The sequence below is a fragment of the Xanthomonas sp. 1678 genome, assembly GCF_031455575.1.
In the GTDB taxonomy this organism is placed as follows: Bacteria; Pseudomonadota; Gammaproteobacteria; order Xanthomonadales; family Xanthomonadaceae; genus Xanthomonas_A.
In genome coordinates this window covers 1-55,753 of the sequence record NZ_JAVDSZ010000009.1, presented here as the reverse complement: position 1 = coordinate 55,753, position 55,753 = coordinate 1, and the positions used below count along the sequence as shown (strand labels likewise).

The following is a 55,753-nucleotide window of genomic DNA, read 5'->3' as shown; positions in this document are numbered from 1 at the left end:
GGTCTTGCTCACCGGCAGCGCGTCGTCGTTGCCCTTGGCGGGGGTACGCCGCTTGGCCTCCAGGCTCTTCTGCAGCAGCGACATGAAATCGACCACGTTGGTGGCCGCATCCTCGCGCTGCGGCGCGTCGGTGTCGTCGTCCACCTGGGCGGTGCCCTCCTGCGCCTTGATGCGCTTCTGGATCACCGCCTGCAGGCGCTCGCGGAACTCGTCGTGATAGGACGACGGATCCCACTTCCCCGACATCGAATCGATCAGCTGCGCGGCCATCTCGGTTTCCTTGGCGCTGATCCGGTAGTCGGCGGCCTTGCCGCTGGGCAGCGTGTAGTCCTCCAGGTCCACCAGTTCCTGCGGATAGCGCAGCAGGATCAGCACCAGCGCGTCGTCGTGCGGCATCACCGCCGACAGGTACTCGCGGGTGCGGATCACCACCCGCGCGATGCCGACCTTGCCGGTAGCGCGCAGCGTTTCGCGCAGCAGCACGTAGCCCTTCTCGGCCTTCTTGCCCGGCACCAGCACGTAGGGTTTCTCGAAGTAGCGCAGGTCGATGTCGGCGGCGTCGACGAAGGCCTCCACTTCCACCGTCTCGTGGCTCTCCGGCGCGGCCGAGGCGATGTCCTTCTGCTCGACCACCACGTAGTTGCCCTTGCTGTACTCGAACGCCTTGACGATGTCCTTCCACGGCACCTCTTCGCCGGTGTCGGCATTGACCCGCTCGAACCGGATCGGGCGCTTGTCGCGCGCATCGAGCATGCGGAAATGCAGATCGATGCGGCGTTCGCCGGACATCAGCGACACCGGCACGTTGAGCAGGCCGAAGGACAGGGTGCCGGTCCAGATCGGGCGCGCCATCAGTGCGCCTCCACGCGCAGCGCCAGCGCCGGCAGGTGGTCCAGCGCCTGCCACGCGTCCTCGATCACCGGCCGCGCCTGGCGCCAGTCCAGGTGCGATTCGCCGCGCACCTGCTCCCAGTGCGCGGCCAGTTCGCCGTCGGTGTCGGCCATCGGCGCGCGCGGCCAGCCGCCAGCGTGGGTGCGCAGCGCGAACGCATACGCCGGGCACAGGTCGCGCCATGGGGTGCCGTGGCGGGCGCGGCGCTGGCGGTAGTCGGCCAGGCTGTACTGGCGGTAGTCCGCCGCGTCGTGCGGGCGCGAGGGCCTGTGGCGGCGCGGCGTGGCCGGCAGCGGGTCCAGGTGGGCATTGAACAGCAGCGGGTCGGGACGGTCGCTGGGGCGCATGGCGGAAGCTCCGGGCGGCATCGGCGGCGGGGGGATGGCAGCAGTAGCGCCGGTGCCGTTAGCCGTTCGTGACAGGCGCGTGGAGGTCTCGCGATTCGCAGCGGCTTCACTGCCGCCGCGTTGAACTGGAGGCACCGTCTCCATCCCCTACCGACGGAGGAATCATGTCCACACCCACCGATCCGCTACGCCAGGCCACCGACCCGGTCCCGGGCGAGCAGCGCGGCAAGCGCCACACCCAGGACCGCGAGGACCGCGGCGCCGGCGACAGTCCCGCCACCATCGTCGAACACGAACCGCGTACCGGCGCCGACCGCCCTGCCCCGGACACCGCGCCGGAGGACACCGGCAGCGATGCCGCGCACAAGCACCACACCGACGCCAACCAGGACGAAGCGTTGGAAGAGACCTTCCCGGCCAGCGACCCGGTCTCGCCGTTCGTGCCGTCTAAGGCGCCGTAGGCGGCGGATCGTGGTTGCTGTTGCCGCTGTTTGTGTAGGAGCGGCTTCAGCCGCGACCGGATGTCGGGCTACCTGTCATGTCGGGCTACCTGTCGCGGCTGAAGCCGCTCCTACAAAAGCGGTGCAGCGCGAATGCCGGAAAACGGCGGCGTCTGCCGCAACTATGTGGGAGCGACTTCAGTCGCGACGGGCAGTACCGGTAAGGCCTGTCGCGACTGAAGTCGCTCCCACAAAAAGCGCTTCATACCATGCCATCTGCCTACCGCTCCGATCCGCGGTACATGCAGTTGCTGTTGGCCCTCCCGCTACACCTTCCCCGCCGCCTGCAACGCCAGATACTCGACATCGTCGAACAGCCGCGAGCGCACCAGGAAGCGCACGCCCTCGCCGTTCTCCAGCGAGAACATGCCGCCGCGGCCGGGCACCACGTCGATGATCAGCTGGGTGTGCTTCCAGTATTCGAACTGCGGGGCGCTGATGTAGAACGGCGCGCCGCCGATCTCGCCCAGCTGCACGTCGCGGTCGCCGACGATGAAGTCGTCCTGCGGGTAGCACATCGGCGAAGACCCGTCGCAACAGCCGCCGGACTGGTGGAACAGCAACGGCCCGTGCCGCGCGCGCAGCCGCTCGATCAGCTGCAGCGCCGGCAGCGTCGCCAGCACCTGCAGCGGTACGCCGGAAGCGGGCGCGGCGGCGTCCATCAGGCCGCCATGTCCAGCACGATACGGCCTTCGATCTGGCCGGCGCGCATGCGCGCGAACACCTCGTTGATGTTCTCCAGCGTGGCGGTGGCCACGGTCGCGGCGACCTTGCCCTGCTCGGCAAACTCCAGCGATTCCTGCAGGTCCAGGCGCGTGCCGACGATCGAGCCGCGCACGGTCACGCCGTTGAGCACCATGCCGAAGATGTCCAGCGGGAACTGGCCCGGCGGCAGCCCGTTCAACGACACCGTGCCGCCGCGGCGGACCATGCCGATCGCCTGCTCGAACGCCTTCGGCGACACCGCGGTGACCAGCGCGCCGTGTGCGCCGCCGATCTCCTTCTTCAGGTAGGCCACCGGGTCGGTGGTCAGCGCATTGACCGTCACCGTGGCGCCCAGGCGCCGGGCCAGCTCGAGCTTGGCGTCGTCCACGTCCACCGCGGCGACGTTCAGGCCCATCGCCTTGGCGTACTGCACGGCCATATGGCCGAGCCCGCCGATGCCGGAGATCACCACCCAGTTGCCGGGCTTGGTGTCGGTGACCTTCAGCCCCTTGTACACAGTTACGCCGGCGCAGAGGATCGGCGCGACCTCGACGAAGCCGATGTTCTTCGGCAGGTGGCCGACATAGTCGGCATTGGCCAGCGCGTACTCGGCGAACCCGCCGTTGACCGAATAGCCGGAGTTCTGCTGCGCCTCGCACAGCGTCTCCCAGCCGCCCAGGCAATGCTCGCAATGCCCGCAGGCCGAGTACAGCCACGGAATCCCGACCCGGTCGCCTTCCTTGACGTGGCTCACGCCGGCGCCGACCGCGACCACGTGGCCCACGCCCTCGTGGCCGGGAATGAACGGCGGATTCGGCTTCACCGGCCAGTCGCCTTCGGCCGCGTGCAGGTCGGTATGGCACACGCCGCAGGCCTCGATCTTGACCAGGATGTCGCCGGCCTGCGGCCGCGGCACCTCCACTTCCTCGATCGTCAGCGGCTTGCCGAATTCGCGTACCACCGCGGCTTTCATCGTCTTGTTCATGTCGCACTCCTTCCCGTTGTTGCAATCCACACTAGGCGCCTTGCGGCGCCGCTGCCTTGATCGAGGTCAATCGCCATGGCCCCGTCGTTCCCCCTGCCCGCACACACCGATTGCCCGCACATCGATCGGACGCGACGTGCGATAGAGTCCGGCCTGCATGACGGCATGGAGGCGGCGGATGCAGGCGGACACCGAGAACGACACGGTTGCCAGGGGAAACGCCGGTCGTCGGCATCCTCACGCGCCTCTCGTACACTGCGGTCCTGCGCGCTCGCCGGCCACGCCCGCCCCGCGGGCCGCCGCGCGTCGCTGGCCACTGTGCGCCTGAACGGTCTAAGGAAAGGAACGACACCATGAAGCAACGCTTGCTTACCGCCGCCTTGCTGGCCCTGCTGCTGCAAGGCTGCAAGCCCTCGGAGTCCAGCGCGACCACCACCGCGGCCCCGGCTCCCGCACCGACGGCCACGGCCGCTCCGGAACCGGCGACAGCGGCCGCCACGGTCGCGGACCGCCCGGCGCTGCCGCAGGGGGCCTGCGAGAAGACAGAAGACGGATTTACCGCGTTCCTGGAGGCGATCATCGCCGATCCGGCGTTGCGCGCCGCCTACAGCGCCCCTCGCGTCGAAGAGCGCGACCTGCGTGATCCGTCCAAGCTGGTGAATCGCCCCGGCGAGCCGTTCCGGTTGACCCTGATCGACTACAGCTGGTCCTACAACGAACCCAATCAGGACCCAGGCAAACTGGCCCGGATCAAGATGGATTTCAAGCAAGACGGCGATCGGATGCGCGTGGACTTCGTGAAGGCCGAGTTTTCCGCCGACGATGACGTCATCAAGACCTTCGGCGCGCCCGAGGCCTATGTGTTCGAGTACACGCAACAATGCTGGCGGTTGGCCCAGCATTTGCGTTGATCGGCGTGGTACCCGCCACGTTGCGGGTATGGCGACAGGCAAGACCATCGACAAAGGAGAAGTACGATGCCCAGATACACAATCGTCGAGTCGGTAGGAAACGGCGTGCAGGCGGCTCACGACTACCAGGATCTCGAGCGCCATCATCCCACCCGCGGCAACGAGCGCGGCCGCGTCTACGCCACGGTCAATGGCGAGCGCGAGGAATTGCTTGGCAACTACAACGGCGCGGCGACCGTCTCGCGCGACGGCGACCATTACGTCTCCAAGGATTTCGTGCTGCAGGCCGGCAACGCCAGCGCCGTGCCGGTACCGGCCATCGCCAGCGGCTACATCGGCAGGGTCGATCCCAGCGACGGCATCGTGCAGATCTACGACAAGCCGGCCAACGATCCCAGCCGCGAGATGATCGCCCAGTACCGGCATCTGGATCTGCGCAATACCCAGCTCGAATCCGGCGACCGGATCGAATACGGGCAATCGGTGGGGATCCAGGGCGGCTTCAACAATGGCAATCCCAAGGCCTTCGGCAAGCACGTGCATGTGGATATCAACACCAGCTACCTGCCGCAGGCCGACCGCTACATCCGCGACATGGACAGCGGCGCGATCACCACCGACCACCGACCGCAGCAGGCCTCGCCCAATCTCACCGCTGCGGCCAGGGTGAGCGATATTTCGGGCAATGGACGCACGGTGGCCGCGCCGAGCGGCGCCAGCGTGGCGAGCGCCGCGCCGATGGCCGATGGCGTCCTGCGCAAGGAGGAACACGGCCCGGAGGTGAAAGCGCTGCAGGAGCGCCTCAACCAGTTGGGCTACACCGATGCCGATGGCAAGGCATTGGGCACCGACGGCAAGTTCGGCGACCGCACCAAGCACGCGGTCGAGGCGTTCCAGCGCGATCATCATCTGGATGTCGATGGCATCGCCGGCAAGGACACGCTCGCGGCGCTCCGGGAGGCGCAGGTACAGCGTCCCGGCGCTGCCGCCGCCGAACCGGCCGATGCGGCGCGCCCGCCGCTGCTGTCGGACAAGACCCATCCGCAGAACCCGATGTACCAGCAGTCCGTCGCGGCGCTGGAGAAACTCGGGCCCTCGGGCGGATTCAAGGACCGCGCCGAACTCGAGCGGGCGGCGGGCGCACTGACGCACGATGCCAGCATCAGCGGGATGACGCGCATCGATCATGTGGTCGCCAGCAACAACGGCAACGGCCTCATTGCGGTGGAAGGCAAGCTGGACGATCCCGCGCACCGCCGCGCCTTCGTCGATCGCGACCAGGCCGCGCAGCAGACCCTCGAGCAATCCACGCAGAAGCTGCGCCAGGATCTGCCCGTCGCGGTCGAGCCGGAACCCGTGCGCGAAACGACGCGCGCGATGTCGGTCTAGGCGGCTCATCGCTGGCGCGCGGGTCGTCTGCGCATGCAGGACCCGCCGCGCACCGACCGGCGCCGGCGGACGCGCTGAGACGCGTTGGGACTGCCGAGGCCGGCAGTCCCAACGCTCCTGCGCCGCGCACGTCGCGACAGCACTCAGAAGAACCCCAGCGCCTTCGGCGAGTAGCTGACCAGCAGGTTCTTGGTCTGCTGGTAGTGGTCCAGCATCATCTTGTGGTTCTCGCGGCCGATGCCCGACTGCTTGTAGCCGCCGAACGCGGCATGCGCCGGATAGGCGTGGTAGCAGTTGGTCCACACCCGCCCGGCCTGGATCGCGCGGCCCATGCGGTACAGGCGCGACGCATCGCGGCTCCACACGCCGGCGCCCAGCCCGTACAGCGTGTCGTTGGCGATCGCCAGCGCCTCGGCCTCGTCCTTGAACGTGGTCACCGACACCACCGGCCCGAAGATCTCTTCCTGGAACACGCGCATCTTGTTGTGGCCCTTGAACACCGTTGGCTTGACGTAGAAGCCGCCGGCCAGCTCGCCGTCCAGCGCGTTGCGCTCGCCGCCGATCAGCACCTCGGCGCCTTCCTGCTTGCCGATATCGATGTAGGACAGGATCTTCTCCAGCTGCTCGCTGGAGGCCTGCGCGCCGACCATGGTGTTGGGATCCAGCGGATTGCCCTGCTTGATCGCGGCCACGCGCTCGAGCGCCTTTTCCATGAACCGGTCGTAGATCGATTCCTGGATCAGCGCGCGCGACGGGCAGGTGCACACCTCGCCCTGGTTGAACGCGAACAGCACGAAACCTTCGATCGCCTTGTCGAGGAAATCGTCGTCTTCGGCCATCACGTCGGCGAAGAAGATGTTCGGCGACTTGCCGCCCAGTTCCAGCGTCACCGGGATCAGGTTCTGGCTGGCGTACTGCATGATCAGCCGGCCGGTGGTGGTCTCGCCGGTGAAGGCGATCTTGGCGATGCGCGGGCTGCTGGCCAGCGGCTTGCCGGCTTCCAGGCCGAAGCCGTTGACCACGTTGAGCACGCCCGGCGGTAGCAGGTCGCCGATCACCTCCATCAGCACCAGGATCGAGGCCGGGGTCTGCTCGGCCGGCTTCATCACCACGCAGTTGCCGGCGGCAATGGCCGGGGCCAGCTTCCAGCACGCCATCAGCAGCGGGAAGTTCCACGGGATGATCTGCCCGACCACGCCGAGCGGCTCGTGGAAGTGATAGGCGATAGTGTCGCTGTCGATCTCGGAGATGCCGCCTTCCTGCGCGCGGATGGCGCCGGCGAAATAGCGGAAGTGGTCGGCGCACAGCGGTACGTCGGCGTTGAGCGTCTCGCGCAGCGGCTTGCCATTGTCCCAGGTCTCGGCATAGGCCAGCAGCTCGAGATTTTGTTCGATGCGATCGGCGATCTTCAGCAGCGCGTTGCTGCGCTCGGTGGCCGAGGTCTTGCCCCAGGCGTCCTTGGCCGCGTGCGCGGCGTCGAGCGCGGCCTCGATGTCCTGCGCGTTGGAGCGCGCCACCGAAGTGAACACCTTGCCGCTGATCGGCGTGGTGTTCTCGAAGTACTGCCCGCTCTTGGGTTCCACCCATTGGCCGCCGATGAAGTTGCCGTAGCGCGACTTGAAGATGGACTGCGGATCGGTGGCGAGCGGCTTGGCGGTGGTGACGGCGTTCATCGGTGACTCCTGCGGCAGTGGGAAAGGAACGGGACATGCCCATCCGGGTAGGCGGTAACCGCAAGAGCGATGCCAGGTTTTCGTTGCTGCGCCGCGTCATGCGCTCGCGCCGCGGCGGATCGGCGCGCCCGCCCGGTTCCTGCTGCAACGCATCACGCGCGCCGATTGCGTGCGGGCGACGGATGTGGTGTTTATCGGAACACCCGCCTCAACACCTGTCGCAATTTGCGACAGTGGAGCCGCCATGGCGCACCCGCAATCGCACCACCAGCTCGGCCACGCACGCCGGATGTTCTTCGAACGCGGCGGCGCCCCGACCGGCCAGGTGCCGGACACCATCCTGCAGTCGTGGCAGCGCTGCCAGCGCCTGGGCCTGACCGCGCAGCGCACGCCGCCGATCGAGCCGGTCAGCGCGCCGCGCCTGCGCGAACTGCGCGAAGCGCACGAGCGCCTGTGGCGGCTGGCCCGCGCCGAACTGGAGGGCCTGGCCGGGGATGCCGCCGCCACCGGCAGCATCGTGCTGCTGACCGACGAGGCCGGCTGGATCCTCGACGCCGAAGGCAGCCCGGGCTTCCTCGACAAAGCGGGGCGCGTGGCGCTGATGCCGGGCGCGTGCTGGAGCGAGACCCAGGTCGGCACCAATGCGATCGGCACCGCCATCGTCGAGAGCCGTTCGGTGGAAGTGCGCGGCGGCGAGCACTACTTCGCGCCGCACCAGATCCTCAGCTGCGCCGCGGTACCGATCTTCGATCCCTACGGCCAGCTCGCCGGCGTGCTCGACATCTCCGGCGACGCCAGCGTGCAGCACATGCACGCGCTGGGCCTGGCGCGGATGGCGGTGGCCAGCATCGAGCACCGCTATTTCGACGACGGCATCGCCGGCTGCGAGTTGCTGCGCGTGCACCACGATCCGGCCCTGCTCGGCACTGCGCGCGAAGGCCTGCTGGCGTTCCGCAACGGCAAGCTGGTCGCGGCCAACCGCGCCGGCCTGCGCCTGTTCGGGCTGGAGCGCCACGACCTCGGCCGCGCGCCGTACGACGCCCTGTTCGAAGAACCGCTGTCGCGGCTGCGCCAGCAGGGCAGCGTGTTCGACCTGCAGGGTCGCGCGCTGCACGGCCGCGTCGACAGCGCCGGCGACGACCGTCCGCGGCGGCGATCGCAGCAGCCGCCGATCACCGTGTCGGCGGCCACGCGCGCGCAGCCGCACGCCGACGCGCCGCTGTTCGACGCCGTGCAGGAGCTGGCGCTGGAACGCGCGCGGCGCGTGCTCGATGCGCAGCTGCCGGTGCTGGTGCAGGGCGAGACCGGCACCGGCAAGGAAGTGTTCGCGCGCGAGCTGCACCGCCGCAGCGCGCGCGCCGGCAAGCCGTTCGTCGCGGTGAACTGCGCGGCGCTGCCGGAAGGCCTGATCGAGGCCGAGCTGTTCGGCTACGAGGACGGCGCCTTCACCGGTGCGCGCAAGCACGGCAATCCCGGGCTGCTGCGCCAGGCCGACGGCGGCGTGCTGTTCCTGGACGAGATCGGCGACATGCCGCTGGCCCTGCAGCCGCGCCTGCTGCGCGTGCTGCAGGAGCGCGAGCTGTTGCCGCTGGGCGGCGGCAAGCCGGTGAAGCTGGATTTCGCGCTGATCTGCGCCACCCATCGCGACCTGGACGCGGCGATGGCCGAGCAGCGTTTCCGTCCCGACCTGTACTACCGCATCGCGCATCACAGCGTGCAGATCCCGGCACTGCACGCGCACCCCGATCGCCGCGCACTGGTGCAGGACCTGTGGGCGCGGGTGGGGCAGGGCCGGCGCCTGAGCGACGCGGCGCTGGCCGCGCTGAGCGCCTATCCCTGGCCGGGCAACCTGCGCCAGCTGGTGGCCTGCCTGCGCACGCTGGTGGCATTGAGCGATGCCGGCACCGAGGTCGACGCCGATGCCTTGCCGGCCTATCTGCCCGGCGCGGGACGCGGCCTGTCCGCGGCCGGCAGCGCGATGCCGGGGCAGGGCGGAGCGATCGGTGGCGGGACAGGGGCGCGCCCGGGCGCGGTGGTGCAGGCCGCCGACCTGGACAGCCTGGCGCTGAGCGCGATGCGCCAGGCGCTGGACGCCTGCGGCGGCAACGTCGCCCGCGCCGCGCGCCAGCTCGGCGTCAGCCGCAGCACGCTGTATCGGCGGCTCGGGCTCGGCGCGCGCTCCAACTAGCTGTGTGGGAGCGACTTCAGTCGCGACAGGCATCACCGGTGCGCCCGTCGCGACCGCTGCGCGCGCCGCACCGCTGCCGCGTCCGAACATGGCGAGCGACCGCATTGCATGCCACGCATAGTCCCGGCTCCTTCGACTGGACCTGGAGACCTGCATGCACCGCCTGACTGACAAGATCGCCCTCGTGACCGGCGCGAGTTCCGGCATCGGCCGCGCCACCGCCCTCCTGTTCGCACGCGAGGGCGCCTGCGTGGTGGCCGGCGCCCGCCGTGGCGCGGCGCTGGACGCGCTGGTCGCCGAGATCGCCGACGCCGGCGGCCGCGCCGCGTGCCTGGCCGGGGACGTGCGCGAGGAAGCCTACGCGCAGGCGCTGGTGGCGCTGGCGGTGGAGCGCTTCGGCGGGCTGGACATCGCGTTCAACAACGCCGGCACGCTCGGCACGCTGGCCCCCACGACCGCGCTGGACGCGCGCGACTGGCAGGACGCCATCGACACCAACCTCAGCGCCGCCTTCTATGGCGCCAAGCACCAGATCCCGGCCTTGCTCGCGCGCGGCGGCGGCGCGCTGATCTTCACCTCCAGCTTCGTCGGCCACACCGTCGGCTTCCCCGGCGCCGCCGCCTATGCCGCCAGCAAGGCGGGACTGATCGGCCTGACCCAGGCGCTTGCCACCGAGTTCGGCCCGCAGGCGCTGCGGGTCAACGCGCTACTGCCGGGCGGCACCGAGACGCCGATGGCGCACGCGATGAACGACAGCGCGCAGGCGCTGGCGCAGGTCGCGCAGCTGCACGCGCTCAAGCGCCTGGCGCAGCCGGAGGAGATCGCGCGCGCGGCCTTGTTCCTGGCCTCGGACGACGCCTCGTTCATGACCGGCAGCGCGATGCTGGTCGACGGCGGCATTTCGATCCATCGCAGCTGAGTCCGCTGCCGCGAATACGTGGAGCGCGCGGGTCGACGATACGGAACGGACCGCGCCTCCACGAACCATCCGTGCGGCGGTGCCTGCGTTGTCCCATGGCATTGCCGCGCGGCGGTCGCGATGCGATCGATACCTGTGCGTGTAGCGTAGGAGCGGGCGCTCGCGAAGCGCGAATTGGCACCGACCGCCATACCGCACTGCGCAAGGGAACGCGCGCCGATTCGGCCCTAAGGCAGGAGCCGCACGCGCTTCACGAACAGCAGCCGGTCGTCGGGGCCCGGGCCGGCGATGCGCTCGCCGTTGGCTTCGCTGGCGTAGTCCAGCGCGACCCGCTTGCCCTCGACCGCCTTCTTCAGCACGAACATATCGCTCTCGGGCGCGGCGACGAACCAGTCGCCGCAGCGGGCTGCGCAATACGCTTCCACGTTCCGGCCATCGGCTGCGCGCACGACGATGCGCATGTCGTCGATGCCGCCGCCGGCGACCAGCGTGCCGCTGACCGAGGCGGCCAGCGCGCTGGCCGGCGTGCTGGCGGCGAGGAGCAGGAACAGTGCGGTTTTCATCGGCGGATCCGAAGCGTGGGCGAGGGTGGCCGCGCGTCGGGCGAACCGCGCGGCCGCTGGTGCGACGGCAACCTCAGTGCGCGAAATCCCATTGCACGCCGACGGTATAGCCTCGGTCCGGACCCGGCTCGTAGTAGCGGCCATTGCCGTCGTTGACGATGACCGAGCCGATGTAGGCGTGGTCGAGCGCGTTGTCGATGCGCGCGAAGGTGCGCAGCGCGCCGTGCGCGGTGTTCCAGCGGCGCGAGGCTTCCAGGTTCAGCAGCGCGTAGCCGGGGGCGGTCGCGGTGGCCAGGTCGTTGGCCACGGTGTCGCCGGCGGCCACGCCTTCGACCGCGAACTGCCACGCCCGCGGCTGCCACTGCCAGCGCGCGAAAAACTGTTGACGCGGCACGCCGGGCAGGCGCGCACCGGCCGCCACCACCGCGGTCGGCGTGGCGCAGCCGCTGCTGGCGCAGGTCAGGTAGGCCTGGCGCACGGTCGCCTGCAGCCAGGTGTAGGACAGCTGCAGCTGCGCGGTGTCGCCCAGCGGCAGCAGGTAGCTGGCTTCGGCGCCCTGGCGGCGGGTGCGGCCGATGTTGCGGTAGGTGCTGCGGCCGTTGGTGTTGCTGGCCACCGCCAGTTCGTCGTCGGTGTTGGCGCGGAACAGCGCCGCTTCCCAGGCCGCACCGGCCTGGTCGCGCCATTTCATGCCGAGCTCCATGTTTTCGCTCCGGGCCGCGGACAGGTCCAGCGCCAGGCCGGCGCCGCCGTCGTTGCGATAGCCCAGTTCGTTGAAGGTCGGCGTCTCGAAGCCGCGGCCGGCCGAGGCGTAGAAGCGCAGGTCGTCGCTGGCGCGGAACACCACCCCGGCCACCGGCGTGGTCGCCGAATAGTCGGTGCGACCGCTGTCGTCCGGGTTGCGGCCGACGATGTAGGCGTCGTCGGAACGGAAACGCACTTGGCTGTGGCGCAAGCCGGCCAGCAGCGACCAGCGCTCGCTGAACTGCCACCAGGCCTGCGCGAACTGGTCCACGTTCTGCACCTGATCTTCCTGGTCGCGGCGCAGCCGTCCCTTCACCCCCAGCGTGCCGCCGACGAAGTTCTCGTAGCCGGTACGGTGCTGCTTCTGGCGGTCGGCGTTGGCGCCGACGGTGAACTGGAACGGCCGCCCGCCCAGCTCGCCCTGCCAGGCCCAACGCGCATCGATGCCGCCGTAGTCGCCATCCAGGTCGATCAGCCCGCCAGCGTGCAGCGGATTGGCCTGCACCGCCACCGGCACCGCCAGGTACTGCTGCACGTCGCGGCGCCCGGCGTAGCCCATCAGCCGCCAGGTCTGCTGGTCCACCTGCTGGGTGAAGATCGCCCCGGCCTGCGCCTGGCGCGTGGACTTGCGCGTATCGAACTGGGTCGCTACGGCCGTGGCCTGCTGCGGATCGACATCGAACTGGGCGCGGGTCAGGCCCAGCGGGTCCTGTGCCCACGGCGCGTCCAGGTAGTTCAGCACCAGGTCCAGGCGCCGCCCCGGGGCCAGGTCGAAGCCGAACTTGGCGTTGATCGATTCGCGCCGCGCCTGGCTGTGGTCGCGGTAGCCGTCGGTGCGGAAGTGGGTGGCGGCGACGTTGTAGTGCACGTTGCCTTGCTGGCCCTGCAGCTGCGCACCGGCGCTGACCGTGCCGTTGCTGCCGACGGTGCTGCGCAGCCGCCACGGATCGTCCGGCTGGCCGTCGCCGCTCCACAGCTGCACCACGCCGCCAGAGGAATTGCCGTACAGCGCCGAGAACGGGCCGCGCAGCACCTCGATGCGCTCGGCGCCCAGCAGGTTGAAGTGCGACAGCTGGCCCTGGCCGTCCGGCATCGTCGCCGGGATGCCGTCCAGCAGCAGGCGCACGCCGCGCACGCCGAACGCCGAGCGCGCGCCGAATCCGCGGATCGACAGCTGGGTGTCCTGCGCGTAGTTCTGGCGGTCGCGCGCCAGCAGCCCGGGCACGCCGGACAGGGCCTCGGACACCTGCACGCCGGTGCGGTCGCTGTCGCCCAGGCCGATCGTAGTCAACGAGGCCGGCAGGTCGAAATCGTCCACGCCGCCGACCCGCGCGGCCTGGACCTGCACGACCGGCAAGGTGGCGGGATCGGCGTCGGCCTCGGCAGCGCGGACGACGGGCGACAGGCCCAGGGCGCAGAGGCCGCAGAGCAGGGCGAGGGGATGGCGATTGGGCATGCGGCCATCATCGCGCATGCGCCGCCGCGCCGCACGCCGCGCGGCGCAAAGCCCCGCCACGCAAGGCCTGCGTTTGTTAGGATGGGGTGTTTGACCGCGCCGGCTCCGGTTCCTCCCGGCCCCCACCCTTCGCCAACGAACGAGTACCGCCGTGTCCTTCTTTGCAAACGTGGAACAGGTCCCAGGCGACCCGATCCTGGGCCTGACCGAGGCCTACAACGCCGATTCGCGCCCGACCAAGGTCAACCTGGGCGTGGGCATCTATTACGACGAGAGCGGCCGCATCCCGCTGCTGCGCGCCGTCCAGCAGATCGAACAGCAGTTGGCGCAGGACGCCAAGCCGCGCGGCTACCTGCCGATCGACGGCCTGCCGGCGTACGACCTGGCCACGCAGAAACTGCTGTTCGGCGCCGACTCGCCGCTGCTGGCCGCCGGCCGCGTCGCCACCTCGCAGACCATCGGCGGCAGCGGCGCGCTGCGCGTGGGCGCGGACCTGCTGAAGAAGCTGCTGTCCACCTCGACCATCGCCATCAGCAATCCGAGCTGGGAGAACCACCGCGCGGTGTTCTCGGCCGCCGGCTTCGACGTGGTCGAGTACACCTATTTCGACGCGGCCACGCACGGCCTGAACTTCGACGGCATGCTCGCCGACCTGAACAAGCTCGAGCCGGGCACCGTGGTGCTGCTGCACGCCTGCTGCCACAACCCGACCGGCGCCGACCTGACCCAGGAACAGTGGCGCACCGTCGCCGCGCTGCTGAAGGAACGCAACCTGTTCCCGTTCGTCGACATCGCCTACCAGGGCTTCGACAAGGGCATCGACGAGGACGCCTACGCGGTGCGCCTGCTGGCCGAGGCCGGCGTGGACAGCTACGTGGTCGCCAGCTCGTACTCCAAGTCGTTCTCGCTGTATGGCGAGCGCGTCGGCGCGCTGTCGGTGGTGTCGGCCACCGCGGCCGAGAGCAAGGCGGTGCAATCGCAGGTCAAGCGCATCATCCGCACCATCTACTCCAGCCCGTCCACGCACGGCGCCGCGCTGGTGGCCGGTGTGCTCAACAGCCCCGAGCTGCGCGCGATGTGGGAGCAGGAACTGACCGAGATGCGCGAGCGCATCCACGCCCTGCGCGCCGGCATGGTGCAGAAGCTGGCCGCCCTCGGCGCGCCGGAGTTCGGCTTCATCCAGCAGCAGGCCGGCATGTTCTCGTACTCGGGCCTGAGCAAGGCGCAGGTGGACCGGCTGCGCGACGAGTTCGGCATCTACGCGGTCGGCACCGGCCGCATCTGCGTGGCCGCGCTGAGCCAGAACAACCTGGACTACGTGACCCAGGCCGTGGCCGCCGTACACAAGAGCTGATCCGCCACGGGGGCTGCAAACCACGAAGCCGGAAGCGCATGCGCTTCCGGCTTTTTTTGTGCGATGCGCGCGCGAATCCGCGCAAGCCCGACTTTTTGTGGGAAGGGCTTCAGCCCCGACGCATGGCACCACCAGCACACGCCATCTCCTGCCAGCACACTTTCGCTGCGGCAAGGCGACGCCATCGCCCGCCCGCTAATCGAAATCTCACGCAACAGCCGCGACAATAGGCGCATCTCCCCCACGAAAGGCTGCCTGCGCCCATGTCGCGAACCTCGCTGACCCGCTTCCTGATCGAAGAACAGCACGCCGGCCGCATCGGCCCGGAACTGCGCCAGCTCATCACCATCGTGTCGCGCGCGTGCAAGCGCATCTCCATCGCGGTCAGCAAGGGCGCCCTGGGCGGCGTGCTCGGCGACGCCGGCACCGGCAACGTGCAGGGCGAGGCGCAGAAGAAGCTCGACGTGCTCAGCAACGACATCCTGCTCGAAGCCAACGCCTGGGGCGGGCATCTGGCGGCGTGCGCGTCGGAGGAAATGGACCACAGCCAGCCGGTGCCCGACAAATATCCCAGCGGCGATTTCCTGCTGCTATTCGATCCGCTGGACGGCAGCTCCAACATCGACGTCAACGTCTCCGTCGGCACCATCTTCTCGGTGCTGCGCGCACCGCCCGGCACCGACAAGCCCGGCGACGAACACTTCCTGCAGCCGGGCACCGCCCAGGTCGCCGCCGGCTACTGCATCTACGGCCCCAGCACGATGCTGGTGCTGACCCTGGGCCACGGCACCCACGCCTTCACCCTGGAGCGCGAGGAAGGCAGCTTCCTGCTGACCCAGGCCGACATGCGCATTCCCGAGGACACCGCCGAGTTCGCGATCAACATGTCCAACCAGCGGCACTGGGAAGCGCCGATGCAGCGCTACGTCGCCGACCTGCTCGCCGGCAACGAAGGCGCGCGCGGCAAGAACTTCAACATGCGCTGGATCGCCAGCATGGTCGCCGACGTGCACCGCATCCTCACCCGCGGCGGCATCTTCATCTACCCGTGGGACAAGAAGGATCCGGGCAAGGCCGGCAAGCTGCGCCTGATGTACGAAGCCAACCCGATGGGCCTGCTGGTCGAACAGGCCGGCGGCGCCGCCAGCACCGGCCGCGCGCGCATTCTCGACCTGCAGCCCGAGCAACTGCACCAGCGCGTGCCGGTGTTCCTCGGCTCGAAGAACGAAGTGGCGCAGGCGGTTCGGTACCACTTGGAGCACGACACGGCGCAGGGCTGATTCGTCCCGGTTGCTTCGCGTTCGACGTGATCTGACGACGCCCGCCTTCGCGCGGGTGTTGTCGTTTTCCCCCGCGAAAACCGCATAACGTGGCCCCTCGTTCGGATGCATGGGTTCGCCGATCGATGACGCAGGAAATTGACGGGTCTGCCGTTGTCGGAGAGGATGGCGTCGGGCCACGATCGCGCGGCCCGATCGCCGTCGAGCTGCCAGGGAGCGTGTCGCAATGGATGAAACAGAGTTCTGGCGCATCATCGGCCTGCTCAACTGGAAGCGCACCGGCGACGACGATGCGGTGCTCAAGCCGGCCGTGAAAGAACTGACCAAGCGCTCGCGGGAAGACATCGCCGCGTTCGAGGAAATCTTGAGCCAGAAGCTGCACGCCCTGGACACGATGGCTCATGCCAAGCAGATCGGCGCGGATGCCTACGCCGACGGCAAGCACTTCTCCGTCGATCTGTTCCTTTACGCGCGTTGCTGCGTGGTGGCCAACGGCCCAGACGTCTATGCGTCCGTGCTGTCCGATCCGGTCGAGTTCCCGAAGGACATGGATTTCGAGGCCCTCCTGGAACTCGCGAGCGCCGCATACGAACTCAAGTCCGGCGAGGCGCCCGGCGCTTTCGACACGTCGGTGAGCTATGAGACTTTCAGCAATCAGGCAGGGTGGGCTGCGGCCTAGTTCATCCGGTCCGATGCCGCTGCGTGGCAGGACTCACTTCAGGCGCGAAGAGCACATGGCAACTCAGTCGGGCCGTTCGAAAGCTGCTGGGCTTTTTGCTGCATTGCTGTTACTGGCGTTCTCCGCGCCCGCCTACGCGACGACCCAGTGTCCGCCGGAATTCGGCCCGAAGGATCCGCTCGTCAACATGCTGGGCTGGCTGGTTGTCGCGGTGAGCGTAGCCGCCGGTGGCTGGCTTTTCGCCTGGCTGGTCCGGCGTTCGCGCGGCATGCGCTGGTTTTGGCGCTGTGCCGTCATCGCGTCCGGGTTTGCCGCGATGCTTGCCGTGTGGATCGGCGGTTTTGCGTTGGCGTTCGTGTACTTCTTTCTGCAATGCTAGCTTCATCGAGCCGAGTCACATCGCCATTTGGCATATATGGACATAAATGCTATTGGGGGGAGATCAATGGAAGATCCCATCGAACAGTGCGAGCGGCGTTCGGGACAACTTGTCGTCATTGCCATCGCTCTCTTTTTATCGGGCCTCCTGTTCCTCGTGAGCCTGATCCTCGCGTTTCGATCGCAGTCCCTGTGGGCTGTGCTCTTCGTGCCGATTGGGCCGCCCGCCGTGCTGATCGCCGTGGCGATGATGGCTCGCCACCGCACGCATCGCCTCGACTCATGATGGGCCTGATGCCGAATAGTCCGGACGCATTTTTCCGGCAGCAATGGTGCAGCCGAGTTCTACTGCTGGAAGAATTGAATTTACGTACCGGCGCAACACTACTCGCCGTCTAGCGATAGCGCCGACTTTATTTCCGCATGGAGAACCGATGCCCCTGACGATTGCTATGTTATGCGCCCTGTTCTGTGCTGCCATCGCTCCATTGCTTTTACCATGGCGCAAACCGACGCTCGTTTTGTGGCTCGCTGTCTGGTTTTCGTCGTGGTTTGTTTTCTTCTACCTGCTACATGGGGAGTCCAGCCACCACACCAAACATAATGCATCCTTGCTTTCTGGAATTTTCCTAGTGGTATTCACCTGCAGCAGCATTGCTCGAATCCTCATCCATTGGGCTGCGCTCTGGTCTCGCAGGCATCATGTGCATGGCATCTCGGATCAGCAGATCGGTTCCTGACGCTCGTTCACAAGCGAAGCGGTATGCCGCACCATCGCAGCGCAGCATCCTCGCTCCCTGGAACCGCATAGAATCGGCATGCCGCAGCCTGCTGCGATGTGCGGGCAACTCACTAGGTTGGCGCAACGACACGACGCCCGCTCATCATGTATGTCCGGCTTCCATCCGAGGGCCTGAAGAGAAACAGGACTACCATGAACCAGACCGTCTTCCTCCTGTTCTTCTTCGCGACCGCGCCGATCGCGCTGATGCCGAGCGTCATTTCCTGGCTGACCCGGCACAAGGCGCGGCGGCTGATCGTGGCCGGTAATCTCGCGCTGTGGGTGCTGATCTTCTTTGCCGCCAGGAGCTTTACCCTGGGCACGTCCAGCAAGTTCCAGCTGCCCACGCTGCTGGCGTTGGTCGCCTGGCTGGTATTGCTCGGCTACTCGATCCGTGGCGGTTCGGCGGCGTCCCGCAAGGGTTAGGTCGCCATCAGCTGCAGCGTCCAGGCGTCAGCACAGCTGCGACGGCGCGGGATCGCTGGTAAGGTCGCGCGATGTCCGATTCCAATCCCGATTTCATCGAGGTCTTCGATGGCGCCATGTCCCGCGAGGACTGCGCCACGATCATGCGCCGCGTGCGCGCCAGCGCGCAGCTGCAACCGGGCGAGGTGGGCAGTGGCGTGTTCCCCGAGCTCAAGCGCAGCCGCGATCTGCGCATCAGCGGCCTGGAGCCGTGGCGCGACGTGGAGCAGCGGCTGCAGCAGGCGGTGTTCGCCGGCCTGCTCGGCTATCTGCGCAAGTATCCGCAGGCGCTGATCTCGCCGCTGATGCTGCAGGTCCCCGGTGCCGACGGCCAGCCGCATCGGCTCGGCGCGGACGATTTCGCGCTGCTCGACGACGCGGCGCTGTCCAACCTGGCCCGCACCTGCCTGCGTCCGGGCGCGATCAACCTGCAATGGTACGAAGCGGGCGAGGGCGGCTATCCGTACTGGCATTGCGAGCTGTACCCGCGCGATCCCGGCGCCGAGACCCTGCACCGGCACCTGCTGTGGACGCTGTACCTCAACGACGATTTCCAGGACGGCGAGACCGAATTCCTGTTCCAGCAGCGCAAGATCGCGCCGCGCGCCGGCAGCCTGCTGATCGCGCCGACCGCATTCACCCACACCCACCGCGGCAACCGCCCGCAAGGCGGCGACAAGTTCATCGCCACCAGCTGGATCCTGTTCCAGTCGGCGCAGGCGCTTTACGGCCGGGATTAGGGATTCGGGAGTAGGGATTCGCAAAAGCGGGGGTGCGGCGCTTTTTTCCGACCAGCCTTCGTCTGGCCGCAGGTTGGCACAAAGTCTCGCTGCCGCTGGATCCGTTCCGGCGTGTCCCAAAAAGGATTTGGTTAAAAGTCGGCTATCGAGCAGCCGACGTGCGCTCTTACGAATCCCCAATCCCAAATCCCAAATCCCGGCCTCAAAACAACTCCCCCTGCGGCGATGGCGCACGTGGCGGCAGCGGCTTGACGAAGCGGCTGCAGTCCAGCGCCCGGCGCGCGCGTTCGGCGTAGCCCAGGCGCTTGTGCGCCAGCGCGAAGCGCCGCGCCAGCAGGTCGGCATAGACGCCTTCGCCGCGCATGCGCTTGCCGAAGGCGCTGTCGTAGTCCTTGCCGCCGCGCAGCTGCTGCACGGTGCTCATCACGTGCGCGGCGCGGTCGGGATGGTGCGCCTGCAGCCAGTCGCGGAACAGCGGCGCCACCTCGTGCGGCAGGCGCAGCAGCACGTAGCCGGCGGAGTCGGCGCCGGCGGCATGCGCCGCTTCCAGCACCGCTTCCAGTTCATGGTCGTTGATCCACGGAATCACCGGCGCCACCATCACCCCCACCGGCACCCCGGCCTCGTGCAGCGTGCGCATCGCGCGCAGCCGCGCATGCGGCGCCGAGGCGCGCGGCTCCAGCCGCGCCGACAGGCGCGGGTCCAGCGAGGTGACCGAGAAGTGCACGCTGACCAGGTTCTCGCGCGCCAGCGGCACCAGCAGGTCCAGGTCGCGCTCGACCAGCGCGTTCTTGGTGATCAGCGAGAACGGATGGCGGGTTTCCCACAGCACCTCGATCAGCTGCCGGGTCAGCTGCAGCTTGCGCTCGATCGGCTGGTAGGCATCGGTGTTGATGCCCAGCGCGATCGGGCTGGGCACGTAGCCGGGCTTGGCCAGCTCGCGGCGCAGCAGGTCCGGGGCATTGGTCTTGGCGAACAGGCGGGTCTCGAAGTCCAGCCCCGGCGACAGGTTCAAATAGGCGTGGCTGGGCCGGGCGAAGCAGTAGCTGCAGCCGTGCTCGCAGCCGCGGTAGGGATTGACCGACTGCGAGAAGCCCACATCCGGCGACTGGTTGCGGCTGATGATGCTGCGCGCGGTCTCCTCGCGCACTTCCGTGCGCAGCCGCGGCGCGGCGAATTCCTCGCTGTCGTCGGGGTGCCAGCCGTCGTCCTCGGCCTGGCTGATGGTGCGTTCGAAGCGGCCGGGCAGGTGGCTGCCGGCGCCGCGTCCCTTGATGGCCGTGCTCATCCGCGCAGGGTACGCCGCCACGGTCTCAGCCACTGCGACGGCGACCGGACGACGCTGAATCTTTCAGCGCCACGCGCAGGAGTCGCGCCCGCCCCGTAGAATCCGCCGATGTTCGTATTCGCGACCCTGCAGAACACCTGGGACTGGCTCACCGGCATCCCCCATTTCGGCGCCTACGTCACCGCCGCCTATCTGCTGTACATCCTGTGGCTGAGCAGCTGGATCGTGCTGCAGAAACGCGAGCCGGCGGCGACGCTGAGCTGGGTGCTGTCGCTGGCCGCGCTGCCGTACCTGGGTTTCGTCATCTACTACCTGCTCGGCCCGCAGAGGGTGAAGCGGCAGCGCCTGCGCCGCGGCCGCTCGCGCTCGGGCATGGAGCACTACAGCAGCGTCTGCCCGGCCGACGCCGACTGCACCGAGCTGGCCAAGATCGCCCAGGCCACCACCGGGCTGGCGCCGAGTTCGGCGACCAGCGCGCAATGGCTGGTGGACGGCGCGGCCACCTACGACGCGATCGTGCGCGACATCGCCGCCGCGCAGCACCACGTGCACCTGGAGTACTACATCTTCAATCCCGACCGCAGCGGCACGCGCATCCGCGATGCGCTGGTCGAGCGCGCCCGCGCCGGGGTCAAGGTGCGCCTGCTGCTCGACGCGGTGGGCTCCTCGCAGGTGCGCAAGCGTTTCCTGCAGCCGCTGCTGGACGCCGGCGGCGAGGCGGCCTGGTTCCATCCCACCCAGCTGCTGCGCCCGTTCAAGTTCAAGCGGCCGTGGGTGAACCTGCGCACCCACCGCAAGATCGTGGTGATCGACGGCCGCATCGGTTTCACCGGCGGCATCAACGTCACCGACGAGGAGAACGAAGCGTTGCGCCCGGACGCGTACCGCGACCTGCACGTGCGCTGCGAGGGCCACGTGGTGCGCAGCCTGCAGCTGGTGTTCGTCGAGGACTGGCTGTACGCCACCCGCCAGGGCCGCGACACCTTCGACATGGCCAAGATCTGGCCGCACGACATGCCCGGCCGCGACGAGGGCGCGATCCAGGCGCAGGTGCTGGTGTCCGGCCCGGATTCATCGTGGGAAAGCATCCACCGCATGCAGGTCGCGGCGATCTACGAGGCGCAGCGGCGGGTCTGGCTGGTGACGCCGTATTTCGTGCCGGGCGAGGCCGCGCGCATGGCGTTGACCTCCGCCGCGCTGGGCGGCCTCGACGTGCGCCTGCTGGTGCCCAAGCGCAGCGATTCGCGGCTGGTGACGCTGGCGGCGCGCTCGTATTTCGACGAACTGCTGCAGGCCGGGGTCAAGATCTACGAGTACGGTCCGCGCATGCTGCACAGCAAGGCATTGATCGTCGACGAGGATCTCGCCATCGTCGGCAGCGCCAACTTCGACAACCGCAGTTTCCGGCTCAACTTCGAGGTGGCGGCGATGTTCCGCGACCGTCAGCTGACCCAGGAACTGGCCACGCTGATCGGCCGCGAGATCGCCGACGCGGTGCAGGTGCGCGACGACCGCCAGCGCTCGCTGTGGCGCTACCGGCTGCCCGAGGCGCTGGCGCGGTTGACCTCGCCGCTGTTGTAGCACGCCGCCGCCAGGCGCCGGCCTGGAGGTTCACCGTGGAACCGGCCGCCCGGGCAGCGCTACACTGCGCCCATCCTTGGGGAGATCGTCATGTACTGGCTCTTTCTGCTGCTCGCGCTCGGTGCCTTCGTCCTGGCGTTCTCCACGCCGCATATGTCGCTGCTGGTGCTGGCGTTGCTGGCCGCGCTGGGGTTCCTGCTGGCCTGGGCGCGCGGCTGGTACGTGGCCAAGATCGGCGACGCCAGCCAGCGCGACACGATGCCGATGATCGACCCGGCCGAGCTGCGCCGGCTGCGCGAGCAGGCCGAGGCGCGCCGTGCCGCGGCCGCCGCCGCCAGCGACGACGCGCTCTCGTCGTAAGCCCCGGGCGCCGATGACCCAGCTCAGCGTCAACGTCAACAAGATCGCGGTCCTGCGCAATTCGCGCGGCGGCGGACTGCCGAGCGTGCTGGAGGCCGCGCGCGCCTGCCTGGACGCCGGCGCGCACGGCATCACCGTGCATCCGCGCCCGGACCGACGCCACATTCATGCCGAGGACGTGCTGGCGTTGGCCGAGCTGACCCGCGCGCGCGGCGTGGAATTCAATATCGAGGGCAATCCGTTCGCACCGCCGCGGCCGGGTTATCCGGGGCTGATCCCGCTGTGCGCGCAGGTGCGCCCGGCGCAGGCCACGCTGGTGCCGGACGGCGATGGCCAGCTGACCTCCGACCATGGTTTCGACTTCGGCCGCGACAGCGCACGGCTGCGTCCGCTGATCGCCGAACTGAAGGCGCTGGGCTGCCGGGTCAGCCTGTTCGTCGATGCCGACAATCCCGACCTGGCGGTCGCCGCCGACCTCGGCGCCGATCGCGTCGAGCTGTATACCGGGCCGTACGCGGACGCGTTCGAGCGTGGCGATGCGGCGGCGCCGGCCGCCTTCGCCGCCGCTGCGCGCCGCGCCCAGGCCGCCGGACTCGGCGTCAATGCCGGCCACGACCTGGCCCAGGCCAACCTCGGCGCGTTCCTGGCCGCGGTACCGCAGGTGCTGGAAGTCTCGATCGGCCATGCGCTGATCGGCGAGGCGCTGTATTCCGGGCTCGACGCCACGGTGAAGGCCTACCTGGCGATCCTGTCTTCGGTTCGATAGCGCGCCAGACTGCGGAGAGCATCGATGCCCCAGCCCGACAAGCGCTTCAAGGACCTGGCGTTCTCGCGACGGCTCGAACTCGTTCTGTTGGGCTTCGGCGTGCTGTTTCCGATGTTCTTCATCACCACGGTCAAGCCGGTGTTCCTGCCGATCGCCGTGCAGCTCGGCTGTCTCACGGCACTGTTGCTGCTGCGCCGCGGCTGGCTCGGCGGCAGCTGGGTTCCCGCCGTGGTCTCCGCGATCGGCTTCCTGGCCGCGTCCATCGCCGCCTATGCGTCCTTGGGTTGACGCTCGGTTCGAGCCGATGCCGTGTCGCGGATCTGCCGCATTCGCGGTGCCGGCCGCATGAGGACAGTCGGTCTCCTGCTGGTCGTTGCCTTGGGCTTGCCCGGCTGCTCCCCGGATACGGTGACAACGCGATACTCCACGTTGGCCGATGCCCGCGCCGACCGCCTGTTCGAGCGAGGGTGGCTTCCCGATGTTCTCCCCACGTCGACGGTTCGCATCCGCACGTCGAACAATCTCGACCTCAACACTTCCGTGGGAGAGTTCGACTTCGTCCCGGCGCAGGCACCGATGCTCTTTCGCGCCTTGGTGCCCGGAACCAGGACGGACGCCCCATTCGAGGATTGGGCAGAAACCGTCCGGGACTATTCGGACCGGGAATTTTCTGCCTGGACCCACGAGAGCAGCGGCACCACTTGGGTCTTCTTCTGCCATGGCGCGAAGGGTCATTGCGACTACTTCGCGTGGCTTGGCTAGCGACGGCTGACATCTCACTCCACGCGGCGTGGACCGGACGCAGCACGAAGCATGGCGTGGGTAGCCCGCCGATGCCTGCAGGGCCACCCGGGTCCCTCGGAAGCCGCTGCTTTGGAACGACGCCACCGTTGCCGGTGGCGTTTGCGTGCTGACCTGGATCCTGCCGTGGAATCTACCGCTGCAGAAAACCGATCTTTTCCACCTGTGCGTTCTTGGCCGCGGCCAGCACCTTGGCCATCACCTGGTATTCGGCATCCGGGTTGGCATCGATGCGCAGCTCCGGCGTATTGCCGGCGGCCTGCGCCATCGCCTCTTGCAGCCGCGGCTGCAGTTCGGCCAGGGGCAAGGGACTGGCGTTCCAGAACAGCTGGCCGCTGGCGTCCAGGCGCAACTCGATCGGCGGCGGCGGCGCGAGTGGCCGCTGCGGCGTGTCGGTACGCTGCGGCAGGTTGACGGCGATCGGCCGCGTCACCAACGGTACGGTCACCATGAAGATGATCAACAGCACCAACATCACATCGACCAGCGGCGTGACGTTGATCTCCGCCAGCGGTCCCCGGTTCCCTGCGGTACTGAAAGCCATGGCCTGCCTCCTGTCCTGTGGTTGTGGTGTCGCGTCCCCAGCCTACACCCGGGACAGGGGCCGTGCGAGGGGCCGGATCGCGACAGGCATTCCCGGTACAACCCGTCGCGCCTGGGCTTTCTCACACGACAACGCTGGCGGCGCGCTGCCAATGCTGGTGGTTCCACGCCGGCGCCGAAGCAAAAAAAACGCCACCGTTTCCGGTGGCGTTGCAGTCGCGTCATGACTGAGGTGTTGCGGTAGAGCTTATTGCTGCACGAAGCCGATCTTTTTCATGTCCGAATTCTTGGCGGCGGCCAGCACCTTGGCCATCACTTCGTATTCGGAATCCGGATTGGCATCGATGCGCAGTTCCGGCTGGTTGGTCGGATCGCGCTGTACTTCGTTTTCCATCATCTGCGCAAGCGCCGTCACAGCCACCGGGCTGTTGTTCCAGAAGATCTGGTTCGACGCATCGATACGCAGATCGATCGGCGGCGGCGGCTCCTTCAACTGCGGTGGCGGGTTGATCACCCGCTGCGGCAGGTCCACGTCGATCGGGTAGGTCATGATCGGCGCGGTCACGATGAAGATGATCAGCAGCACCAGCATCACGTCGACCAGCGGCGTGACGTTGATGTCGGCCATGGGACCACGGCCGCCTCCTGAGCTGAATGCCATGGCTCAGTTCCCCTTCTCTTTGGTCGCAACAAAACCGACGTCCAACATGCCCTGACCCTGCGCGATCTTGGTGATCTCGTTGATCGTGCGCATCTTGGTCGTGCGGTCGCCACGCAGATTGAGCGGCGGCTGCGGGGTCTGCTGGGCCGCGGTCGAAAAGCGCGATTCCAGGGCTTCCTTGGAGATCGGCTGGTCGTTCCAGTACAGCGACCCGTCTTCCTTGACCGCCAGCGTGATCGGATTCGGGCGCTTTTCCGCTTCGTCCTGATCCTGCTTGAGGTTGGCTTCGGGCAGTTCCACCTTGACCTTGTGGGACATCAGCGGTGCCGTGATGATGAAGATGATCAGCAGCACCAGCATCACGTCCACGAGGGGCGTGACGTTGATGTCGGCCATGGGGCCGCCGCTGTTACCACTACTGAAAGCCATAACGGGCTCCGTTAATCGTTGCGTGGACTACTTGACCGCGGATCAGCGAACGCGCGAACCAGTGGCGAAGAAGTCATGCAGGTCGTGGGCGAACGTATCGAACTTGGCGATCGTCGAGCTGTTGACCTTGCTGAAGAAGTTGAACGCGAACACGGCCGGGATCGCGACGAACAGACCGATCGCGGTCATGATCAGCGCTTCACCCACCGGGCCGGCGACGGCGTCGATCGAGGCGGAGCCGGTGGCACCGATCTTGATCAGCGCGCCGTAGATGCCCCACACCGTACCGAGCAGACCGACGAACGGCGCGGTCGCACCGACGGTGGCCAGCAGGGTCATGCCCGACTGCAGCTTGGTGCTTTCGCGGGTCACGGCCTGACGCAGGGCGCGGTCGACGAACTCCGAACGGCTCAGGGTCTCGCCCAGGCCGGTGCCGGTGCCGGCTTCGGCACGCTGGTGGTGCGCAGCGGCCTGTGCGGCGTCGAGCGCGATCTTCGAGAAGGGCTCGCTGGACGGCTGCTCTTCCATCGCACGGATGGCGTCCTGCGCGTTCGGCGTGTCCCAGAACAGGCTGGTGACGCGGTCGGCCTGGCTCTTCAGGCGGGTGGCGCGGAAGATGTTGATGACGGTCCAGTACCACGAAGCCGCCGACATGATGATAAGGGTGATGAGCACCACCCAGGAGACGGCGAAGTCACCCGGCTTGGAGGTCATCTCGGTGATCAGGTGCTCGAAGCCCATCTGCGACAGGGCGTTCGATGCGTTGTTGCCCCCCGCAGCAGCGGCGATGAAAATTTCCTGCAGCATGACGCTTACCTTTGTTGTGTGTGGTGATGAGGGTGGTGCAAAGAGTAGACAGGGCCTGCAGACCGGCGGGTGCGCCGGGCTGCTGCCTTTGTATCAGTTCAGCGCGAAGTTGACCGGTACGCGGACGCGGCCGGCGGTCTTCTGTCCATTGGCGGTAGCGGCATTGAACCGCCACTTGCGCGCTGCTTCCATGGCGGCGCGGTCCAGGTCGCGGTTGCGGCTGGATTTTTCGACGGCCACGTTGGTGACGTTACCGTTTGCGTCGACGTCGATGATCAGGATCACCTCGCCTTCTGCGCCCGACCGGAATGCGGACGGCGGGTACTTCGGCGGGTTCATGTTCTTCGACGAGATATCGACGCTGGCGCCGATGTCGGTGGCTGCAGCCGGCGGCGACGGCGGCGACGGCGGCGTGGCGATGTCGCTCGGGCGCGGCTCCGGCACGTCGATCACCGGTGCTTCCGGCGGCGGCGGCAGCGGGGTCGGCTTCGGCGGCGCCAGGTTCTTGACCGGCGGCGGCGGCGTCTCCGGCGGCTTCGGCGGCGGCGGCGGCGGGGGTGGCGGCGGCGGCGGTGCGTCGACCAGGGTGACGACGATGTTGCGTTCCTTCTCCGCTGCCGCCTTCGGCGCAACGGCTGGAATCAGCAGCAACATCAGCGCTGCCAGATGCAGCGCGATTACGAAGGCAATACCGATGATGCGCGGCCAGCTGAGGCCGGAAGCTTCATCTCTGTCGTAATGCCGATTGATGACCAATTGTTCCGTCATGCGCCAATGACTCGTTTAGGGGGGCCGGGATTCGCGAAGAATCTGAATCCCAGTTCACGCGGTGTCACACCGCAGGAACCTCCAAGCTTATACCAATCCCTGTGACCTGCACTACTTTAAGCACTGGCTTTCGGGGGCTTTTTTTGCGTTTTACTTCAGGTTGATGATCTTCTTGGCGTCTTCCGGCTTCTTGACGCCCTTGGCCAATGCCTGTTGCGCGGCCTGCTTGGCTTCCGGAACGCGGCCTTCCTGGTGCAGCACCTTGGCCAGGTTCAGATAGGTCTCGCCGTCCTTGGACAGCGGCGCGGCCTTCTGCCAGTTCTCGATCGCCTGCGGCACCTGGTCGCTGTAGTAGTAGGACTGCGCCAGCGCCAGATAGGTCTGGTAGTCGGGCTTGAGGATGCCCTTCTGCATGCCTTCGTTGATGACCGCGATGACGTCCTTTTCCTTCTTGTCGGTGTTGGCGTAGATCGAGTACAGCTGCTTGTACTCCTTCTCGTCGGTCAACTGGCCGGCGGCGCGCAGCTTGTCCATCACCGCGGCGGCCTTGTCCATCTGGTCGGCCTGCATGTACATGTTGGCCAGGTTGAGCTGGGCCTTCTTGTCGTTCGGCGTCTTGGCCGCCAGCGCTTCGGCGGCCTTGACCGCTTCGCCGGTCTGGCCGGCTTCGGCGTAGGAAGCCATCAGCAGCTGGTTCCAGCTGTCCTTGGGCTCCGGCGAGGCGGCGATGGCCTGCTGCAGCACCGGAATCGCTTCCTGGTAGCGCTCGGTCTGGTACAGCGCCTGGCCCTTGAGGATCAGGTCTTCCGGACGGGTCGACTTGGATTCGGCCAGGAACTTGTCCAGCGAGGCCAGGCCTGCGGCGGTCTCGTCGTCCTGCAACTGCAGCTGCGCCAGCATCAGCATCGACTGGAAGTGGCCGTTGTTGTCCAGGCCGTTGAACTGGATCGCCTGCTGCAGGTACTGCTTGGCGGCCTTGCTGTCGTCCAGGTTGTAGGCGGCCTGCGCGGCCAGCTGCGCGGCGATCGACTTGTCGTACTCGTTGGCCGCGCTATTGGCCAGGACCTCGTCGGCCTGGGTGCGCACGCCGGCGTAATCCTCACCCTTGTTGTAGGTGTCGATCAGCTTCTGCAGCTTGCTGCCGAGCTTGGCCGACGGCTTGCCGGTCGGCTCCTGGCGGGTGGCGTTGGGGAACATCACCGCGGCCTTTTCGTTCTTGGACTTGCGCGAGGAGCGCTGCTCGGAACGATCGGACTGGGCGACGGCGTCGGTCACCACCGCGCCGCCGAGGGCAGCAGTGATCACCAGGGACAACAGCGCTTGCTTGCGAATACTGAATTTCATGGATCACCTCGGTGGAACCGCCCGGAGCGGCACGGAAGACGGAGCGGCCATCCAGGGCCGAGCCAGCAAAACTAACAGAAACCTGTACGCCGTGAAAACGTTTTTGGGATGCATTGCCATGCCGACGGCACGCGCCCGCGCCGTGACCGCGCGGCGATCATCCGCACTTCGGCGCCCGCCCGGCGCTGCGCGCCTGCGCATACACCGGCTCGAGCGCGGCGACATCGCGCTGCAGTTCGCCGATGCGGGCGCTGGGATCGGGGTGGGTGGACAGCCATTGCGGCGGGCGCTGGCCGCCGGCGGACATCATGTTCTTCCACAGGTCGACCGCCTGCGCCGGATCGAATCCGGCCTGCGCCATCAGCCGCTGGCCGACTACGTCCGCTTCGCTTTCCTGAGCGCGCGAGCCGGGCAGCAGGAACGCGGCCTGCGCGGTCATGCCGCCGACCTGACCGACGGTGTCGCCGACGGCGTTGCCGTAGCGGGCGCCGGCCAGAGCGCCGAGCAAGCTGACGCCGGTCTGGGTGCCGATCTGGCGGGTGATGCGTTCTTCGTGGTGGCGTGCGATCACATGGCCGATCTCGTGGCCGAGCACCGCCGCCAACTGGTCCTGGTTTTTGGCCACGGAGAAGATGCCGCTGTTGACGCCGACCTTGCCGCCGGGCAGCGCGAACGCGTTGGGTTCCTTGTCGGCGAATACGGCGGTTTCCCACGCGGTGCCGCGCCACTGCGCCGGCAACTGCGCGACCAGCGCGCCGACCACGCAGCGCACATAGGCGTTGCGCTTGGGATCCTGGTCGATCGGCTCCTTGGCCTTGGCCTCGGCAAAGGCCTGCACGCCGAGCTGATCGAGCTCCTGCTGCGACACGCCGCCCACGACCTGGGTACGGCCAGTCGGCGATGTCGTCGTCGCGCAGGCTGCCAGCAGCATCGCGATCGATGCCCCCAGTACAACGTTTCTCATATAGGTCCCCCTATGACACACGTCGCAGTGTGATGGGAGGCGTCTTAACTTTTCGTCAAACGCAGCGTCAAGCTGCGCCGAACCAGTACAACCCGGCGACGGCGACGGCATTGTTCAGGCCATGCGCGGCGATCGGCGCCCACAGCGTGCCGGTGCGTTTGTACAGCCAGGCGAAGGCCGCGCCCATGCTGCCGTAGATCAACCACAGCTGCACGGTCTCGGCCACGCCATTGCCGGTGGTGCCGGGCAATTCGTGCACCAGCGCGAACGCGGCGCCGCTGAGCGCCATGCCCAGCCGCGGCCAGCCGGCATCCCACAGGCGCCCGAACAGCACGCGGCGGAACAGCAGTTCCTCGTAGGCCGGCGCGATCAGCACCGCGAACAGGAACAGGAACAGCGGCATCTGCGTCATCGCTTCGCGCATCAGCGGCAGGTTGGTCGGCACCGGCTTGATCCCCAGCTGCGCGCCGAGGTTGGACAGCACGCTGCTGCCCACGAATACCGCCACCGCCACCAGCAGCACCCAGCCCCAGGTCGCGGGCACGCGCGCGGCCCGCCACGAGGCGCGACGCTCGGCCGCGTTGGCCGGGCGGCGCAGGAAGTACAGCAGCAGTGCCGCGGACAGAGTGCTGACCAGGGCGATCAGCAGCTGCGCCAGCGCGCCGGGCTGGCCGAGATGGGTGGCGACGACCGAGGCGATGCGATCGCTGGGAATGCCCTGCGCGCGCAGCTCCATGGTGACCTGGAAGCCACGCACCACGCCCCAGACCAGGCCGCACAGCACGCTGACGGCCAGCAGCACGACCGCGGCGAGCAGCACGTCGAGGACGAAGCCGAGCACCGGCTTGCGCCAGCCGGACGACGGCGCGGGACGGGGCAGCGAGGGCGGGGCGGTGGGGTGCGACGGCAGCGAGGTCATCGCGATCCTGGGCGAGTCAGGCTAAGGGAGCGGGAAGGACGCCGTCCCCCGGCAGGCGCCGGGGAACGGGCGATGCCGCGGTCAGATGTCGAGGTTGGCGACCTTCAGCGCGTTTTCCTCGATGAAATCGCGGCGCGGCTCGACCACGTCGCCCATCAGGGTGCTGAAGATCTGGTCGGCGGCCACCGCGTCCTCGATGCGCACCTGCAGCAGGCGGCGCGTATCCGGGTTCACCGTGGTTTCCCACAGCTGCTCGGCGTTCATTTCGCCCAGGCCCTTGAAGCGTTGGATCTGCCGGCCCTTCTTGGCCTCGTCGAACAACCAGGCATGCGCCTGGGCGAAGCTGTTGATGCTCTGGGTCTTATTGCCGCGCACGATCTGCGCGCCCTCGCGGACCAGGCCGTTCAACGCCAGCGCGACCTCGCGCAGCGGGCGCAGTTCGCCGCTCTCGAACACCGCCATCGGCAGCACCTGGGTCAGTTCTTCGCCCATGTGGCGGCGCACCGCGATCAGGGTCGCCGGACGCTGTTCGGTGCCCGGCTCGAAGCGCAGTTCGTAACGGGCGGTGCCCAGGGTGCCGCGGTTGAGCACGGCCTGCAGCGCGTCCAGGCTCGGATGCTGCTCGCCCTCGGCTTCCAGCTGCGCCACGTCCAGCGGCGGCAGGTCGATCAGCGCGGTCAGCAGTGCCGGATCGTAGCGGTGCGCGTTGCGCGCCACTGCGTCGTTGGCGCTGGCGAACAGCAACAGCAGCTTCTCCAGCGCGGTGCCGGTGATCGGCGGCTCGTCGCTGGCCGGGATCAGCGCCGCACCCTCGACCGCGCTGTTGGCCAGGTAGGCGTTGAGCGCGTTGTCGTCCTTCAGGTACAACTCCTGCTTGCCCTGCTTGAGCCGGTACAGCGGCGGCAGGCCGATGTAGATGTAGCCGCGCTCGATCAGCTCCGGCATCTGCCGGTAGAAGAACGTCAGCAGCAGGGTGCGGATGTGCGCGCCGTCGACGTCGGCGTCGGTCATGATGATGATGCGGTGGTAGCGCAGCTTGTCCGGGTTGTATTCGTCGCGGCCGATGCCGGTGCCCAGCGCGGTGATCAGCGTGCCGACCTGGTCGGAGGCCAGCATGCGGTCGAAGCGCGCGCGTTCCACGTTGAGGATCTTGCCGCGCAGCGGCAGCACCGCCTGGTTCTTGCGGTTGCGGCCCTGCTTGGCCGAGCCGCCAGCCGAGTCGCCCTCGACGATGAACAGCTCGGACAGCGCCGGATCCTTCTCCTGGCAGTCGGCCAGCTTGCCGGGCAGGCCGGCGATGTCCAGCGCGCCCTTGCGGCGGGTCAGGTCGCGCGCCTTGCGCGCGGCCTCGCGGGCGCGCGCGGCATCGACGATCTTGCCGGCGATGGCCTTGGCCTCGTTGGGGTTTTCCTGCAGGAATTCCTGCAAACGGGCGCCGAACGTGTTCTCAACGGCGGGCTTCACCTCGGAACTGACCAATTTCTCCTTGGTCTGCGAGGAGAAGCTCGGATCCGGCACCTTGACCGACAGCACCGCGATCATGCCTTCGCGCATGTCGTCGCCGGACAGGGTGATCTTGGCCTGCTTGGCGATGCCGTTCTGTTCGATGTAGTTGGACAGGGTGCGGGTCAGCGCTGCGCGGAAGCCGGCCAGGTGGGTGCCGCCGTCCTTCTGCGGGATGTTGTTGGTGAAGCAGAACATCGTTTCCTGGTAGGCGTCGGTCCACTGCAGGGCCACGTCCACGACGATGCCGTTCTGCTCGCCGGTCACCGAGATCACGTTCGGGTGCAGCGGGGTCTTCAGCTGCGCCAGGTGCTCGACGAAACTGCGGATGCCGCCTTCGTACTCGAACACGTCCTGGCGGCCTTCGCCGCGCTCGTCCTGCAGGGTGATCTTGACCCCGGAGTTGAGGAAGGACAGCTCGCGCAGGCGCCGCGCCAGGATGTCGTAATGGAATTCGACGTCGCTGAAGATCTCCACCGCCGGCTTGAAGCGCAGGGTGGTGCCGCGCTTGTCGGACGCTTCCAGCTGCTTGAGCGGGTACTGCGGCTCGCCCAGCTTGTATTCCTGCTGGTAGTGGTGGCCATCGCGCCACACGTCCAGCCACAGGTGCTCGGACAGGGCGTTGACCACCGACACGCCGACGCCGTGCAGGCCGCCGGACACCTTGTAGCTGTTGTCGTCGAACTTGCCGCCGGCATGCAGCACGGTGAGGATCACCTCGGCCGCGGACACGCCTTCTTCCTTGTGGATGTCGACCGGGATACCGCGACCGTTGTCGGACACCTGCACCGAGCCGTCCACCATGATCTTGACCAGCACGTTGTCGGCATGGCCGGCCAACGCTTCGTCGATGGAGTTGTCGACGACCTCGAACACCATGTGGTGCAGGCCGGTACCGTCGTGCACGTCGCCGATGTACATGCCGGGACGCTTGCGGACCGCTTCCAGCCCACGCAGCACGGTGATCTTGCTGGAGTCGTAGGTGGTGTTGGCGGGCGAGGTTGGCGGATTCTGTTCTTCGGTCATGCGCTTGCCGTAGGCTCCACGAGTCGGACGACGGCGGGCAGGAACCCGGTCGCGCCGATGGATAGGGGATTGCGGCGAATTATAGCAGCCCCGGCCCTCCCGCCTCGCGCAGGCTAGGAACGGGCCAGGGCTTGGCCATGTTCCACGTGGAACCGCGCGATCGGCAGCGCCATGTCGGCCAGCGCCTGCGGAGTTTCGGTGGCGGTCACGAATACCTGTGCCGGCCCGGCCTGCAGCCGCTGCAACACGCGCCGCTGGTGATGCTGGTCCAGTTCCGAGGCCAGGTCGTCCAGGGCGATCACCGGCCATTCGCCGCGCTGCTCGGCATAGTCCTCGGCCTGGGCCAGCAGGCAGGCCAGGGCGGTGAGCTTGGCTTGGCCGCGCGATAACGCATCGCGGCCAGGGATGGTCGCGAACTCAAGGCTCCAGTCCGCGCGATGCGGGCCGACCGAGGTGTAGCCGTACTGGCGATCGCGTTCGCGGTTGAGCAGCAGCGCGTCGGCCAGCGGCACTTCGTGGCGGCGCCAGCCAGGGGCGAAGTGCAGGTGCTGGATCCCCAATGCCGGCGCCAGTTCCGGCCCGAGCACCAGCAGCCGCTGCAACAACCGTTCCAGGTACTGCTCGCGGCGCGAGGTGAGCGGTTCGCCGGCTTCGGCCAGTTCGTGGTCCCAGGCATCCAGGGCTGCGCCGCCACCGCCACTCTTCAGCAGGGCGTTGCGCTGCTTCAACGCCCGCGCGTAGCGGCGCCACAGGGCAAGGAAATCAGGTTCCACGTGGAACAAGCCCCAGTCGATGAAGCGCCGGCGGGGTTCGCCGCCGCCGCTGACCAGCACATGGCTGCCCGGCTCGAAGGTGACCACCGCCAGGGCCGCGCATAGCGTGCCGAGGTAGGCCACGTCTTCTCCGTCCAGCCGGCCACGCCAATCCTGGCCGCTATGACGCAATCCAGCGCGGCGGCGGCGCGGTTGCTGCGGCTCGGTGCCTCGTTCCTGCCATTCGACGAAGACGTCCAGGGCATCCTGGCCCTGGCTGACCAGGCCGTCGCGGACCCGCCCGCGGAAGCTGCGGCCGTAGGCCATCAGGTGCATGGCTTCGAGGATCGTGGTCTTGCCGGCGCCATTGTCGCCGGTGATCAGGTTCAGCCCAGGCGCAGGCGCCAGTTCGAGCGCGGCGAAGCGGCGCAGGTGATGAAGGTCGAGGCGGGAGACGTGCATGCGGGGAATCGTGGGCGAGAGCGCTCGCACCGGGCGCACGCGGGTCGGTTCATGGGGGCAGGCGGCAGCATACCCAAAAGCGGTCGCGACCGTCCTGTCGCGAGTGTGGTTTGGCAGGCAGGGATTGTTCGGTGCGGCTGGCGGCTCAGGCGTGTGGCTGCTCCTGCGAGACGATTTACGGAGCCCGGACGCTCCGAGAGGCATCAGACGGCGGCGATAAAGCTCCGTCGCGACTGAAGTCGCTCCCACAAGGAGCCGTCATGGCTCAACAGCGCTACCGAACCGGGGCAAAAGAAAACCCGGCACGAGGCCGGGTTTCTCAGCTGTGTTCCACGTGGAACACGTTCTTCTGGGTTGCCGTCAGAGACGCAGCGGCATCACCACATGGCGCGAGCGGGCGCTGCTCGCCTCGCGCACCAGAGCCGACGAGTTGGCGTCGCGCAGCTGGATCACGATGAACTCCTCGCGCAACGCCGACAGGGCGTCGAGCAGGTAGTTCACGTTGAAGCCGATCGCCAGGTCGCTGACCTTGGTGTCGGCCTCGATCTCTTCCTGCGCCTCTTCCTGCTCGGGGTTGTGCGCGCTGATCTTCAGCTGGCCCGGCGAGACTTCCACGCGCACGCCGCGGTACTTCTCGTTGGACAGGATCGCCGCACGCTGCAGCGCGGCGCGCAGCGCCTCGCGATCCAGCTTGACCTCGCGGTCGGCGCCGATCGGGATCACTGCTTCGTAATCGGGGAAACGGCCGTCGATCAGCTTGGAGGTGAAGGTGACATCGTCGCGCTTGACCCGCACGTGGCTGCGCCCGACTTCCAGCTCGACTTCGCGATCGCCGCCTTCCAGCAGACGCTGCAGCTCGGTCACGCCCTTGCGCGGCACGATGATCTGGCGCTTGGCACCGCCGGCGTTCTCCAGCTCGGTCTCGCACAGCGCCAAACGATGGCCATCGGTGGCCACGCAGCGCAGGGTCTGGTCGCGCAGGTCGAACAGCAGACCGTTGAGGTAGTAACGCACGTCCTGCTGGGCCATCGCGAAGGCGGTGCGCTCGATCAGTTCCTTCAGCGCCGCTTCCGGCACCAGAACCCGCTCGGTGGCCTCGACTTCATCCACCGACGGGAAATCGTTGGCCGGCAGCGTCGCCAGGGTGAAGCGGCTACGCCCGGCCTGCACGGTGATCTTGTCGCCGGTCTGCGAGACGGTGATCTTGCTGCCGTCCGGCAAGGCCCGAATGATCTCGAACAGCTTGCGTGCGGGAATCGTGGTTTCGCCGTCCTGTGCGTCGTCGACCGCGATACGCGACACCATTTCCACTTCCAGGTCGGTACCGGTCAGCGACAGTTGCCCGTCGTGCACCTGCACCAGGAAGTTGGCCAGAACCGGCAAGGTCTGGCGGCGTTCGACCACATTGACGACTTGCGCCAATGGCTTGAGGAAGGCTTCGCGCTGCAGTGTGAAACGCATGTGGTTCCGTGCCCCTATGCTTTAAAAAGATATGGAATAAATCAAAAGCTTGGTGGTGATGGTAGAGCGAATTTCGGTGCAAAGGTAGCTTAACTATCTGTACCTAAAGGGTTTTTCGGCCCTTCAATCCCCGGTATTACTGCCCCTGGAGGGGTGGGGAAACCTGTGGATAGTTTTGCTGCCGTCGCCGCGCTGCACTTTATCCACAGTTTCTCCCGGATTTGTCGCGAAGTCATGCACCGATTTATCAAGCGCCGCCGGCGTGTGGTGCCGGCGGCGCCCGCACGCCGTGCTACTCGCTCAACTTGCGGATCAACTTGTCCCAGTCCTCGCGCAACTTGCCGTCGGTTTCCATCAGGTGCTTGATCTGCCGGCAGGCGTGCAGCACGGTGGTGTGGTCGCGGCCGGCGAACGCATCGCCGATCTCCGGCAGGCTGTGTTCAGTCAGTTCCTTGGTCAGCGCCATCGCCACCTGCCGCGGCCGCGCCAGCGAGCGCGTGCGGCGCTTGGACAGCAGGTCCTTGATCTGCAGGCCGTAGTAGTCGGCCACGGTCTTCTGGATGTTGGGGATGCCGATCGCCTGCTGCTGCGCGCGCAGCAGGTCGCGCAGCGTCTCCTGGGCGAACTCGGTGGTGATCGCGCGGCCGGTGAAGTTGGCGCGGGCGGCCAGCGTGTTGAGCGCGCCTTCCAGGTCGCGCACGTTGGAGCGCATCTTCTTGGCGATCAGGAACGCCACGTCGTCGGGGATCTCGGCGCCGCGCTCGCGCGCCTTGGCCAGCACGATCGCCGCGCGGGTCTCGAAGTCGGGCGGGTCGATCGCCACCGACAGGCCCCAGGCCAGGCGCGACTTCAGCCGCGGCTCCAGGCCTTCCACTTCGCGCGGATAGCGGTCGCAGGTCAGGATGATCTGCTGGCGGCCGTCGAACAGTGCGTTGAAGGTGTGGAAGAACTCTTCCTGGGTGCGGTCCTTGCCGGCGAAGAACTGGATGTCGTCGATCAGCAGCGCGTCCACTTGCTGGAACTGGCGCTTGAACTGGTCCATGGTCTTGTCCTGCAGCGCGCGGATCATTGCGCTGAAGAACTGTTCCGAACGCAAGTACATGACCCGCGCGTTAGGGTTCTGCTCGCGCATCGCGTTGCCGGCGGCGAACATCAGGTGGGTCTTGCCCAGGCCGGTGCTGCCGTACAGCAGCAGCGGGTTGTGCGCACGGTCGCCGGGCTTCTGCGCCGCCTGCGTGGCGGCGGCCAGGCCGAGCTGGTTGCTGCGGCCCTCGACGAAGTTGGCGAAGGTGTAGTGCGAGTCGAGGTTGCCGGCGAACGGCTCCAGCAACGGCGCCGGCGGCGTGCGCGCGGCGGCTGCGTCGTTGGCGGGCGGGGCCACCGGCTCGGGCGCACGCGGGCGCGAGCCAACCTGCAACGCCACCTCGCCGCTGCCGGCGAAGTAGGTCATCAGCTCGCGGATCCGCGCCAGGTAGCGCTCGCGCACCTGTTCGACGATGAAGGCGTTCGGGGCGTACAGGACCATGCTGTTGTCATGGCGCTGTTCGGCTTGCAGCGGTTTCAACCAGGTGTGAACGTCCTCGGCTGGAAATTCAGCTTCCAGACGTTCCAGGCAACGGGGCCAAGCATCCATCAGATGTAATTCATTGAGAGACCAGGCGTGAGGCGCGAACGATCGCGGCGCACTCGGCCGGTGAAAGAGGAAAGCGGATGGGCCAGACTACCATCGGCACGCAGGGTCGGGAATGGTTTTCCCGCATCTATTCACAGATCCATCCACAGGCTGCGCGCGGCGGCCACAGCGATGCCCGATAGACAACAGTTGACCGCGGCCTGGTTGGTTCTATAGAATTTCCGGTTCTTTCCGCCTCATTCAGACAGAGCGCCCCGATGGCCACCAAGCGCACATTCCAGCCCAGCAACCTCAAGCGCAAGCGCGACCACGGCTTCCGTGCCCGTATGGCCACCGCCGACGGCCGCAAGATCCTGGCTCGCCGCCGCGCCAAGGGCCGCAAGCGCCTTAGCGCTTGATTGCTTCGCCGCCCCAGGCGGCGCCTGCAATCCGGACCGTGAATCATCCCGACCCGCGTAGGCGATTTCCTCGCTCTGCGCGGGTTCGCACGTCTGCGGAATACCGCGTCGTGTTCGATGCCGCACGCCGCTGCTCCGACCCGCTGATGAGCCTGCACTGGCGCAGCGCAGAACATCCTGCGCGGCTGGGCCTGGCCGTGTCGCGCAAGGTCGACAAGCGCGCCGTGGTGCGCAATCGCATAAAGCGTGTGTTGCGCGAGGCCACCCGGCAGCTGCTGCCGTGGCTGGCGCCGGGCGACTACGTGGTGGTGGCGCGCAGCGCCGCCGCCCAGGCCAGCGGCGAACAACTGCGCCAGGCCTACCTGCGCCTGCTGCGTCGCGCTGGCGCATTGCCGGCCCCGGCTGCGGACGGCACAATGCCGCCGCCTCTCCCGCCTTCTTCCCCCACTTCCCAGTCAGAACCCGTTTCTGGCTAAGCCGAGCTTGCCTGTCCGATGAACCAGACCCGCCTTTTCCTGATCTTTGCCTGGCTGATGGTCGCGGGCCTGTTGTGGATGGAGTGGAACAAGGAGCACGCCGCGCCTGCGGCGAATGCGACCGCCATCGCCGCCGGAACCACGCTGCCGCCCGCGCAGGACGCCGATGCCGGCAACGCCGGCGCCCCCGCTGTCCCGCGCGCCACCGTGCCTGGCGCCGCCGCCGTGCCGGGTGCGACCTCCGAAACCACCGCGACCCCGGCCGCCGCCGGCGCCGCGCCGCGGGTGACCATCACCACCGACGTGCTGCACCTGACCCTGGACGGGCGCAGCGTGTTCGATGCGGACCTGCTGCTGTTCCCGCAGACCAAGCAGCCCGGCAGCCCGCCGGTGGCGCTGCTGACCGAAGATCCGCAACACCCGTACACCGCCATCAGCGGCTGGGTCGGCGAAAACAACTCGCCGTCGCCGGGTCCCGGCGGCTTCCGGCCGGAACAGCCGGGCAAGGACTACGTGCTGGCCAAGGGCCAGGACGCGCTGCAGGTGCCGTTCGTGTGGAACGGCCCGGACGGCGTCAGCATCCGCCGCGTCTACACCGTGCAGCGCGGCCACTACGCGGTGCAGATCAAGGACGAGATCGTCAACCAGGGCAGCAAGCCCTGGCAGGGCTATGTGTTCCGCAAGCTGAGCCGGGTGCCGACCATCGTCAGCCGCGGCATGACCAACCCGGATTCCTTCAGCTTCAACGGCGCCACCTGGTTCAGCGCGCAGGACGGCTACCAGCGCCGCCCGTTCAGCGACTTCATGGAAGACGGCCCGGTCAACCAGACCATCAAGGGCGGCTGGATCGCGCTGCTGCAGCACCACTTCTTCACCGGCTGGATCCCGCAGGCCGACCAGGACGCCGTGTACGTGCTGTCCAACGACGGCCCGCGCCACGTGATCGAAGCGCGCGGCCCGGCCTTCAGCGTCGCCCCCGGCGCGCGCGCCAGCAGCGAGGCGCGGCTGTGGGTCGGCCCGAAGCTGGTCAACCAGATCGCCAAGGAAAACGTGAAGGGGCTCGACCGCGTGGTCGACTACAGCCGCTTCTCGGTGATGGCGATCCTGGGCCAGGGCCTGTTCTGGGTGCTCAGCCATCTGCACACCCTGCTCGGCAACTGGGGCTGGTCGATCGTCGGCCTGGTGATCCTGCTCAAGCTGGTGCTGTATCCGCTGTCGGCCGCGCAGTACAAGAGCATGGCCAAGATGCGCAAGTTCCAGCCGCGCATCCAGCAGCTCAAGGAACGCTACGGCGACGACAAGCAGAAGTTCCAGACGGCGATGATGGAGCTGTACAAGAAGGAGAAGATCAACCCGATGGGCGGCTGCCTGCCGGTACTGGTGCAGATGCCGATCTTCTTCGCGTTGTACTGGGTGCTGGTGGAGTCGGTGGAACTGCGCCAGGCGCCGTGGTTCGCCTGGATCCAGGACCTGACCGCGCGCGATCCGTACTTCATCCTGCCGGTGATCAACGTGGCGGTGATGTGGCTGACGCAGAAGCTGACGCCGTCGCCGGGCATGGACCCGATGCAGGCGCGGATGATGCAGTTCATGCCGCTGGTGTTCGGCGTGATGATGGCCTTCGTGCCGTCGGGTCTGGTGCTGTACTGGGTCACCAACGGTTCGCTGGGCCTGTTGCAGCAGTGGTGGATGACCAAGCGCCACGGCGAGCCGGCCACCGCGCCCGCCGGGGGCGGCGCCAAGCCGCCGGCCAAGGCCAAGAAGTAACCCCGACAACGCCCGCCGCAAGGCGGGCGTTGCGTATGCGGCGGCGCTGCGCCGTCGCGCGTTCCCGCCACCCTTCTTGCGAGTCCCGAGCCATGCTCGACCGCCGTTCCGCGTTGCTGGTCTCCGTCGCCGCCTCGTGCCTGATCGCGCTGGCGCTGGGCGGCTGCCAGCGCACGCCGTCGTCCACGGCCGCCGCCGCAGCGCCGTCCGCGCACGCAGCGGACAACGCGGCGTTGCCGGGTTCGCCCGCACTGCAGGCGCAGGCCGCGGCGATCCGCACGCACCTGCAGGAACAGCTGGCGGCGCAGCGCAAGATCATCGTGCTGCTGGCCGACGAGGCCAAGCAGTCGGCGGCCGAACGGCAGACCTCCAGCGGCGTCGGCCAGCAGCTGTTCCACGAGGGCCTGGAGCGGCGCGAGGCGTTGGCCAAACAGTTCGATGCGCTGTTGGGGCAGCAGGACGCGCAGCGCTTCGCCGCGGTCGGCGCGCTGCTGGACTACATCGAATCGGCGCCGGACCTGTACGACGCCGACCGCCTCGCGTTCCGCGAGATCCTGGCCGACTGGCAGGCGCGCATCGGCAAGGATTCCTCGTTGCCGGCGATCAAGCTGCATCAGCGCATCGGCGAGGACCTGGAGGCGCTGGACGAGATCGAGCGCACCTACAACCGCGAGATCACCGCGATCTTCAGCCGCTTCGACCGCACCCGCGCGATCGTGCAGAAGCGCGAGAAGTGGGAGGACTACCTCGCCCACCTGGGCACGTTGTACACGCGCGAGCGGATCCTGCGCGACTATGGGGTGATCACGCCGTATCCGATGTCGATGCAGGACAGCGACCGCGAGGTGTTCGGCCGCGACCTGCCGCCGAAGACGGTGGTGCTGAGCTTCGACGACGGTCCGCACCGCGAGTACACCGACGAGATCGTCGCCATCCTCAAGCGCTACGACGTGCCGGCCACGTTCTTCGAGGTCGGCCGCAACCTGGGCAAGCTCGATGCCGACGGCAAGGTCGCGCTGGCGCCGCTGGCCAGCGTCAGCCGCGGCCTGATGGAGCAGGGCTACACGGTCGGCAACCACAGCCTGACCCATGCGCAGCTGTCCAAGGAAACCGGCGCCGCATTGCGCAGCCAGATCCTGGACACCGACCGCATGCTGCGCGCGGTCGATGCCAAGCGCGCGCCGCTGTTCCGCTTCCCGTACGGCGCGCGCAACGCCGAGGGCATGCAGATCCTCGGCGAGGCCGGGTTGAAGTCGGTGATGTGGAACGTGGATTCGCTGGACTGGGCCGACCCGGTGCCCGAATCGATCGTGCAGCGCGTGCTCGAGCAGGTCGGCCGCGAGCAGCGCGGCATCCTGTTGTTCCACGATATCCACGAGCGCACGGTCAAGGCGCTACCGCAGATCCTGGACCGGCTCAGTGCCGACGGCTACCAGTTCGCCGCCTGGAACGGGCGCGATTTCAGCGTGGCGCGCGCGGCGGCCAACGCCGCGGCGCCGGCGGTGACCAGCGGCTACGACAAGTCGTGGGCGATCGTGATCGGCATCGACGACTACGCGCGCTGGCCCAAGCTGCAGTACGCGGCCAACGATGCGCAGGCGATCGCGCAGACCTTGACCGGCAGCTTCGGGTTTCCGTCTTCGCAGGTGATCGTGCTGAAGAACCAGGAAGCCACGCGCAACAACATCCTGGCCGCGTTCCACGATCGCCTGGCGCACGGCGGGGTGGGCAAGAACGACCGCGTGTTCGTGTTCTTCGCCGGGCATGGCGCCACCCGCAAGCTGGCCTCCGGGCGCGACCTGGGCTACATCGTGCCGGCCGATTCGGACCCGGCGCAGTTCGCCACCGACGCGATCCCGATGACCGAGATCCAGGACATCGCCGAGAGCCTGGAAGCCAAGCACGTGCTGTTCGTGATGGACGCCTGCTACAGCGGCCTGGGCCTGACCCGCGGCGGCGGCACCGGCGCCTACCTGCGCGAGAACGCGCGGCGCGTGGCGCGGCAGATGCTCACCGCCGGCGGCGCCGACCAGCAGGTCGCCGACAGCGGCCCCAACGGCCATTCGGTGTTCACCTGGGTGCTGCTGCAGGCGCTGTCGGGCAAGGGCGATCTCAACGGCGACGGCCTGATCACCGGTACCGAACTGGCCGCGTACGTGGCGCCGGCGGTGTCGAGCATCTCGCCGCAGACGCCGGCGTTCGGCAGCCTGCCCGGCTCGCAGGGCGGCGAGTTCGTGCTGCAGGTGCCGGAAGGCGACGAATTCCTGACCGCCAACACGCAGCAGCTGTCCTCGGCGGCGATCGCGATGAACGACCGGGTCGCCGCGGCGGTGCCGGCGGTGGCCACGCCCGCTACGGCGACGGCTGCGTCGGCCGCGGCGCCGGTAGCCAAGCCGACTGTGGTCAAGGACCTGCAGGGCGGCGAGCGGCCGCTGGCGGTGCCGGTCGCGGCCGGGCCGCTGTCCGACCGGCAGCGCGCGCAGCGCGCCAACGACCGCGGCTTGCAGCTGTACAAGGAAAAGCGCTACGACGAGGCCGAGGCGCAGTTCACCGAGGCGTTGAAGCTGCGCCCTGACTTCGCGCTGGCGGCCAACAACCTCGGCTTCATCTACTACCGCCAGGGCAAGTACGCGCAGGCCGCGCGCTGGCTGGAGAACACGCTGAAGATCGATCCCTCGCGCGCGGTGGCCTACATCAACCTGGGCGATGCGTACCGGCAGATGGGCGACGCGGCCAAGGCCAAGCGCGCGTTCCAGACCTATCTGGAGCTGCAGCCCGGCGGCGCCTCGGCGGCGTACGCGCGCACCCAGCTGCAGGCGTTGTAGCCTGCAGCGCTGCAGGAGATTCCTCGCCATGCCGCATGCCGCCGACACCATCGCCGCCATCGCCACCGCCCCGGGTGCGGGCGGGGTCGGCGTGGTGCGCGTGTCCGGGCGCCTGGCCGCGGCGATCGGCGCCGGCCTCGGCCTGGGCGCGCTGGCCCCGCGCACCGCGCGCTATGCGCGCTTCCGCGATGCGCACGGCGACACACTCGACGACGGCATCGCGCTGTGGTTCCCGGCGCCGCGCAGCTTCACCGGCGAGGACGTGCTGGAACTGCAGGCGCACGGCAGCCCGGTGCTGCTGCGGCAGCTGGTGGCGCGCTGCTGCGAACTCGGCGCGCGGCCGGCGCGGCCCGGCGAGTTCAGCGAACGCGCCTTCCTCAACCGCAAGCTGGACCTGGCCCAGGCCGAGGCCATCGCCGACCTGATCGCCGCCGGCGACCTGCGCGCCGCGCGCGCGGCGCGGCGGTCGCTCGATGGCGTGTTCTCGCGTCGGGTCGACGCGCTGGCCGAGCAGCTGCTGCGGCTGCGCATCCATACCGAGGCGGCGATCGATTTCGCCGACGAATCGCTGGACACGCTCGGCGGCGAACAGGTCCGCGCCGGCCTGGAGCAGGCGCGCGCCGCGCTGGCGCAGCTGCTGCTGGATGCCGAACGCGGCCGGCGCCTGCGCGACGGCCTGCATGCGGTGCTGGTCGGGCCGCCGAACGCCGGCAAGAGCTCGCTGCTCAACGCGCTGGCCGGCAGCGAGCGTGCCATCGTCACCGACATCGCCGGCACCACCCGCGACACCTTGCGCGAGACCGTGCGGCTGGACGGGCTGGAGCTGACCCTGGTCGACACCGCGGGTTTGCGCGAGGGCGGCGATGCGATCGAACGCGAAGGCATGCGCCGCGCGCGGCTGGAACTGCGGCGCGCCGACCTGGCGCTGGTCGTGCTCGACGCGCGCGATGTGGACGCCGGTCGTGCCGCGATCGCCGAGGCCATCGCCGACGTGCCGCAGCGGTTGTGGATCCACAACAAGAGCGACCTGCTCGACGCCGTACCGGAAGCGACAGCCGACAGCGTGTACGTCTCCGCCAGTACCGGCAGCGGTCTGGAACGGCTGCACGCGCAGCTGCGCGCGATCGCCGGCCATGCCGCCGGCGACGGCAGCGACGGCGAATTCTCCGCGCGCGCGCGCCACGTGGACGCCTTGCAGCGCGCCACCGCGCACGCCGCTGCCGCGGCCGCCGAACTGGGCTACGAGCGGCTGGAACTGGCCGCCGAGGAACTGCGCCTGGCGCATGCCGCGCTCGGCGAGATCGTCGGCCATGTCAGCGCCGACGACCTGCTGGGACGGATCTTCTCCAGCTTCTGCATCGGCAAGTAGGGCAGACGGCCCCGCTTGCCCGCAGCGTCAGGGCGCCAGCGCGGCGAGCTGCGCGCGGTTGGCCTGCAGCCACTGCTCGAACGGCTGCGGCGCCTGCCCGGTCAGCGCCTGGTAGTCGCCGGTGACGGCGGCCGCGCGCCCGACCGCGGTGTTGCTGTCGAACGAGGCGAGGATCCGCGCCAACGGCTCGGGCAGGCCGGCACCGACCATGCCCTGGACCAGGCCTTCGACCGGCACCGGCACCACCTCGATCGGCTTGCCGACGGCCTGCGCGACCAGCGCCGCGATCTCGGCGGTGGTGTAGGCGCGCGCGCCGCTCAGGGTCAGCGTGCGCGTGTCGTCGCTGTCGGCGGCCAGCGCCACCGCCGCGGCGCGGGCCAGGTCGTCGCGCGCGATGTGGGCGATGCGGCCGTCCTGCGCGGCGCTGTACCAGTGGCCGGAGGCTAGGGTCGACGGCAGGCTCATGAACAGGTTCTCGAAGTACCAGTGATTGCGCAGCACGGTCCAGCCGGGCAGGGCGCTGGCGGCCAACGCGTCCTCGGTACCGGCGTGGTCGGCGGCGAGCAGCAGCGGCGAATCGTAGGGTTCGGGGCAGGAGGTGTAGACCACGTGGCGCACGCCGGCGCGGGTGGCCGCGGCGATCGCCGCCCGGTGCTGCTCGAGCCGGTGGCCGGGGCGGTCCAGCGCATCGGTGCTGATCAGCAGCAGCCGGCCCACGCCTTGGAACGCCGCGCCCAGCGAGGCCGGGGCATCGAAGTCGCCGGGGCGCACGTCGACGCCGCGTGCCGCCCAGGCGGCCAGGGTCTCGGGACGGCGGGTCAGGGCGACGATGCGTTGCGGCGGCAGCTGCAGCGTGTCGAGCAGATGGGCCAGCACGCGCTGGCCGAGCTGGCCACCGGCGCCGGTGACCAGCAGGGAATCGGGATGAGCGGACATGGGGTTTCCTTAGGAGTGGGCGGTGCCGATGCTTGCGCAGCGCCGGCATGGGGCGGACCGAAGTGGTCTGTAAAAGGAACCTGGTACATAGTAGAGATCGCGGCGATGCTGTAAATACGGCACTTTTCCCGCCCCTGATGACGCCGAGGTAACCACCATGCCCGCCACCGCTGCGCCTGCCGATCCGCTGCTGAGCCAACGGCTGCGCGACCTCCGCGACGAGGGCCAGCCGATCGGCCAGTGCCCGGTGCGCGACGTGCTGGCGCAGATCGGCGACAAGTGGAGCACCCTGTTCCTGATGCTGCTGACCGAGCGCCCGCATCGCTTCGGCGAATTGCGCCGCGCGGTGCCGGACATCTCCCAGCGCATGCTGAGCCAGACCCTGCGCGACCTGCAGCGCGAAGGCTTGGTCGCGCGCGAGGTGCTGCCGCTGGTGCCGCCGGGCGTGGAATACCGGCTGACCCCGCTGGGGCAGTCCCTGAGCGAACCGCTGGCGCTACTGGTGCACTGGGCCGAAGCCCATCACGGCGATGTCCGCGCAGCGCGCGCGGCGTTCGAAGACGAGCAGCCGGGCGCTACGACCTCGGTAGAGACCCGCCGCAGCGCCTGACTGCGGTCGCGCTGCCTGTGCCATAGGCAGGCAGGCGTGATCGAAGCAAGGCCCGTCGCGCAATGCGATAGGCCAGACATGCGCGCCATGGCGCATCCCGTTCGCGTGTTGCAGTGCGTTCCCTGCCGCAGGTTCGCCGATCCGGCTATTGCGACCGATGTCGCAGGCCTGGCACAGCGCGCAAGCCCCCATCCACCCACGGCCGACGCGCCAGCGCACCCGTGGCCCTGCCCGGATCCGCCGCGCACGCGAGGCGGGGATCGATCCGTTGCGGCTGCGTTGGTCATGGAAAGGGGTGGCCATCAAGGATCCAGTCCACCCAGGTAGACAAAGATAATTTCGTTATCTTTCGAGATTGATGCATAACGAAACTTAATCTAGGCTCGATTTCGTTGCCTCGGTGACTGTTCCGACATGACCGACGCCTGCCGGGCGTGGCATTCCGTGCCTCGAGCCGCAGCGCAGTGCCGTCCAGTACGCGGGACTCGCACGGCGCCGGATCGGTGCGCTGCGTTCGCCGGCATCGATATGGCGGAATGCGATCCCGTCGCTCGCCACGCTGTCTGACATCTCCACCCCTCCACAACGAAGAGGTCGCCCCATGTCGTCACGTCCCGTTTCCCGACGCTTGTCCTTCGCAGTCGCATGCCTGCTCGGCGCCGCTTGCGCGCAGGCCGGCACGCTGAGCCCGGCGGTGTCCACCCAGGAGTTCGACAATCCGCACCGCGGTTTCATGCTGTGGGGCAGTTCCTACGCCGCCGATGGCGGCGTGGACAACTTCCATGGCGCGCACATCTACCACGTGTACCTGCCGTGGCGGATGATCGAGACGTCCGACCAGGTCTTCGACTGGCAGGCGATCGAAACGCATTACCTGCAACCGATCCTCAACGACGATCCGTTGGCCACCTTCGTGCTGCGCCCGGTCGCCGACTATCCCGACAGCGCAGGCAGCCAGATCGACGCCCACTACAGCGGCGGCGAGAACGAGCGCGATTACCCCAAGTTCCTCGAACAGCAACCGCTGTCCATTCCTTTCGCGGTCCGCGCCAGCTGCGACGGCGACGGGCCGGTCCGCAGCCTGGACTACAACAACGCCAACGCGCGTCAGCAGATGCAGCAGTTCGTGGCGGCGCTGGCCGCGCGCTACGACGGCGATCCGCGGATCACCGCCATCCAGGTGGGGCTGCTCGGCTTCTGGGGCGAATGGCATACCAGCGGCTGCGAAGACCTGCAGCCGAACGCGCAGACCCGCACGCTGATCCGCGACGCCTATGTCGCCGCGTTCCAGCGCACGCCGCTGCAGACCCGCTACGCGCGCCAGTCCGATGTGGGATCGGCGCTGTTCGGCTTCCACGAGGATTTCTTCCCGTCCTTCACCGCCAGCTGCGGCGCCTTCAGCCCGGCACTGCCCAGTTGCAGCGACGACGGCTGGTGGAACCTGGAGTACGGCCTGACCAATGAAGTGCCCGCCGCGCGCCAGAACTGGATGGTGAGCCCGCTCAGCGGCGAGAGCCCCAACGCCAACCAGAAGAGCACCTGGATCAACCGCACCGCCGACATCCGCAAGCTGTTGCGCGACTACCACTTCAGCTTCCTCGGCCCGGCCGGAGCGCACGAAACCAGCGGCAACGCCAGCAAGCTGCAGGACATCAAGCGCGACCTGGGCTATCGCCTGGCGGTGGCCAAGGCCAGCTGGCCCGACACGCAGAGCCGCGGTCAGCAGGCCACGCTGCAACTGGACATGACCAACCGCGGTTCGGCTCCGCTGTATCACGGCTACCACGTGGAACTGCACTGGGTCGCCAGCGACGGCACCACGCGCGCGCGCGCCACCGTCCCGGGTTTCGCGCTCAACGAGATCATGCCCGGCGCCACCCTCAGCCGCAGTGCCAGCTTCACCGTCCCGGCCACGCTGCCGTCGGGCAGCTACGCGCTGCGCCTGGCCCTGGCCGACGACGCGCCGGGGCGCCGCCACATCGCACCGCAGAACGACGGCCAGGACAGCGAACGGCGCCTGCCGCTGGGCCAGGTGCAGGTGCCCTGATCCGACTGCGCGCCGCGGCCGCGCATTGCGGTCGCGGCGCGCTGTTGGATCGGCGCGGCGGGATGGACGTGGAAGAATCCGGCGTCCTCGCCCGGATGGGAAGCGGCCGTAGGCCGCATTCGCCTTGTACCTGCTGCGGATCTGCTGCGCATCGACCGGCGGGTCCGCTTGCCGCCGTAGCCGGCATGGAAGCCCAAGGCGATGCCCAACGCTCGGAACATCGGTCGAGCCCAACGCGCCATGCGTCGCCGCCGCCTCGGGCGACCGCAGCCGCATGGGTTCGGCGTCCTCTGCATTTCAGGACACGTGACTCGCGCAGCGTCGGCACGCACCGAGCCTTGTACGACATTTTCATCGGAGGCAATGCCGGTCTCGATGCAGGCAGCGCAACACCGCGCGAATTTCCAAGACGTCCACCGTGCCGCCGCGCAGCATGCGGAGGCCGGCGCATCGGGTGCCGGTTGCCTGCGCCGTTGCCGGCGCCGGTCTTCGCTGCAAGCCGAGGATGTTTCCGCATGCGCCTGAAAATCGCCGCCGCCCTGCTGTCGCTCAGCGTGCTGTCGCTCAGCGCGCAATCGCCGAGTGCGTTCGCCGCGGCGGCCGCACCGCCAGCCGCGCATGCCGCCGCCGCGCCGCCGGTCGCGGTTGCCCCGCAATACGACACCACCCACGTCTATGTCGCGCCGGCCGACGTGGACCGCTTCGTCGCCAGCTTCCTGGCCACCTTCGGCGGCAGCAGCACGCGCCAGGTGGTGGCGACGGTGACGCCGACCCCGAGCAGCACCACCTCGCAGTTGCTGCAGACGCCGGTCGGCACGGTCTCGCTGTTCGGCTTCACCACGCCGGTCCCGTACCCGTTCGGCGCCGAGCGCAACGGCCTGCTGGTGCGCGACATGGACCAGGCGGTGGCCGCGGCGCGCGCCGCCGGTGCCGACGTGCTGGTCGCGCCGTTCCCCGACCCGATTGGCCGCGATGCGGTGGTGCAATGGCCGGGCGGGATCAACACACAGCTGTACTGGCATACCACCGCGCCGTCGTACGCGGCGTTCCGCACGCTGCCGGAGAACCGCGTCTATCTGTCGCCGGACCGTGCCGACGCCTTCGTGCGCAGCTTCCTTGCCTTCTCCCACGGCAAGGTCGTGGACGATGCGCGGCAGGCGCCGGGGCAGGAGATCGGCCGTCCCGGCGAACACTACCGGCGCATTCGCCTGCTGTCGGATTTCGGCAAGACCACGGTGGCGGTCAGCGACGGGCACCTGCCGTATCCGTACGGGCGCGAGACCACCGGCTACGAAGTCGAGGACCTGCAACAGACTCTGGACAAGGCCAAGGCCGCCGGCGTGCAGGTGCTGGTGGCGCCGTTCGCCGCGCAGGACCGGCGCAGCGCGGTGGTGGAATTCCCGGGCGGCTACGTCGCCGAGATCCATAGCCCGCTGGCGCGTTGAGCGGGCGCGTGCACGCCGCCGCGCGCGCGTGCCTGGCCGCGTCGCTGGCGCTGGCATGCAGCGCCGCGATCGCGGCGCCGGCCGACGCCGCGGAGCAACCGGCGCCGGCATCCGCGCCGGCGACGCGGCCGCTGCCGGCCACCAATCGCTGGCAGGAAGACTGGTCGGCGCTGGCCGATCCGGCCCTGCGGCAATCGCCGCTGGACCGGCTGAAGTACCTGCCGCTGGACGTGGACGATCCGCAGCGCTACCTGTCGCTGGGCGCCAACCTGCGCGAGCGGTTCGAGTCCAACGACGCGCCCGGCCTAGGCACCGACGATGCCGCTGACGCCTACCTGCTGCAGCGCCTGCAACTGCATGCCGACCTGCGCCTGGGCAGCCGCTGGCAGGCGTTCGCGCAGCTCGAGGACGTGCGCGCCTACGCCAAGCGCGCGCATTCGGGCGCCGACCAGAACCGGCTCGACCTGCGCCTGGCCTTCATCGCCTACCAGCGCGCCTTCGCCGCCGGCACCTTCAAGGCGCGCGTAGGCCGGCAGGATTTCGCCTTCGACCTGCAGCGCTTCGTGTCTTCGCGCGACGGCCCCAACGTGCGCCAGTCGTTCGACGCGGTATGGGCCGATTGGGAAACGCCGCGCTGGCGCGTGCTCGGCTTCGTCAGCCAGCCGGTGCAGTACGCCGACGCGCGCGCCTTCGACGACAGCTCCAGCCGCCGCGTGCGCTTCGGCACGCTGCGCGTCGAGCGCAAGGTGCTCGGCGACAACGAGCTGTCCGGCTACTACGCGCTGTACGCACGCGACCAGGCGCACTACCTGGACGGCAGCGGCCGCGAGCGCCGCCACGTGTTCGACCTGCGCTTCGCCGGCACCGCCGGCGGCACGGACTGGGACCTGGAGACGATGGCGCAACGCGGTAGCGTCGGCCCGCAGGCGATCCGCGCCTGGGCGGTCGGCGCGCGCGCCGGCTACACGTTGCAACGGTTGCCCACGCAACCGCGCCTGGGCCTGCAACTGGACGCCGCCTCCGGCGATGCGCGGGCCGGCGACGGCCGCGTGGCCACCTTCAATCCGCTGTTCCCGAACGGCTACTACTTCGCGCTCGCCGGCTACACCGGCTACAGCAACCTGGTGCACCTGAAGCCGTCGCTGCAATGGCGGGCCACGCCGGCGCTGACCGCGACGGTCGCGGTGGGCCTGCTGTGGCGGCAGACCACCGCCGACGCGGTGTACCTGCAGCCCAACCTGCCGGTGGCCGGCACCGCCGGCCAGGGCGGGCGCTGGACCGGCCGCTACACCCAACTGCGACTGCAGCGTGCGTTGTCGCCGCAGCTCACCGCGGCGCTGGAAGCGGTGCGCTACGAGGCCGGCGGCGCGTTGCGCCACGCCGGCGCGCACGACAGCAGCTATGTCGGGACCGAGGTGCGCTGGGCTTGGTAGCCCGGCCGGCGCGCGCGGTCGCATTTGGCGCGCAGAGCGACACGAATCTCCAAGACGCGGCCGCGGCCGTGCGCGAGCATCGTGCTCTCCCCCGCAGCAGGATCTCGCCATGCCGCTCGCCGCTCTGCCCATTCCGGGCGCCTCGTTGCTCTCGCCGGGCGACCACACCCTGATCATGATCGACTTCCAGTCGCAGATGGCCTTCGCCACGCATTCGATCGATGCCGGCGCGCTGCGCACCAATGCCGCGCTGGTGGCCAATGCCGCGGCCGGCTTCGGCGTGCCCACGATCCTGACCACGGTCGCCGAGAAGAGCTTCTCCGGGCCGATGTTCGACGAAGTGGTGGCGCCGTTCCCGGGCCAGGCGCTGCTCGACCGCACCTCGATGAACACCTGGGAAGACGCGGCGGTGATCCAGCGGGTCAACGAGATCGGCAAGTCGCGGATCGTGCTGGCCGGGTTGTGGACCAGCGTGTGCATCGTCGGCCCGGCGCTGTCGGCGCTGGACCAGGGTTTCGAGGTGTATGTGATCGCCGACGCCTGCGGAGACGTGTCGGCCGAGGCGCACAACCGCGCGATCGAGCGCATCGTGCAGGCCGGCGGGCGGCCGATGACCGCATTGCAATACCTGCTGGAACTGCAGCGCGACTGGGCGCGTACCGCGTCCTATGCCACCACCACCGATGTGGCACGCAAATACGGCGGCGCCTACGGCCTGGGGATCACCTATGCCCGGACCATGTTCGGCGCCCATGAAGGCTGAGCGGAGCGCGCCGATGAAGACCTATCTGGTATCGCTGGGCCTGGGCCTGCTGGTCGGGGTGATCTATGCGTTGTTCAAGGTGCGTTCGCCGGCGCCGCCGGTGATCGCGCTGGTCGGCCTGCTCGGCATCCTGCTCGGCGAGCAGCTGCCGCCGCTGGTGCAGCGGCTGCTGCGCAGCGACGCCAACCCGACCTCGTGGTTCCACCACCAGGTCAAGCCGCACGTGTTCGGCGAACTGCCGCAGCGCACGCAACCGCCGGCGCCGCCGGCACCGGGAGACCACGACAATGGCTGAGCCACATGCCATCGACGCCGCGCCGGATCTGATCCTGTACCGCGGCCGCTTCACCACCCTGGACCGCTCCCGTCCCAACGCCGAGGCGGTGGCGATCAAGGACGGGCGCTTCCTGCAGGTCGGCAGCAACGAGGAGATCCTGGCGTTGGCCGGCGCGCGCACCCGGCGCATCGACCTGCACGGCCGCTGCGTGCTGCCGGGCCTGATCGACAACCATCTGCACCTGATCCGCGGCGGCCTCAACTACAACCTGGAACTGCGCTGGGATGGCGTGCGCAGCCTCGCCGACGCGATGGACATGCTGCGCCGGCAGGTGGCGATCACCCCCGCGCCGCAATGGGTGCGCGTGGTCGGCGGTTTCACCGAACACCAATTCGCCGAGAAGCGGCTGCCGACCATCGCCGAACTCAACGCGGTGGCGCCGGACACGCCGGTGTTCCTGCTGCACCTGTACGACCGCGCGCTGCTCAACGGCGCCGCGTTGCGTGCGGTGGGCTACGGCAAGGACACGCCGGCGCCGCCGGGCGGGGAGATCGTGCGCGACGCCGAGGGCAATCCGAGCGGGCTGCTGCTGGCCAAGCCGAATGCCTCGATCCTGTACGCGACCCTGGCCAAGGGGCCGAAGCTGCCCTACGAATACCAGGTCAACTCGACCCGCCAGTTCATGCGCGAACTGAACCGGCTCGGCGTCACCGGCGCGATCGATGCCGGCGGCGGTTTCCAGAACTATCCGGACGACTACAAGGTGATCCAGGAACTGGCCGACGCCGGCCAGCTGACCATCCGCTTGGCCTACAACCTGTTCACCCAGAAGCCGCAACAGGAGAAGCAGGACTTCCTCAACTGGACCGCCAACTCGCGCTACCAGCAGGGCGACGACTACTTCCGCCACAACGGCGCCGGCGAGATGCTGGTGTTCTCCGCCGCCGACTTCGAGGACTTCCGCCAGCCGCGGCCGGACATGCCGCCGCAGATGGAGACCGAACTGGAGGACGTGGTGCGGATCCTGGCGCAGAACCGCTGGCCGTGGCGCCTGCACGCGACCTACGACGAGACCATCAGCCGCGCGCTGGATGCGTTCGAGCGCGTGGACCGGGAGATCCCGCTGCAGGGACTGCACTGGTTCTTCGACCATGCTGAAACCATCTCCGAAAAGTCCATCGACCGCATCGCCGCGCTCGGCGGCGGCATCGCGGTGCAGCACCGCATGGCCTACCAGGGCGAGTATTTCGTCGAGCGCTACGGCATGGGCGCGGCGCAGGCCACGCCGCCGGTCAAGCGCATGCTGGAGAAAGGGGTCAAGGTCTCGGCCGGCACCGACGCCACCCGCGTCGCCTCGTACAACCCGTGGGTATCGCTGGCGTGGCTGGTCACCGGACGTACCGTTGGCGGCCTGCGCCTGTATCCGCAACGCAACTGTGTGGACCGCGAAACCGCCTTGCGCATGTGGACCGAGCACGTCACCTGGTTCAGCAACGAGGAAGGCAAGAAGGGCCGCATCCAGGCCGGCCAGTTCGCCGACCTGGTGGTGCCGGACCGCGATTTCTTCGGCTGCGCGGAAAGCGACATCGCCGACACCACCGCGTTGCTGACCATGGTCGGTGGCAAGGTGGTGTGGGCCAGCGGCGCGTTCGCCGACCACGACGAAGCGCCGCCGCCGCCGGCCATGCCGGACTGGTCGCCGGCGCGCAGCTTCCGCGGCTACGGCGCCTGGGGCGACGCGCCGGCGGCGGCGACGCTGCAACAGGCTGCTGCGAGTTGCGGCTGCGCCCACGACTGCACCATCCACGGGCACCAGCACGCCACCGCGTGGAGCAGCCAGCTGCCGATCGCCGATCTGAAGAGCTTCTGGGGCGCGCTGGGTTGCGCGTGCTGGGCGGTATGAGCGTGGCACACGCGGTCGGCATCCAGGCTGGCGCGTGGAGCGTGCCGTGTGCCGTGCGCGTCGCGGTCGCGGTCGCCAGCACTCCGCGAGGAGAGCTATATCGCGCTGGTCGCGGCGCTCGGAGCGTGCACCATGCATGAGGCGACCGCTACGATCGGCACGCGCCTGACGCCGACGTGGCTGCGCTGGCTGGCGCTGTTCGGGCTGTGCGCGGCCTATCTGCAGGGTGGGCTGGTCAAGGCCTTCGCCTTCGACGGCGCGGTCGCGGAGATGGTGCATTTCGGCATGGCGCCAGCCGCGCCGCTGGCGGCGGCGGTGATCGTGCTGGAACTGGGCGCGTCGCTGCTGATCCTCAGCGGCGCGTATCGTTGGCTGGGCGCGCTGGCGCTGGCCGGGTTCACCCTGGTGGCCGCGTGCGTGGCCAACCGCTATTGGGAGATGAGCGGCATGCAACGCTTCGCGGCGATGAACGCGTTCTACGAACACCTGGGCCTGGTCGGCGGCTTCGTGCTGGTGGCCTGGCACGACCTGCGCGAGCGTGCGCATGGCTGAGTCCAGCGCGCCCGTGCCGGCGACCGGCAGCTTCGCCCCGCTGCGGCATCGCGTGTTCGCGGTGCTGTGGGCGGCCACCGTGCTCGGCAACGTCGGCAGCTTCATGCGCGACGTCGCCAGTTCCTGGCTGGTCACCGACCTGTCCAACAATCCCGCCGCGGTGGCGCTGATGCAGACCGCGGCGACGCTGCCGGTGTTCCTGCTGGCGATCCCGGCCGGGGTGCTGTCGGACATCCTCGACCGGCGCCGCTTCCTGATCTGCGTGCAGGTGCTGCTGGCCTGCGTCAGCGCCAGCCTGCTGCTGCTGTCCAAGACCGGCGCGCTCACCGTCGAATACCTGGTCGCGCTGACCTTCGTCGGCGGCATCGGCAGCGCGCTGATGGGCCCGACCTGGCAGGCGATCGTGCCGGAACTGGTGCCGCGCGCGGACCTGAAGAACGCGGTGGCGCTGAATTCGCTGGGCATCAACATCGCCCGCGCGCTGGGCCCGGCCGGCGGCGGCCTGCTGCTGGCCAGCCTGGGCGCGGTCGCGGCCTATGCCAGCGACGTGCTCAGCTACGTGTTCGTGGTCGCCGCGCTGCTGTGGTGGCCGCGCGCCAAGGCAGCGGACAGCGGGCTGTCCGAGCAGTTCTTCGGTGCCTTCCGCGCCGGCCTGCGCTATGCCCGCGCCAGCCGCGAACTGCACGTGGTGCTGCTGCGCGCGGCGGTGTTCTTCGTGTTCGCCAGCTCGGTGTGGGCGCTGCTGCCGCTGGTGGCGCGGCGCATGCTCGGCGGCAGCGCCGGGTTCTACGGCGTGCTGCTCGGCGCGGTCGGGGTAGGCGCGATCCTCGGCGCGATCGTGCTGCCGTACCTGCGCAAGCGCCTGGATGCCGATGGCCTGGTGCTGCTGGCCGCGGTGCTCACCGCGGCGGTGATGGCGGCGCTGGCCACAACCCCGTCGCAGACGGTCGCGGTGCTGTTGCTGTTGGTGCTCGGCGTCGGCTGGATCGTGGCGCTGACCACGCTCAACGGCGTGGCCCAGGCGGTGTTGCCGAACTGGGTGCGCGGCCGCGGCCTGGCGGTGTACCTGACCGTGTTCAACGGCGCGATGGCCGGCGGCAGCCTGGGCTGGGGCCTGATCGCCGCGCAGCTCGGCATCGCCACGACGCTGCTGATCGGCGCAGGCGCGCTGCCGCTGGTCGCGCTGGCGTTCCACCGCCTGCGCCTGCCCAAGGGCGAGGCCGACCTGCAACCGTCCAACCACTGGCCCGAGCCGCTGCTCAACGCGCCGGTGGCGCACGACCGCGGCCCGGTCATGGTGCAGATCGAATACCGCGTCCGCGTCGCCGACCGCCCCGCGTTCCTGCACGCCTTGCGCGAACTGTCGCGCGAACGCCGCCGCGACGGCGCCTACGCCTGGGGCATCACCGAGCACAGCGCAGAGCCGGAGCGGGTGATGGAATGGTTCCTGGTCGAATCCTGGGCCGAGCACCTGCGCCAGCACCAGCGCGTGTCGCACGCCGACGCCGACCTGCAGCAGAGCGCGTTGCGCTACCACGCCGGTCCCGAGCGGCCAACGGTGCACCATTTCCTGGCGCTGGACCTGCATCAGGCGCAACCGCCGGTTGCCGATGGGCGTGGCGGCTAGCGCGTTTTCAGCGGCAGGGTTCTGCGGTGGCGAAGTGGAAGGAGCAGAAGTGGTGGTGTCGGAAGGGCTTCAGTTGCGATGGCGTGTCGGTACCGCGCGTCGCGACTGAAGTCGCTCCCACAGGTGCGTTGCCCGCGATACAACCGGATGCGGAGACAGGCCAGCTGATCCAGCCTTTTCCGGCGTCAGCCGATGCAGCAACGCCATCGCGCCCTTGTAGGAGTCAACTGTCATGCAGAAGCGATCTCCGGAGGAGCGTAAGGCGCCTGGTCTCGAGCAATGGCATTGAGCCATCGCAGGTACTTGTGC

53 protein-coding genes (1 of these 53 cut by a window edge) are annotated in these 55,753 nt (G+C 68.5%); 32 read left to right on the top strand and 21 right to left on the bottom strand.

Translation table 11 applies throughout. From position 1 onward, the window contains the following. Together J2Y70_RS16055 and J2Y70_RS16050 are read right to left on the bottom strand one after the other, a co-directional pair. Positions 1 to 852: the 5' portion of a Ku protein gene (locus J2Y70_RS16055; protein WP_309919652.1), read on the bottom strand. 126 nt of this gene lie to the left of the window's left edge; 852 of the gene's 978 nt are visible here — the first part of the coding sequence; it begins with the start codon at positions 850 to 852; its stop codon lies beyond the left edge, outside the window. Further along, entirely contained in the window at positions 852 to 1,238 is a 387-nt protein-coding gene (locus J2Y70_RS16050; protein ID WP_309919649.1) for a hypothetical protein, read from the bottom strand. Before J2Y70_RS16050 ends, J2Y70_RS16055 begins: the two co-directional genes overlap by 1 nt. Before the next feature lie 164 nt (positions 1,239 to 1,402). Between J2Y70_RS16050 and J2Y70_RS16045 the strand changes: the two genes are divergently transcribed. Further along, positions 1,403 to 1,699, top strand: a complete 297-nt coding sequence (locus J2Y70_RS16045) for a hypothetical protein (protein ID WP_263396482.1) — start codon at positions 1,403 to 1,405, stop codon at positions 1,697 to 1,699. Between the two features lie 305 nt (positions 1,700 to 2,004). Here the strand turns inward: J2Y70_RS16045 and J2Y70_RS16040 are convergent, their stop codons facing one another. Together J2Y70_RS16040 and adhP are read right to left on the bottom strand one after the other, a co-directional pair. Then, the gene (locus J2Y70_RS16040; RefSeq protein WP_309919643.1) at positions 2,005 to 2,400 is read right to left on the bottom strand and encodes a DUF779 domain-containing protein; all 396 of its coding nucleotides are present in this window, start codon (positions 2,398 to 2,400) and stop codon (positions 2,005 to 2,007) included. After that, on the bottom strand, positions 2,400 to 3,428 hold the full coding sequence (gene adhP / locus J2Y70_RS16035; RefSeq protein WP_263396480.1) for an alcohol dehydrogenase AdhP: 1,029 nt from the start codon (positions 3,426 to 3,428) through the stop codon (positions 2,400 to 2,402). The genes J2Y70_RS16040 and adhP overlap by 1 nt, the downstream gene beginning before the upstream one ends. A 353-nt stretch (positions 3,429 to 3,781) precedes the next feature. Here adhP and J2Y70_RS16030 point away from each other — a divergent pair, with 353 nt between their 5' ends. Both J2Y70_RS16030 and J2Y70_RS16025 read left to right on the top strand, forming a co-directional pair. Next, positions 3,782 to 4,339 (top strand): hypothetical protein, encoded by a 558-nt coding sequence (locus J2Y70_RS16030; RefSeq protein ID WP_309919639.1) that lies wholly within the window; start codon positions 3,782 to 3,784, stop codon positions 4,337 to 4,339. 66 nt (positions 4,340 to 4,405) lie between these two features. After that, positions 4,406 to 5,728 (top strand): peptidoglycan-binding domain-containing protein, encoded by a 1,323-nt coding sequence (locus tag J2Y70_RS16025; RefSeq protein WP_309919636.1) that lies wholly within the window; start codon positions 4,406 to 4,408, stop codon positions 5,726 to 5,728. Between the two features lie 143 nt (positions 5,729 to 5,871). On the opposite strand, the gene adh is transcribed toward J2Y70_RS16025, so the two are convergent. Then, complete coding sequence (gene adh / locus J2Y70_RS16020; protein ID WP_263396477.1) at positions 5,872 to 7,401, bottom strand: aldehyde dehydrogenase; 1,530 nt, start codon at positions 7,399 to 7,401, stop codon at positions 5,872 to 5,874. A gap of 244 nt (positions 7,402 to 7,645) precedes the next feature. On the opposite strand from adh, the gene J2Y70_RS16015 reads away from it, so the two are divergent. Together J2Y70_RS16015 and J2Y70_RS16010 are read left to right on the top strand one after the other, a co-directional pair. Beyond that, complete coding sequence (locus J2Y70_RS16015) at positions 7,646 to 9,589, top strand: sigma-54-dependent Fis family transcriptional regulator (protein WP_309919633.1); 1,944 nt, start codon at positions 7,646 to 7,648, stop codon at positions 9,587 to 9,589. Positions 9,590 to 9,743: 154 nt separating this feature from the next. Continuing rightward, positions 9,744 to 10,508, top strand: a complete 765-nt coding sequence (locus J2Y70_RS16010; protein ID WP_263396475.1) for an SDR family oxidoreductase — start codon at positions 9,744 to 9,746, stop codon at positions 10,506 to 10,508. Between the two features lie 227 nt (positions 10,509 to 10,735). On the opposite strand, the gene J2Y70_RS16005 is transcribed toward J2Y70_RS16010, so the two are convergent. Together J2Y70_RS16005 and J2Y70_RS16000 are read right to left on the bottom strand one after the other, a co-directional pair. After that, positions 10,736 to 11,071 (bottom strand): hypothetical protein, encoded by a 336-nt coding sequence (locus J2Y70_RS16005; RefSeq protein WP_309919628.1) that lies wholly within the window; start codon positions 11,069 to 11,071, stop codon positions 10,736 to 10,738. 73 nt (positions 11,072 to 11,144) lie between these two features. Then, positions 11,145 to 13,271, bottom strand: a complete 2,127-nt coding sequence (locus tag J2Y70_RS16000) for a TonB-dependent receptor (protein WP_309919625.1) — start codon at positions 13,269 to 13,271, stop codon at positions 11,145 to 11,147. A gap of 151 nt (positions 13,272 to 13,422) precedes the next feature. Between J2Y70_RS16000 and J2Y70_RS15995 the strand changes: the two genes are divergently transcribed. From J2Y70_RS15995 to J2Y70_RS15960, 8 genes are all read left to right on the top strand, one after another. Continuing rightward, the gene (locus tag J2Y70_RS15995; protein WP_309919622.1) at positions 13,423 to 14,625 is read left to right on the top strand and encodes an amino acid aminotransferase; all 1,203 of its coding nucleotides are present in this window, start codon (positions 13,423 to 13,425) and stop codon (positions 14,623 to 14,625) included. 263 nt (positions 14,626 to 14,888) lie between these two features. Then, positions 14,889 to 15,905 (top strand): class 1 fructose-bisphosphatase, encoded by a 1,017-nt coding sequence (locus J2Y70_RS15990; RefSeq protein WP_309919619.1) that lies wholly within the window; start codon positions 14,889 to 14,891, stop codon positions 15,903 to 15,905. A 226-nt stretch (positions 15,906 to 16,131) separates the two neighbouring features. Then, entirely contained in the window at positions 16,132 to 16,584 is a 453-nt protein-coding gene (locus tag J2Y70_RS15985; RefSeq protein ID WP_309919616.1) for a DUF4240 domain-containing protein, read from the top strand. 55 nt (positions 16,585 to 16,639) lie between these two features. Further along, positions 16,640 to 16,963, top strand: coding sequence for a hypothetical protein (locus tag J2Y70_RS15980; RefSeq protein WP_309919614.1), 324 nt, complete (start codon positions 16,640 to 16,642; stop codon positions 16,961 to 16,963). 66 nt (positions 16,964 to 17,029) lie between these two features. After that, the gene (locus J2Y70_RS15975; RefSeq protein ID WP_309919612.1) at positions 17,030 to 17,248 is read left to right on the top strand and encodes a hypothetical protein; all 219 of its coding nucleotides are present in this window, start codon (positions 17,030 to 17,032) and stop codon (positions 17,246 to 17,248) included. Between the two features lie 148 nt (positions 17,249 to 17,396). Further along, the gene (locus tag J2Y70_RS15970) at positions 17,397 to 17,702 is read left to right on the top strand and encodes a hypothetical protein (protein WP_309919609.1); all 306 of its coding nucleotides are present in this window, start codon (positions 17,397 to 17,399) and stop codon (positions 17,700 to 17,702) included. Between the two features lie 194 nt (positions 17,703 to 17,896). After that, positions 17,897 to 18,169 carry a hypothetical protein gene (locus J2Y70_RS15965; RefSeq protein ID WP_263396465.1) on the top strand — a complete coding sequence of 91 codons (273 nt, stop codon included), beginning with the start codon at positions 17,897 to 17,899 and terminating at the stop codon, positions 18,167 to 18,169. A 71-nt stretch (positions 18,170 to 18,240) separates the two neighbouring features. Next, positions 18,241 to 18,948, top strand: a complete 708-nt coding sequence (locus J2Y70_RS15960; protein ID WP_309919605.1) for a 2OG-Fe(II) oxygenase — start codon at positions 18,241 to 18,243, stop codon at positions 18,946 to 18,948. Between the two features lie 202 nt (positions 18,949 to 19,150). Here J2Y70_RS15960 and J2Y70_RS15955 read toward each other — a convergent pair whose 3' ends face one another. Continuing rightward, a complete protein-coding gene (locus tag J2Y70_RS15955; RefSeq protein WP_309919602.1) occupies positions 19,151 to 20,236 on the bottom strand; it encodes a PA0069 family radical SAM protein in 1,086 nt (361 codons plus the stop codon). 108 nt (positions 20,237 to 20,344) lie between these two features. Between J2Y70_RS15955 and cls the strand changes: the two genes are divergently transcribed. The 5 genes from cls to J2Y70_RS15930 all read left to right on the top strand — a co-directional run bounded on the left by cls (position 20,345) and on the right by J2Y70_RS15930 (position 23,705). After that, positions 20,345 to 21,817 (top strand): cardiolipin synthase, encoded by a 1,473-nt coding sequence (gene cls, locus J2Y70_RS15950; RefSeq protein WP_309919599.1) that lies wholly within the window; start codon positions 20,345 to 20,347, stop codon positions 21,815 to 21,817. 90 nt (positions 21,818 to 21,907) lie between these two features. Then, a complete protein-coding gene (locus J2Y70_RS15945) occupies positions 21,908 to 22,177 on the top strand; it encodes a hypothetical protein (protein ID WP_263396461.1) in 270 nt (89 codons plus the stop codon). 13 nt (positions 22,178 to 22,190) lie between these two features. Then, entirely contained in the window at positions 22,191 to 22,943 is a 753-nt protein-coding gene (locus J2Y70_RS15940; protein WP_309919594.1) for a pyridoxine 5'-phosphate synthase, read from the top strand. Between the two features lie 24 nt (positions 22,944 to 22,967). Continuing rightward, the gene (locus tag J2Y70_RS15935; protein WP_309919591.1) at positions 22,968 to 23,231 is read left to right on the top strand and encodes a hypothetical protein; all 264 of its coding nucleotides are present in this window, start codon (positions 22,968 to 22,970) and stop codon (positions 23,229 to 23,231) included. A gap of 141 nt (positions 23,232 to 23,372) precedes the next feature. Then, positions 23,373 to 23,705 carry a hypothetical protein gene (locus tag J2Y70_RS15930; protein WP_309919589.1) on the top strand — a complete coding sequence of 111 codons (333 nt, stop codon included), beginning with the start codon at positions 23,373 to 23,375 and terminating at the stop codon, positions 23,703 to 23,705. Positions 23,706 to 23,877: 172 nt separating this feature from the next. Here the strand turns inward: J2Y70_RS15930 and J2Y70_RS15925 are convergent, their stop codons facing one another. From J2Y70_RS15925 to dnaA, 12 genes are all read right to left on the bottom strand, one after another. Next, positions 23,878 to 24,288: a biopolymer transporter ExbD gene (locus tag J2Y70_RS15925; protein WP_309919586.1), complete on the bottom strand. Its 411-nt coding sequence runs from the start codon at positions 24,286 to 24,288 to the stop codon at positions 23,878 to 23,880. Between the two features lie 246 nt (positions 24,289 to 24,534). After that, a complete protein-coding gene (locus J2Y70_RS15920; RefSeq protein WP_263396456.1) occupies positions 24,535 to 24,948 on the bottom strand; it encodes a biopolymer transporter ExbD in 414 nt (137 codons plus the stop codon). Positions 24,949 to 24,951: 3 nt separating this feature from the next. Continuing rightward, positions 24,952 to 25,377, bottom strand: coding sequence for a biopolymer transporter ExbD (locus J2Y70_RS15915; protein ID WP_309919582.1), 426 nt, complete (start codon positions 25,375 to 25,377; stop codon positions 24,952 to 24,954). Between the two features lie 42 nt (positions 25,378 to 25,419). Next, a complete protein-coding gene (gene exbB / locus J2Y70_RS15910) occupies positions 25,420 to 26,184 on the bottom strand; it encodes a TonB-system energizer ExbB (protein WP_263396454.1) in 765 nt (254 codons plus the stop codon). Positions 26,185 to 26,277: 93 nt separating this feature from the next. After that, positions 26,278 to 26,952 (bottom strand): energy transducer TonB, encoded by a 675-nt coding sequence (locus J2Y70_RS15905; protein WP_263396453.1) that lies wholly within the window; start codon positions 26,950 to 26,952, stop codon positions 26,278 to 26,280. A gap of 150 nt (positions 26,953 to 27,102) precedes the next feature. Beyond that, positions 27,103 to 28,296: a lipopolysaccharide assembly protein LapB gene (locus J2Y70_RS15900; RefSeq protein WP_263396452.1), complete on the bottom strand. Its 1,194-nt coding sequence runs from the start codon at positions 28,294 to 28,296 to the stop codon at positions 27,103 to 27,105. 157 nt (positions 28,297 to 28,453) lie between these two features. Further along, positions 28,454 to 29,260: a M48 family metallopeptidase gene (locus tag J2Y70_RS15895; protein ID WP_263396451.1), complete on the bottom strand. Its 807-nt coding sequence runs from the start codon at positions 29,258 to 29,260 to the stop codon at positions 28,454 to 28,456. Positions 29,261 to 29,327: 67 nt separating this feature from the next. Beyond that, positions 29,328 to 30,179, bottom strand: coding sequence for a type II CAAX endopeptidase family protein (locus tag J2Y70_RS15890; RefSeq protein ID WP_309919575.1), 852 nt, complete (start codon positions 30,177 to 30,179; stop codon positions 29,328 to 29,330). Positions 30,180 to 30,260: 81 nt separating this feature from the next. Beyond that, positions 30,261 to 32,708, bottom strand: a complete 2,448-nt coding sequence (gene gyrB, locus J2Y70_RS15885; protein WP_263396449.1) for a DNA topoisomerase (ATP-hydrolyzing) subunit B — start codon at positions 32,706 to 32,708, stop codon at positions 30,261 to 30,263. Positions 32,709 to 32,821: 113 nt separating this feature from the next. Continuing rightward, complete coding sequence (recF, locus tag J2Y70_RS15880; RefSeq protein WP_309919569.1) at positions 32,822 to 33,922, bottom strand: DNA replication/repair protein RecF; 1,101 nt, start codon at positions 33,920 to 33,922, stop codon at positions 32,822 to 32,824. Positions 33,923 to 34,282: 360 nt separating this feature from the next. Beyond that, positions 34,283 to 35,383: a DNA polymerase III subunit beta gene (gene dnaN, locus J2Y70_RS15875; RefSeq protein ID WP_179570245.1), complete on the bottom strand. Its 1,101-nt coding sequence runs from the start codon at positions 35,381 to 35,383 to the stop codon at positions 34,283 to 34,285. 292 nt (positions 35,384 to 35,675) lie between these two features. Then, positions 35,676 to 37,016, bottom strand: a complete 1,341-nt coding sequence (gene dnaA / locus J2Y70_RS15870) for a chromosomal replication initiator protein DnaA (protein WP_263396447.1) — start codon at positions 37,014 to 37,016, stop codon at positions 35,676 to 35,678. A 257-nt stretch (positions 37,017 to 37,273) separates the two neighbouring features. On the opposite strand from dnaA, the gene rpmH reads away from it, so the two are divergent. The 5 genes from rpmH to mnmE all read left to right on the top strand — a co-directional run bounded on the left by rpmH (position 37,274) and on the right by mnmE (position 43,851). Beyond that, entirely contained in the window at positions 37,274 to 37,414 is a 141-nt protein-coding gene (rpmH, locus tag J2Y70_RS15865; protein ID WP_003469983.1) for a 50S ribosomal protein L34, read from the top strand. Positions 37,415 to 37,452: 38 nt separating this feature from the next. Continuing rightward, on the top strand, positions 37,453 to 37,890 hold the full coding sequence (gene rnpA / locus J2Y70_RS15860) for a ribonuclease P protein component (RefSeq protein WP_263398575.1): 438 nt from the start codon (positions 37,453 to 37,455) through the stop codon (positions 37,888 to 37,890). Positions 37,891 to 37,908: 18 nt separating this feature from the next. Then, positions 37,909 to 39,657, top strand: a complete 1,749-nt coding sequence (gene yidC / locus J2Y70_RS15855; protein WP_309919561.1) for a membrane protein insertase YidC — start codon at positions 37,909 to 37,911, stop codon at positions 39,655 to 39,657. 92 nt (positions 39,658 to 39,749) lie between these two features. Next, the gene (locus J2Y70_RS15850) at positions 39,750 to 42,482 is read left to right on the top strand and encodes a polysaccharide deacetylase family protein (protein WP_309919558.1); all 2,733 of its coding nucleotides are present in this window, start codon (positions 39,750 to 39,752) and stop codon (positions 42,480 to 42,482) included. A 28-nt stretch (positions 42,483 to 42,510) separates the two neighbouring features. Continuing rightward, complete coding sequence (gene mnmE / locus J2Y70_RS15845) at positions 42,511 to 43,851, top strand: tRNA uridine-5-carboxymethylaminomethyl(34) synthesis GTPase MnmE (RefSeq protein WP_309919555.1); 1,341 nt, start codon at positions 42,511 to 42,513, stop codon at positions 43,849 to 43,851. Positions 43,852 to 43,878: 27 nt separating this feature from the next. Here mnmE and J2Y70_RS15840 read toward each other — a convergent pair whose 3' ends face one another. Further along, positions 43,879 to 44,787 (bottom strand): SDR family oxidoreductase, encoded by a 909-nt coding sequence (locus J2Y70_RS15840; RefSeq protein WP_309919553.1) that lies wholly within the window; start codon positions 44,785 to 44,787, stop codon positions 43,879 to 43,881. 157 nt (positions 44,788 to 44,944) lie between these two features. Here J2Y70_RS15840 and J2Y70_RS15835 point away from each other — a divergent pair, with 157 nt between their 5' ends. The 9 genes from J2Y70_RS15835 to J2Y70_RS15795 all read left to right on the top strand — a co-directional run bounded on the left by J2Y70_RS15835 (position 44,945) and on the right by J2Y70_RS15795 (position 55,444). Then, on the top strand, positions 44,945 to 45,397 hold the full coding sequence (locus J2Y70_RS15835; protein WP_309919551.1) for a helix-turn-helix domain-containing protein: 453 nt from the start codon (positions 44,945 to 44,947) through the stop codon (positions 45,395 to 45,397). Positions 45,398 to 46,025: 628 nt separating this feature from the next. Further along, the gene (locus tag J2Y70_RS15830; RefSeq protein ID WP_309919546.1) at positions 46,026 to 47,444 is read left to right on the top strand and encodes a DUF4832 domain-containing protein; all 1,419 of its coding nucleotides are present in this window, start codon (positions 46,026 to 46,028) and stop codon (positions 47,442 to 47,444) included. A gap of 515 nt (positions 47,445 to 47,959) precedes the next feature. Next, positions 47,960 to 48,889 carry a glyoxalase gene (locus J2Y70_RS15825; RefSeq protein ID WP_309919543.1) on the top strand — a complete coding sequence of 310 codons (930 nt, stop codon included), beginning with the start codon at positions 47,960 to 47,962 and terminating at the stop codon, positions 48,887 to 48,889. A gap of 8 nt (positions 48,890 to 48,897) precedes the next feature. Continuing rightward, the gene (locus tag J2Y70_RS15820; protein ID WP_309919539.1) at positions 48,898 to 50,322 is read left to right on the top strand and encodes an alginate export family protein; all 1,425 of its coding nucleotides are present in this window, start codon (positions 48,898 to 48,900) and stop codon (positions 50,320 to 50,322) included. 109 nt (positions 50,323 to 50,431) lie between these two features. Beyond that, positions 50,432 to 51,085 (top strand): hydrolase, encoded by a 654-nt coding sequence (locus J2Y70_RS15815; RefSeq protein ID WP_309919536.1) that lies wholly within the window; start codon positions 50,432 to 50,434, stop codon positions 51,083 to 51,085. 13 nt (positions 51,086 to 51,098) lie between these two features. After that, positions 51,099 to 51,380, top strand: coding sequence for a DUF1427 family protein (locus J2Y70_RS15810; protein ID WP_309919533.1), 282 nt, complete (start codon positions 51,099 to 51,101; stop codon positions 51,378 to 51,380). Further along, positions 51,373 to 53,265, top strand: a complete 1,893-nt coding sequence (locus J2Y70_RS15805; RefSeq protein WP_309919530.1) for an amidohydrolase — start codon at positions 51,373 to 51,375, stop codon at positions 53,263 to 53,265. The genes J2Y70_RS15810 and J2Y70_RS15805 overlap by 8 nt, the downstream gene beginning before the upstream one ends. Positions 53,266 to 53,397: 132 nt before the next feature. Then, the gene (locus J2Y70_RS15800; protein WP_309919527.1) at positions 53,398 to 53,817 is read left to right on the top strand and encodes a DoxX family protein; all 420 of its coding nucleotides are present in this window, start codon (positions 53,398 to 53,400) and stop codon (positions 53,815 to 53,817) included. Beyond that, positions 53,810 to 55,444, top strand: coding sequence for an MFS transporter (locus J2Y70_RS15795; RefSeq protein WP_309919524.1), 1,635 nt, complete (start codon positions 53,810 to 53,812; stop codon positions 55,442 to 55,444). Before J2Y70_RS15800 ends, J2Y70_RS15795 begins: the two co-directional genes overlap by 8 nt. Positions 55,445 to 55,753: the final 309 nt, after the last annotated feature.

Bases quoted from the DNA above. Each gene is read 5' to 3' on its own strand.
- J2Y70_RS16050 (WP_309919649.1), bottom strand. From the start codon at position 1,238: ATGCGCCCCAGCGACCGTCCCGACCCGCTGCTGTTCAATGCCCACCTG.
- J2Y70_RS16045 (WP_263396482.1), top strand. From the start codon at position 1,403: ATGTCCACACCCACCGATCCGCTACGCCAGGCCACCGACCCGGTCCCG.
- J2Y70_RS16040 (WP_309919643.1), bottom strand. From the start codon at position 2,400: ATGGACGCCGCCGCGCCCGCTTCCGGCGTACCGCTGCAGGTGCTGGCG.
- adhP (WP_263396480.1), bottom strand. From the start codon at position 3,428: ATGAACAAGACGATGAAAGCCGCGGTGGTACGCGAATTCGGCAAGCCG.
- J2Y70_RS16030 (WP_309919639.1), top strand. From the start codon at position 3,782: ATGAAGCAACGCTTGCTTACCGCCGCCTTGCTGGCCCTGCTGCTGCAA.
- J2Y70_RS16025 (WP_309919636.1), top strand. From the start codon at position 4,406: ATGCCCAGATACACAATCGTCGAGTCGGTAGGAAACGGCGTGCAGGCG.
- adh (WP_263396477.1), bottom strand. From the start codon at position 7,401: ATGAACGCCGTCACCACCGCCAAGCCGCTCGCCACCGATCCGCAGTCC.
- J2Y70_RS16015 (WP_309919633.1), top strand. From the start codon at position 7,646: ATGGCGCACCCGCAATCGCACCACCAGCTCGGCCACGCACGCCGGATG.
- J2Y70_RS16010 (WP_263396475.1), top strand. From the start codon at position 9,744: ATGCACCGCCTGACTGACAAGATCGCCCTCGTGACCGGCGCGAGTTCC.
- J2Y70_RS16005 (WP_309919628.1), bottom strand. From the start codon at position 11,071: ATGAAAACCGCACTGTTCCTGCTCCTCGCCGCCAGCACGCCGGCCAGC.
- J2Y70_RS16000 (WP_309919625.1), bottom strand. From the start codon at position 13,271: ATGCCCAATCGCCATCCCCTCGCCCTGCTCTGCGGCCTCTGCGCCCTG.
- J2Y70_RS15990 (WP_309919619.1), top strand. From the start codon at position 14,889: ATGTCGCGAACCTCGCTGACCCGCTTCCTGATCGAAGAACAGCACGCC.
- J2Y70_RS15985 (WP_309919616.1), top strand. From the start codon at position 16,132: ATGGATGAAACAGAGTTCTGGCGCATCATCGGCCTGCTCAACTGGAAG.
- J2Y70_RS15980 (WP_309919614.1), top strand. From the start codon at position 16,640: ATGGCAACTCAGTCGGGCCGTTCGAAAGCTGCTGGGCTTTTTGCTGCA.
- J2Y70_RS15975 (WP_309919612.1), top strand. From the start codon at position 17,030: ATGGAAGATCCCATCGAACAGTGCGAGCGGCGTTCGGGACAACTTGTC.
- J2Y70_RS15970 (WP_309919609.1), top strand. From the start codon at position 17,397: ATGCCCCTGACGATTGCTATGTTATGCGCCCTGTTCTGTGCTGCCATC.
- J2Y70_RS15965 (WP_263396465.1), top strand. From the start codon at position 17,897: ATGAACCAGACCGTCTTCCTCCTGTTCTTCTTCGCGACCGCGCCGATC.
- J2Y70_RS15960 (WP_309919605.1), top strand. From the start codon at position 18,241: ATGTCCGATTCCAATCCCGATTTCATCGAGGTCTTCGATGGCGCCATG.
- J2Y70_RS15955 (WP_309919602.1), bottom strand. From the start codon at position 20,236: ATGAGCACGGCCATCAAGGGACGCGGCGCCGGCAGCCACCTGCCCGGC.
- cls (WP_309919599.1), top strand. From the start codon at position 20,345: ATGTTCGTATTCGCGACCCTGCAGAACACCTGGGACTGGCTCACCGGC.
- J2Y70_RS15945 (WP_263396461.1), top strand. From the start codon at position 21,908: ATGTACTGGCTCTTTCTGCTGCTCGCGCTCGGTGCCTTCGTCCTGGCG.
- J2Y70_RS15940 (WP_309919594.1), top strand. From the start codon at position 22,191: ATGACCCAGCTCAGCGTCAACGTCAACAAGATCGCGGTCCTGCGCAAT.
- J2Y70_RS15935 (WP_309919591.1), top strand. From the start codon at position 22,968: ATGCCCCAGCCCGACAAGCGCTTCAAGGACCTGGCGTTCTCGCGACGG.
- J2Y70_RS15925 (WP_309919586.1), bottom strand. From the start codon at position 24,288: ATGGCTTTCAGTACCGCAGGGAACCGGGGACCGCTGGCGGAGATCAAC.
- J2Y70_RS15920 (WP_263396456.1), bottom strand. From the start codon at position 24,948: ATGGCATTCAGCTCAGGAGGCGGCCGTGGTCCCATGGCCGACATCAAC.
- J2Y70_RS15915 (WP_309919582.1), bottom strand. From the start codon at position 25,377: ATGGCTTTCAGTAGTGGTAACAGCGGCGGCCCCATGGCCGACATCAAC.
- exbB (WP_263396454.1), bottom strand. From the start codon at position 26,184: ATGCTGCAGGAAATTTTCATCGCCGCTGCTGCGGGGGGCAACAACGCA.
- J2Y70_RS15905 (WP_263396453.1), bottom strand. From the start codon at position 26,952: ATGACGGAACAATTGGTCATCAATCGGCATTACGACAGAGATGAAGCT.
- J2Y70_RS15900 (WP_263396452.1), bottom strand. From the start codon at position 28,296: ATGAAATTCAGTATTCGCAAGCAAGCGCTGTTGTCCCTGGTGATCACT.
- J2Y70_RS15895 (WP_263396451.1), bottom strand. From the start codon at position 29,260: ATGAGAAACGTTGTACTGGGGGCATCGATCGCGATGCTGCTGGCAGCC.
- J2Y70_RS15890 (WP_309919575.1), bottom strand. From the start codon at position 30,179: ATGACCTCGCTGCCGTCGCACCCCACCGCCCCGCCCTCGCTGCCCCGT.
- gyrB (WP_263396449.1), bottom strand. From the start codon at position 32,708: ATGACCGAAGAACAGAATCCGCCAACCTCGCCCGCCAACACCACCTAC.
- recF (WP_309919569.1), bottom strand. From the start codon at position 33,922: ATGCACGTCTCCCGCCTCGACCTTCATCACCTGCGCCGCTTCGCCGCG.
- dnaN (WP_179570245.1), bottom strand. From the start codon at position 35,383: ATGCGTTTCACACTGCAGCGCGAAGCCTTCCTCAAGCCATTGGCGCAA.
- dnaA (WP_263396447.1), bottom strand. From the start codon at position 37,016: ATGGATGCTTGGCCCCGTTGCCTGGAACGTCTGGAAGCTGAATTTCCA.
- rpmH (WP_003469983.1), top strand. From the start codon at position 37,274: ATGGCCACCAAGCGCACATTCCAGCCCAGCAACCTCAAGCGCAAGCGC.
- yidC (WP_309919561.1), top strand. From the start codon at position 37,909: ATGAACCAGACCCGCCTTTTCCTGATCTTTGCCTGGCTGATGGTCGCG.
- J2Y70_RS15850 (WP_309919558.1), top strand. From the start codon at position 39,750: ATGCTCGACCGCCGTTCCGCGTTGCTGGTCTCCGTCGCCGCCTCGTGC.
- mnmE (WP_309919555.1), top strand. From the start codon at position 42,511: ATGCCGCATGCCGCCGACACCATCGCCGCCATCGCCACCGCCCCGGGT.
- J2Y70_RS15840 (WP_309919553.1), bottom strand. From the start codon at position 44,787: ATGTCCGCTCATCCCGATTCCCTGCTGGTCACCGGCGCCGGTGGCCAG.
- J2Y70_RS15835 (WP_309919551.1), top strand. From the start codon at position 44,945: ATGCCCGCCACCGCTGCGCCTGCCGATCCGCTGCTGAGCCAACGGCTG.
- J2Y70_RS15825 (WP_309919543.1), top strand. From the start codon at position 47,960: ATGCGCCTGAAAATCGCCGCCGCCCTGCTGTCGCTCAGCGTGCTGTCG.
- J2Y70_RS15815 (WP_309919536.1), top strand. From the start codon at position 50,432: ATGCCGCTCGCCGCTCTGCCCATTCCGGGCGCCTCGTTGCTCTCGCCG.
- J2Y70_RS15810 (WP_309919533.1), top strand. From the start codon at position 51,099: ATGAAGACCTATCTGGTATCGCTGGGCCTGGGCCTGCTGGTCGGGGTG.
- J2Y70_RS15805 (WP_309919530.1), top strand. From the start codon at position 51,373: ATGGCTGAGCCACATGCCATCGACGCCGCGCCGGATCTGATCCTGTAC.
- J2Y70_RS15800 (WP_309919527.1), top strand. From the start codon at position 53,398: ATGCATGAGGCGACCGCTACGATCGGCACGCGCCTGACGCCGACGTGG.
- J2Y70_RS15795 (WP_309919524.1), top strand. From the start codon at position 53,810: ATGGCTGAGTCCAGCGCGCCCGTGCCGGCGACCGGCAGCTTCGCCCCG.